Below are 43,548 nucleotides of genomic sequence, written 5' to 3' on the forward strand. Positions count from 1 at the left end.
CTGGTATGGCTGCTGCACCATTTCCCTTCCGTGCACTGCCAGTAACTTTAACTGAAAGGTGGGCGGTGGAAAGAAAAACTTCACAGTATATGCTTTAACTATTTGCTTTTGGTTGGGTTTAGCTCCTCCCCTATCAATTGTTCCAGCTCGCTGTACCAGCCTTCGCCGTACTTCCTGATCAGAGGCTCCTTCAGGAACTGGTATACCCGCACGCCCAGGTCTGCCCCAAAGCTGCAGGCGCTAGCGCAGATACTCCATCGGTCATAGTTCAGAGCGTCAAAACCATCGTACTTGGTAATCCGGATGGGGTACAGGTGGCAGGAAATTGGTTTCTTCCAGCTTATTTCGCCTGCCAGGTAAGCTTGCTCAATGGCGCATTTCAGGGTTCCGGCCGTGTCGTAGAGCGCGTAGGCACACTCTCTGTCGCCAATTGTCGGGGTTGAGAAATCACCTTCCCAATCTTTAATATAAACACCTTGCTCGGCAATGGCCTGCTTGCCTGCTTCGCTCATATAAGGCTTAATTTTATCGTAATGTTGCTCCAGTATCGGCAGTTCGTCCTCGTCGAGGGGTGCCCCCAGGTCACCTTCTACGCAGCAGGCGCCTTTGCATTTCTCTAAATTGCAGACAAAGAAATTATCGCGAACATCATCACTAATAACCGTATTCTGAAGAACTATCATATGGTTGCTATGGAAAACAAAGTGCTGCCCTGGCCCCTACCGCAGAGGCTGCTGCACTGCAGAAAAGACAAATTTAGGCAGAAAAAAGTTTAAGTTCAGTATTTTGATAGTGCCATTCCTTTCTGGCGCATAAAGCCGGATTAAAACTCAGGTGAGCCGGCAGCCAGAAGCATGTTCTTTATGTTCTCGCGTTTTGTGAAATGGATGGCTGCCTTCCCGCTGCTGTCGAGCAATTTAGGATCTGCGCCTGCCGAAAGCAGCAGCAGGATCATCTCGTTGCTCAGGTTCAGGTCGCAAGCCAGCATCAGGGCACTTTTTCCTGACTCGTTTTGCGCATTAACCTCGGCCCCTGCCTCCAGCAGTTTCTGAATTTCGGCCATACCCAGGCCCTTGCCAAACTCCAGCACATTCAGCAGCGCTGTGTTACCATGCAGGTCCTTGGCATTTGGGTCGGAGCCAAGTGCAAGCAGGGTGTCTATCAAATGCAACTGCTCTGTCTCAAAAGCTTCGGTGTTTACCCTGGTCCCGCTTACCACGTACATCAGCGGCGTCTTTCCTTCCTGGTCGGTTTGAGTTATGTCGGCACCATGCTGCAGCAGGTACCTAACCGATTCAACCCGTACCTCCGGTCTGTATACCGAGCCATAACCTTCCAGCAGGTGTGGCAGGTACAAGGCATGCATCAGCGGAGTGCGCCCTTTAAAGTCCAGATCGAAGCCATGTGGGTTATCGTTGCAGTTTACGTTGGCACCCAGTTCCACGGCCCGGCTAATTAATTCCAGGTTCCGGTCTATGGCGCCAAGCAGCAGTTTGGAATCAGGGGTTTCATCGAGCTGCTTTAGCTGCTCATAGGCCATCATACTGCCTTTGTCCATGGCGCGTTTGTACCATTTCAGTGCCTCCTTCAGATCCGATTTTCCTTTCTGACCTTCCTCATAAAACAGCCCCAGCGAGTAACAGGCTTCGCGGTCACCGGCTTCTGCTCCTTTCTTAAACCAGTTAAAAGCTTTGTCCTTGTCTCTGGCTACTCCCTCTCCTTCCATATACAAGCTACCCAGGTACCCAAACGATACTACATCGCTCTGAGCAGCTGCTTTACTGAAATATTGGAAGGCTTTTGTTTTGTCTTCACGCTCGCCAAAGCCATTGTAGTGCATGCTGCCCAATATGCGGTTGCAGAAGGCATCGCCTGCCGCTGCTTTTTCTTTTATATCAACAGAAGCACTTCGGATGTGCCGTTTAAACTGCTCCTCATCCTCCACACTTTTCAGGGTCATGAGTTCGGCAAGCCCCAGGTGGCCCAGCAGACAATTGCCTCTTACAGCCTTCTCGTAGAAATAGCGGGCAGAGTCGCGGTTGGCGGCAAAATAAACCTCCGGATTTTTGAGTTCAACAGAATCGCTGAGGAACAGGCCAGATCTTAGTTCCCGGTGCTGTTGCATGCGGCCCATAAAATAATAGGCATCATTGTCGCCTTTTGTCACAGCCTCTTTAAACTTGGTATAAGCCGCCTGGTGCTGCATGGCAATATACAGCGCCACACCTTCCTGCGTTTCAGAAGAACGCCAGCCGACAGCCGCTTTTAGATTGATGGGAATTTGTTTCTGCACAGGCAAGTTGCCCGATGGAGTTGCCTGTGCCAGCCCATGTTGGTGTAAACAAAACAGAAACAGCAGCAGTAACAGGTTTTTCATACTAGATAATCTTAATATACAGCAGGTTGATTTGACTAACTAACCGACCATCAAACACCACACCACAAATTAAACGATTTTGCCTCTATACAACCAATGTTCCGAGTACTTTATCAGCAGAAAGTAATCTAAAAGAACCAGCAGCTAAGCTTGTGAACCTGGTACAACCCTTGACCAGAATTCTTTGATTTACCTTCTGAAGGCTGTTTTCATTAGAATAATCTGCTAATATTTAATGTGGTAATGAGTTAATTTAAATTTGAAGAAAGCTGCTTTGAAAATGCGAAGATGGAGGGGCCAAGGTTTGAGTAGACGAATTAATGCTTAAGTTGAAAATGATAAAGTGTGTTCACGATATAGTTGGCGTTATAACTTTCCGGAATTCGAAATTGCAAAGCTTCGAGACACAGGACGCAGGATTTTTTTAATCATATTATTGAAATTGAAAAAACAAAGCTTTGAACTCCGAAAGGTTATGTCGCATTCTATACTTACCTCTGACTAACCTTGGCTTATTTATGCTGAATTTCCTTCTGAAGGCCATTTTCATTAGAAGAATTCACGAAACCTTGCCACTTGTGCTGTAATTCTCGCCGGAGCATTCTGAATACGGATTAGTATTCGTAAATTGCGTTGATTTTAAGACGCACGCGGAAGAGAAGAAATGGATTATATCAGTTTATTAAATGAGTCGCAACGTGCGGCAGTGCTTCATATAGAGGGACCTGCCATGATTATTGCGGGTGCAGGCTCCGGTAAAACAAGAGTACTTACATACAGAATCGCGCACCTGATCAGTCAGCAGGTCGATCCTTTTAACATATTAGCCCTTACCTTTACCAACAAGGCAGCCAAGGAAATGCGGCACCGGATCGAGAAGGTGATCGGCAACGAGGCAAGGAACATCTGGATGGGCACGTTCCACTCAGTGTTCTCGCGTATACTCCGGGCAGAGGCCGACAAAATCGGCTACCCGAAAAGCTTCACTATTTACGACACCGACGATAGCAAAACACTTATCCGGAACATCGTAAAAGAGATGAACCTCGACGATAAGCTGTATAAGCCGAACGTGGTGCTGGGCCGTATTTCCTCAGCCAAGAACAAGCTGATATCGGTGCGCCAGTACCTGAGCGACCCCACCATTCAGGCCGACGATGAGGCAGCCATGCGCCCCAAGATTGGCAAGATTTACGAAATGTACCAGAAACGCTGCTTCGCGGCCGGTGCCATGGATTTCGACGATCTGCTCTTCAATACCAACGTGCTCTTTAAAGACCATCCCGATGCGCTGAACAAATACCAGAACATTTTTAAATATGTGATGGTGGATGAGTACCAGGACACGAACTACTCGCAATACCTGATTACGCGCAAGCTGGCTGCACAGAACCGCAATATTGTGGTGGTAGGCGACGATGCCCAGAGTATCTACGCTTTCCGTGGGGCCGACATTCAGAACATCCTGAACTTTGAGCGCGACTACCCCGAGCTGCAGGTGTTTAAGCTGGAGCAGAATTACCGCTCTACCAAAAACATTGTGCATGCCGCCAACTCTGTTATCAAAAACAACCAGGCCCAATTGCGCAAAGATGTTTTTACAGACAACGAAGAAGGCCCGCTGATTGAGGTGATAAAAGCCAACTCCGACAACGAAGAAGGCAAGCTGGTAGCCACCACCATTTTTGAAGAGAAGATGAACAACCACTTCTCTTACGACGACTTCGCCATCCTGTACCGCACCAACGCACAGTCGCGGGCCATGGAAGAGGCCCTGCGCCGTATGAACATCAAGTACAAGATAATTGGTGGCCTCTCCTTTTACCAGCGTAAAGAAATAAAAGACCTGATCGCCTACCTGCGCCTCACAGTGAACCCCAATGATGAGCAGGCCCTGCGCCGTGTTATTAACTACCCGAAACGAGGAATTGGCGAAACCACCGAACAGAAAATTTTCGTAACCGCCAACGACACCAACCATACCGTGTGGGAAGTGGTGCAGAATGCCGGCAGCTTCCTGGGCAACCGGGTTGGCACGGCCATCGAGAATTTCTCTATCCTGATCCGCGACTTTGCCCGCATCGCCGAAAACTCCGACGCCTACGAAGTAGCCAAACATGCAGCCAAACACTCCGGCATCGTTGATGACCTGTATGCCGATAAAACCGTGGAAGGCCTGGCGCGCTACGAGAACATACAGGAATTGCTAAACGGTATAAAAGAGTACGTAGATGACCCGGAGAAGGAAGACAAAAGCCTCTCGGCGTTCCTGCAGGATATTGCGCTCATAACCGATGCCGACACCAAAGCCGATGACGATGGAGAGTTCGTAACGCTCATGACGATACACTCGGCCAAAGGACTGGAGTTTAAGAACGTATTTATTGTGGGCATGGAAGAAAACCTGTTCCCAAGCCAGATGATGCTGAACTCCCGCGCCGACCTGGAAGAAGAAAGGCGGTTATTCTATGTAGCCATTACGCGTGCCGAGAAAAAGCTGTACCTTACCTACGCCACCAGCCGCTACCAGTGGGGCAACCTGCGGGCCTGCGAGAAAAGCCGCTTTGTAGATGAGATCGACAGCCGTTTCCTGAACTTTAAGTACGGCGACGTGCAGGGCAACAGCATGTTTGAAAAAGTGCTTCAGCGCAAGGCTGCAAGTGCCAGCCACCTGGTAGCACCGGCACCGCGCAAACAGGTGGCCACCAACTACACCGCTCCTGCCGACTTTGTACCCAGCGACACCTCTACCCTGGCAGCCGGCATGAAAGTAGAGCACCCCAAATTTGGTTTCGGCACCGTTTCTAAAATAGATACCCAGGGCAACAGTAGCAAAGCCATCATCAACTTCGACGAGGTGGGCGAAAAAACACTGCTGCTGAGCTTTGCCAAGTTGCGCATACACATTTAAATTAGAAATTATGAATTAAAAATTAGAAATTGAGGAGGTCGACCTGAAAGTAAAGCCTGTTATCTGGTAGCAACAACCATAACTTCCTCTTCAGAATCCGTACTACTGAGTATCCTATAGCACCAAAACAACTTTCTAAGTTCTAATTCCCCAAAATTTCTAATTTCTAATTTTGAATTTTTAATTTTTTAAAATATAATGGAAGCTAGTACTACATTTAAACAGGATCTGCTGCTGCGCGAATACGGCAGAAACGTGCAGGATCTTGTAAACCATATACTGAGCATCGAAGACAGAACCGAACGCACGCGCCTGTCGCAGTTGCTCATTAACCTGATGGCGAAGCTCAACCCGCAGCTCCGCGATATTCAGGATGCGCAGCAGAAACTCTGGAACCACCTGTACGTGATGTCTGGCTCTAAGCTTGATGTGGATGCCCCTTACCCGCTCAGCGCCATGGAGTACCTGAACGACAAGCCTCAGAAAATGCAGTACCCGCTCACGTCGCCACGTTACAAGCACTATGGTACCAATGTGGAACTGCTCATTCAGCGTGCCACCGAGTTGGAGGACCCTGCCGAGCGCGATGCTGCTATTGTATCGTTAGGCAAGCTTATGAAAACGCTGTACCGCTCCTATAACAAGGAAAGTATTACCGACGACATTATTCTGAACGACATCCGGCAGATGTCGAAAGGAAAGCTGGACATGGACCTGGCGTTTATCGAAAGCAACAACCTGTTCGAAAGCTCCGGTAAATCATCGGGTCAGGATAGTAACAGCAATAATAACGCGCGTGCACAACAGCAGAACCGAAACGACCGTGGCGACCGAAACGACCGGAACGATGCCAACCGCAACCGCAAAAACCCAAGAACTACATCTAACACCAGAAATAAATAAACTGAATGGCTTCATTTGAAGTAATTGGCGGCAAAAGGCTGAAAGGAGATATATTTCCACAAGGTGCAAAAAATGAGGCACTTCAGATTTTATGTGCCGTACTGCTTACCCCGGAACCCGTTACTATCTCGAATTTACCCGATATAGTAGATGTAAACAAACTCATAGAACTTCTGGATAACCTCGGAGTTAAAGTAAACCGCACTGCCCCCGATACCTATACTTTTCAGGCAGACGACATTAACCTCGATTACCTCCAAACAGATTCTTTCGTAAAGCTGGGGCGCTCTATCCGGGGCTCTGTTATGATTCTGGGCCCGATGCTGGCCCGCTTTGGTCAGTGCAAGCTCCCCAAGCCTGGTGGCGATAAAATTGGTCGTCGCCGGATGGATACCCATTTCATCGGGCTCGAAAAACTTGGTGCCACCTTCTCTTACGATACCCACGACAGCTTTTTTCATATAGAAACCAAAGGCCTGAAAGGAGTATATTTGCTCCTGGACGAAGCCTCTGTAACCGGAACAGCCAATATTGTAATGGCGGCTGCCCTGGCCGAAGGCACTACCACCATCTACAATGCAGCCTGCGAACCGTATCTGCAGCAGCTTTGCCGCATGCTCAATCGCATGGGTGCCAAAATCAGCGGTGTTGGCTCTAACCTGCTCACAATAGAAGGCGTGGAAAAACTTGGCGGTACCGAACACCGCCTCCTGCCCGACATGATCGAAATCGGCTCGTTTATCGGCATGGCTGGCATGACAGGTTCTGAAATCACGATCAAGGATTGCCAGATTCCGGAACTTGGCCTTATTCCTGACACCTTCCGCCGGCTTGGCATTAACATGGAATACCGGGGCGACGATATTTACATTCCGGCTCAGGACCATTACGAAATCGACACGTACATAGATGGCAGTATTTTAAACGTTTCGGACCACACCTGGCCCGGCTTTACCCCTGACCTGCTCAGCATTGCCCTGGTTGTGGCCACACAGGCAAAAGGCACCGCTCTTATTCACCAGAAAATGTTCGAAAGCCGCCTGTTCTTTGTTGACAAACTCATAGAAATGGGTGCCCAGATTATACTGTGCGACCCGCACCGTGCCACCATTATCGGGCAGAATAAGCAAGTGCCGCTAAAAGGCATTACGATGACCTCTCCTGACATTCGTGCTGGTGTGGCACTTCTTATTGCCGCCCTCTCAGCAGAAGGCCGCAGCGTGATTAATAACGTAGAACAGATAGACCGTGGCTACCAGAACATAGATGGTCGCCTGAATGCCCTAGGTGCTGAGATCAGAAGACTCTAACAAAGAAGGCATAAAAGAAACAGAACACAAGACTTTTTCAGCAATTAAACAAGCAAGGCAGCTCTAGAGGGCTGCCTTGCTTGTTTAATCAACTAAAAATCAGTCTTAACCTTCTATTTCTAATTCTTCCAATTCTCGTACTCAAAATTCATAACTTTTCCCGGGTTACCTGGTTCATTTTCAGGCATAAAGAAATATTAACTTCTGCGCCATGAAAAGAACCTTGTTCCCTCTCCTGCTGTTAGTTGGTCTATCTTTTTTTAGCTCCTGCCACATAAGTGGTACAGAAGAAGCTATGCCGGACACCACAGATGCCCTCTCCAACTCCCCTGCTTCGGAAGAAGGCGCTGCCCCGGAAGTTAAGCCAGCAGAACCCAACGTTAAAATCATAAAAGTTGCCAACCTCCGGTTTCAGGTTAAAGACCTGCAGGCCAGCTCTGACAATTTCCAGCAGCAACTGAGCGCATATAACGCTTTCATATTCAGCTCAAAAAACCTAAATTCTGAAGAAAGAAATGAGCTGAATTATACCATCAAAGTAGCTCCTTCGCAGCTCGATGGTTTGGTAAAGGCGTTGCAGAAAGAGAGCATTCAGCTGGACAACCTCCACATTTCTTCGCAGGATTTGACTATGGAATATGTGGATGTGCAGGCACGTATAAAGGCAAAGCAGGCAGTGGAGCAGCGTTACCTGGATCTACTAAAACAGGCGAACAAAATAGCAGATGTACTGGCCATAGAGCAGGAACTGAAGAAAGTGCAGGAGGAAACCGAAGCAATGCAGGCCCGCCTAAATTTGTTGCAGCACCAAACCACCTACAGCACCTTGCACCTGAGCATGTACCAGCTGCTACCTGTTCCCGTTACCGAGGAACCTGGCTTTTTAACAGATGCACTTGCGGCACTGGCTAGTGGCTGGCAGCTTTGCCGTGGCTTTATACTGACCTTACTGTATCTATGGCCGGTCTGGCTGATTGGCTCCGCGGTTTACTTGCTCTATCGGCGGTATAGCAGCCATAAAAGCACGATTGCCTGATTATTCAGGATGCGAGCTTATCAGTCAGCAATTATTCAAATGAAAACAGCCTTCCAAAGGGTTTTTGTCCCTAAAGGGTCAAGGGCTCATCAGGTAAATTAACTACAGCACCTTTTGCATCAGTTCCTCCTGCTGCTTTCTTATAGTTTCAAATAACCGGTCTTCGAAATGGCGAAAACCGCTTTGCTCTATTGTTTCTGCTATACAACCGTTATCCAAATAGTGGATCTGGTCGCAGATGCTGGTCAGGCTCTCGAAAATGTGTGAGGTGATGATAATGGTTTTCTGGCGCTCCCGGAGCTTAAGCACGATACTTTTCAGGAGTTGGCTCGCCTCCATGTCAAGCCCATTAAAAGGCTCATCCAGAATCACGATGTCCCGGTCCAGTTTCAGGACCGCCAGCAGGGCCAGTTTCTTTTTCATGCCGGTCGAGTACGTCTCTATCAGTTGGTGCAGGGGCAGGTGCAGGAGCTGTTGCCAGGTGTCTGTATTAAAAGTGGGTGAATTGTTTGGGAACAGCCCCAGGTACTCTTGGCCGGTTATGTTGGCGTAAAAATAGTTGCTGGCCTCCAGGTAGCCGACTTGCCTGTGCCGTAGCTTCAGGCCATTATACAGCACCTCCCCCTGCCTTGGCTTTACCACTCCGACCAGCGTATTTAAAAGCGTAGTTTTACCGGCACCGTTTAGCCCGACAAGCCCGTGTACCTGCCCTGGCGCCAGTTGTAGGTTACAGCCCAGCAGCACAGGTCGCTGCTCATAGGTTACGTTGAGGTTCCTTAATTCAATCATGCAGATAGTCGTTCAGGTTAGAGACCGCTTTGGCATAAAACCTTATGTTCATGACCAGCGGCAACAGAATCAGGAATGGCAACAGGCTGCTCGCCATGGCCAGGCTCCCGAGTAAGCTACTTCCGGAGAGGGAACAGCCTGGTCTGTAAAAAGCGTATTTCGATAAAATAAAGAAGCACACGTTCAGGCAGAGCAGCAGCATAAAAACAAGTGGCAGATACCACATTTCAAGATGAAACGCGGTGTAAACCAGTAGCAAAGGCAGGCATAAGAGCAAGTAAAGCTTTAAGTGTTGCAGCAGCTTATTCCTGATAAACGCGCTACCCTCCTGCTCCCTCAGCCGAAGTATGTGAAGCGGCTCACACTCCTGGTAAAAGCTCATCAGGAGCGAGGTGATAAACCACAGCACAAACAACGACACCAGTTTAACAGGCACCAGCAGCAGCGCCACCAGGTACAGCAGCACGATATAGAGGCCATATTTTCTGAAACCTGCTAACCACTCGAAGGCATGAGCAGGCAAAAAACGGCTGAAGTTAAGACCTACGGCAGCTGGTTTATAGCTGAAAGGCAGATGAGCCACCAGGGCCACCGCCACTCCTACTACCATGCCTGCATACCAAAAAGGTGTAAACAGCAAAAGGCAAAGCAACGGCACCGACAGCAAAAGATATTCCACCAAAAACAGGCGAGCGGGGTATTCTGTAAATAGTCGCACAAATTGCCGGTCGCTGCGGCCCAGGTGTAGCGACAGCACCAACATAACGAAAACGCCTGCGACAACGGCTGCCCCCACCAGGCTCGTAAGCACCTGTAGCAGCGCAGCAGCCAACGCGAAGGCTACCACCAGCAAGAGCAGCCAGTGCAGCACCGGAAGTCCGCTGAGGCTTCTGCGCACCTGCTGCCACCTTATAAACATTAGCTGCCTGATTTCCATACTTCATTAAACGAATATAGGAGTTACTATATTCTTTGCTGTAGCACTTTTCTTCCAAACCGCTTCTTACCGTTAAACTCAAAAGCATCAGGGTTTGCCGCCGTAGCTGCAGCAAGTTCAGAGAACAATTATTGATTTGGGTTATAAAAGACTGACCAATATCTCGTGCACCTCGTACATTTGTAGCTGTTATTTGCTTCATCCGCTTCCCCTAATTCATATGAAAAACGCTGCTTCTGCCACCAGTCCTTTCCCTACTTTAAGCACTTCAACGCTCTGGCTGATGACCATTGCCTCTGGTCTGGTAGTGGCAAATAACTACTACAACCAGCCTTTGTTAGGCGAAATTGCCAGAACGTTTCAGGTACCCGAAGCAAAGGCTGGTATTATCTCCATGCTGACGCAGGTCGGCTATGCCATCGGCCTTCTCCTGATTATTCCTTTAGGTGATATATTCCGCCGTAAACGCCTGATTCTTACAGATTTTATCCTGATCATTTTCTCGCTGCTGCTGGCTGCCTTTGCAAACCATATTTACATGCTCATGCTGGCCAGCCTGCTGATTGGGGCAACCTCGGTGGTACCACAATTATTCATACCCATGGCTGCACAACTGGCCCGCCCCGAAAACCGCGGGAAAGCCATAGGAACCGTTATGAGCGGCCTGTTAATCGGGGTACTCCTGTCCAGGACCATCAGTGGCTTTGTAGGTGCTCATTTGGGCTGGAGGGCGATGTTTCTGATTGCGGCCGGCCTGATGGTGCTACTCGGCCTCGCCATTCAATTAATGCTGCCAGAAGTACATCCATCCTACAAGGGCTCCTACAAAAGCCTGATGCGCTCCCTGGTTTCGCTTGTAAAAGAAGAGCCGGTGTTACGGCTTGCCGCTGCCCGTGGTGCCCTCACCTTTGCCTGCTTCGGTGGCTTCTGGACTACCCTGGTGTTTTTGTTGGAAGAACCGCCCTTTAACGCAGGCAGCGATGTGGCAGGTGCATTTGGTTTAGTAGGTGCCGGTGGTGCCATCATGGCTTCCGTTATGGGCAGGCTGGCCGACAAAATGAATACCCGCCACATCATTACCGCCACCACCCTCATGATCATCGTGTCTTATGTCATCTTCGGCACCTTTAGCCACAGCTTTATCGGGTTGGTAGTGGGGGTTATTTTGTTAGACCTGGGCTTGCAGGCTACCCACATCGCCAACCAGACGATGGTGTTTTCGCTTAATCCTGAGGCACGCAATCGCCTGAACACGGTGTATATGGTTACTTACTTTACCGGAGGCGCTACCGGCACGCTGTTGGCCAGCCAGGCATGGCAGCTTTGGCATTGGCAGGGGGTGGTGCTGGTGGGGCTTGTGTTCTCTAACCTGGCCCTGCTCGTGCACCTGGCGTTTTCAGGTAGAGGTGAAGCCGCTAAACCCTTACCAGAAATTACCTGAAATGTCTTCGGAAGGCTATTTTCATTCAAATAATTGCTGATTGTTGATTGTTGATTGCTGAATTGCTGAATGGTTAATTTGGGAATTTGGAGATGGGAAGATTTGGAGATGGAGAAAAGGGAATTTTGAGTGAATGAAAAACAACTTTTTAACTCTTAACTCATAACTCTTAACTAATAAAAGGTCTGGCGTCTAACATTTAGGAAGAAGGCTAAATTTTCATCGACCTAACAAAGATTTATTCCAACGAATTTCTCTTCTTTACAGGAAACAAGACAACTATGAAATCTGAACGACAGAAAATGCTGGACGGCGAATTGTATGTGGGCGCCGATCCTGAACTTGTAGAAATGCGCAGAAGAACCCGGGAGCTGCTGGTGCAATACAACCAAACCGCTTTCGATAACGAGACCGGCAAGAGAGCCGTGCTGCAGCAGCTGCTGGGAGCTTTCGGGGAGAAAATTGAAATTCAGGCACCGTTTTACTGCGATTATGGCAACCATATTTTTGCCGGCGAAAACCTGTACATGAACTTTAACTGCGTTATACTGGATTGCGCCGCCGTAACCATAGGCGCTAACGTGATGATGGGGCCTAATGTGAGCATTTACACCGCCTACCACCCTGTTATAGCTTCGGAGCGGATTAAGGGGCCTGAACTTGCATCTCCCATCACTATCGGGGACAATGTGTGGCTGGGTGGCAATGTGGTGGTTTGTCCCGGCGTAACCATTGGCCATAACACCACTATAGGCGCTGGCAGCGTTGTTACCAAGAGCATACCCGACAATGTGTTTGCAGCCGGTAATCCGTGCCGGGTTATTAAAGAACTCCCAGCCTGACTTTAAAAAAAGGGAATCCGATAGTTCGATATCCGGATTCCCTTTAGCAAGATTTCATCTTAAACAGCGCCTTCCTCTCCAGGTTCGTTTCCTACTCTCCTGCTACCTCTGTATAACTCGTATTTGAGCAGGCGGCATTCTATAGAACCATTGTAAAGCGGTGTGCGGCGAGTGGTGCGGAGGCCAATATGTTTGGCAGCTTCCAGGTTTCCGGTGAGAATAAATGCATCGAACCCCTGGTAATTATTTTTTAAGGTGTCACCGATCTGCTTATACAACAGGTTTATATCATCAGATACAATACGCTCATTATAAGGCGGGTTTGCTACTAAAACCCCGTGGTCTGCAGGAGCCTGCGTCTGGAAGAAATCGGCTTGTTCAATTTTGATTACTTTTTCAAGTCCGGCATTTTCAATGTTTACACGGGCAGCTTCTACATAATCGCTGTCGATGTCGTAGCCGATAATGGTGGCCTGTGGCTCCTGCCTTTCTTTGGCCTCGGCTGTTTTCCAGACCATCTTATAAAGGTCTTCGTTGTAATCCTGCCAGTTCTCGAAGGCAAAAGGGTCGCGGCGGAAAAGTCCGGGTGCTGTGTTTTGCGCCATCATGGCCGCCTCAATCAGCAGGGTGCCGGAGCCGCACATGGGGTCTACCAGCGCCGACTTCTTATCCCAACCCGACAAACCGATTATGCCAGCCGCCAGCACCTCGTTTAGCGGGGCCACGTTGGTCTGCTCCCGGTAGCCGCGGCGGTGCAGCGAGTCGCCTGAAGAGTCGAGCGACAGGGTGACCATGTTCTCATGCATGTGCAGGTTAATGCGAATATCGGGGCGTATACGGTCTACGGATGGACGCTCGCCGGTTACTTTCCGGAACTGGTCCACGATGGCATCTTTGGCAAGTTGCGCCACAAACAGCGAGTGCTCAAAAGTGGAGTGGCTAACCACGGCATCGATGGCGAAGGTCTGCTCCAGGCGCAGATAATCGGCCCAGTTTATTTTGTACACCTGCTGGTACAGGTCTTTTTCGTCGCGGGCCTTAAAGTTTCGGATCGGCTTGAGAATGCGGATGGCTGTGCGGCACCACATATTGGCCTCGTAAAGTTGGCGCAGGTTGCCGGAGCAGGTTACCACGCGGTTACCAACTTTAATAAATTCCATATCGAGGGCGGCCAGTTCTGCTGCCAGCACCTCTTCCAGGCCGGTGAGGGTGGTGGTAATAATATTGAAGTTGCCGTTAGGATTAGGTTTTGCCATGGTATCAGTGTTATTCAATACAAAACTGCACTTTTTTACCTACACTTCTAAACCTTTGTTGTGGCAGGCGCTCTTTTACTTGATCGAAGCCTTTGCAGCGATCTGCCCGTAACCGAGTTCCTCCAGGGTTATTCTAAATTATTTCCCTCCCTGCGGAAGACTAATCACTCAGCATGCTTTTAAATTAGCAGCCACTTTACATTTCCACATTAGCATATCAGCCCATTAACCTCAGTTATTCAAATAAAAACAGCCTTCAGAAGGAATTTCACTTTAAAACCGCCAAGGGTTGACCAGGGGCGGCTCCCAATAATTATTACCTCCATAGCGTTGAGTGGTTACAGCTAACCCCTGATTTAGAAACCAGCCACCAGCAAACCTCTCGTTGAACACTTAAAACCGGCAGGATGAACCAACGCAAGTTTAGTTTGGCTGAAGAGCAATTGTGGAAACTTATATCTTTGCAGGAAACAACAGTTTATGATGTTACAGCCTGATTATTCGTTAAAGCCTTACAATACCTTTGGCATAGATGTTAAAGCCAAATTTTTCGCTCGCTTCCAAACCGTGGAGGAGCTGCAGGAACTGCTGAAGTTGCCGGAAGTATGGCAGGAGGAGAAGCTGATACTCGGGGGCGGCAGCAATATTCTGTTTACAAAAGATTTTAACGGCCTGGTGCTGCTCAACAGCATAAAGGGCATGCAGGTTCTGGAGCAGGACGACGAGTTTGCTTACGTAAAGGCTGGCGGAGGCGAAGCCTGGCACGACCTGGTGCTGTTTGCCCTGAAAGAGCAACTAGCGGGCCTGGAGAACCTTTCGCTCATACCGGGCACAGTAGGCGCTGCTCCGTTACAGAACATCGGGGCTTACGGCGTTGAGCTGAAAGATGTGTTTCATGAGCTGGAGGCGATAGAGCTGGCAAGCGGCGAACCTTATATTTTTGACCATGAGGCCTGCCGGTTTGGCTACCGCGACAGTATTTTTAAGAACGAAGCCAAAGGCAAGTATGTGGTTACCTTCGTTACCTTTAAACTCCGGAAACAACACCAGGTAAATACCAGTTACGGGGCTATTCAGGAAGTGCTGCGCGACATGAAGGTGCAGGAACCAACTATTCAGGATGTGAGCGTGGCCGTGTGCGCCATCAGAATGAGTAAACTGCCCGACCCGAAAGAAATAGGGAATGCAGGCAGTTTCTTTAAAAACCCCGAAATACCGATTCTAAAGTTCGACCTCCTGAAAGAAACTTACCCTGCCATGCCAGCCTACCCTGTTTCGGAGCTGACGGTAAAGGTGCCGGCCGGCTGGCTTATTGAGCAATGCGGCTGGAAAGGAAAAGTGATTCAGAACTACGGCGTGCACAAAAACCAGGCACTGGTGCTGGTAAACTACGGTGGCGCTGCCGGAGGCGATATCCGGGCGCTGGCTTACGAAATCATCCAATCGGTGAAGGAGAAGTTCGGCATTGAGCTGCACCCGGAGGTAAATATTCTGTAGGGCCCAGGTGTTATAGGCAAAACCATCAGCAGCAGGTAAACCAAATCCTTAAATTAAAGTATAGCACATCAACTATCTCCTTCAACTTATGAAAAAATCACGATTACTCTCGCTGCTTTCGCTCCTCTTTGCTGTAGCCTTATTAACAGGCTGTAAAGATGATGAACCGAATCCTGAAAAAACCAAAACAGAAATGCTGACAGAAGCGAACTGGCAAGGCGACAAAATTTTGGTTATGGGGATGGATGTTGCCACTACTCAGTTTGCCGGTTCCTTCCCTGATATTAAAACCATGGTGCTGAATTTTAAGACTGATGGCACCTACACCGCCACCTACACCGACAACGGCCAAGCCATGACATTGGAAGGTAACTGGGAATTCCGCAACAACGAAAACGTCCTCCACTTCGATCTGTTATCTTCTTTCGGATTGCCTGAGCAGGTAGATATAAAAACCCTCACCAGCACAAACCTCGCTTTAACTACCGTAGCCAACATACCTGGTGCTCCTTTGCCGGTGTCGCTTGAGGTGCAGTTTGTGCGCAACTAAATTTTTCTAATCAAAACGGCCTTCCAAGGCTTAAAATTTACTTTAAGCCTCAAGGGTAGCCCACTGCTTGTAAGTCAGTTACAACAGCTAAGGATGTATATTTCTGATGTATCTGCTCAAACATTAGTTCTGTTTGTCTGTTACCGTTCCGGAGGCAGCGGCACAGAATAATGTAGCTGTAGCTACTCGGCTTGTTGCGAATATACATGCTGCTTTACCCGAACCCCTATTGCCTACTGAACGCACTGGGGCTTTGCAAAATCTGTAATAAAGAGCAGGTTTTATTTCGGATAAAATATTACACCTGATTTAATATTTTATTTCATCAAAAAAACTTACTTTGAGTATTCAATCATTTTCATTTCACCCCAACTTACTGACATTATGAAAAAACTGATTTACTTTATTATGTTTATAGGTCTGGCTTTCGGGCAAGCCTGCGAGGGACCAGAAGGACCAGAAGGTGCTCCAGGACCACAAGGACCACAAGGCCCGGCCGGGCCAGCAGGACCACAAGGGCCAGCCGGACAAGACGGGACAGGAACTGGCACAGGAAGTACCGCGCAGGTATTAGAACTTGGTGGCTGGAATTTTACTGATGAGGACACTTTAGGTTTTGCATTTGAGGATGTTGATCTTGATGTTACGGAATCAGACGTTGTTCATGTTTACAGATATGAATTCGGCTATATGATGAACAATGCACCTGTTTATGTTTGGAGCCCCTTGCCTCAGATTAAAATGTTACAGCAAGGCCTTTTGCAGTATAATTTTTACCATTCTTATCAGTTTTTAGATATTTATATTAACTCGCAATTTGATAAATCTACTTTAACCCAGGGTCAAGTTGCTGAATATATAGCAAGCGAAGCATTCAGAATTGTTGTAATACCGGGAGAACTACTAAATGGCCGAGTATCTAAACCTGATATTGACTTCAGCAGTTATGAGGAAGTAGCTAAATACTATAACTTAACCGAAGATAAGGTTATTAAGAAATCACGCTAGTTTATTAACTAAAACGAGCTGCTCCAACTGGGCAGCTCGTTTTGGTTTATTGCCGCTGAGTAATCAAAGTTGATCGGAAGTAGCCTTACACCCTTATAAAACTAGCAGCAGTTGTAGCTCCGGCCTATGCTACCCTTGAGTCTTTTTGGGCTAAAATCCTTTGGAAGGCTGTTTTCATTGGCATAATTACTTCTGACTTCCTTTTTTAAGAGATAATAATCAGAGCCTTGGTACTGCTTCTTGTAATACAACTCTAATTGCCCTAACACCATCTGCATCTCCTGCCCCGGCTACTAATCAAGGCAATAGATTAAATAGTTACTTTTAAAAATTGATGCTGCGCTAAAAACTGCTGATACACCAGCCGCTCTTTTCATTATTATAAAATTCACTGGTTTCATCTAAAATTACCGCAGCTGCTTTTACGTTAAATGCTTATAGCTATAATAGGAACAGCCTCAGGACGTAAGGAGTTATTTTCTTCAGCATTGCTGCCATTGTTTAACACCACCTGGTGAAGTCTCTGTGGCAATTGCGCAATAATAAAAGAGCAATCATTATTAGATTACCTCCTGTTTTAGTTGGTTTTTACTTATCTGAAGAAAAGAGAGATGAAGTTGGCGGAAGAGTTTTTTTAAGTTATCTTTAATAGGTTTGGACTGCTCATTTTACAGGTTAATTCGGAGAAGCCATGCTTACTCCTGTGCCACTTGCAGAAGACAAATGGCACTATTAACATGTAGTTTTACCAGTACAAGCTTTCGTTTAGTCAATCAGAATTATATGTATAAAAACTTTTACATAGAAAAAGCCTCGCTTGCTTTTGCCTGCAGGCTACTTTTAAGTTCCTGTGCTGTTGTTTCGGTGCTGACTCCTGCGCAGGCCAGCGCTGCAGCTCTTCTGCAGCAAGACGGGCAGCTGGTAAGAGGCACAGTTAAAATACCGGGAGCGAGGGGCGCGGCGGCAGAGCCTATGATGGGTGTGGTCGTGATGGAAAAGGGCACCTCCAATGGCACCGCAACCGACATGGACGGAAATTTTCAGCTGCGGGTAAGAGACAACAATGCGGTGCTGGTGTTTACCCTTATCGGCTACTCCCCCTCCGAGATTCCTGTGGCGGGGCAAGCTACCATTAACCTGACGCTGCAGGAAAACACCAATGTGCTGCAGGAAGTGGTGGTAACAGGTTACCAGACCATAGACCGTAAAATGTTTACCGGATCGGCGGTGCTCCTGAAAGGCGATGATGCCAAACGCGATGGCATTACCGATGTAAGCCGTATGCTCGAAGGTCGTGTGGCCGGTGTATCAGTTCAGAACGTGTCGGGCACGTTTGGGGCAGCGCCTAAAATACGCGTGCGTGGTGCTACCTCCATTACCGGCGACAACAAGCCGCTGTGGGTGGTAGATGGCATTATACTGGAAGATGTGGTGAACGTATCGAATGAGCAGCTCTCCACCGGAGACCCCTCCACCCTCATCGGCTCTTCCGTAGCTGGCCTCAATCCCGACGATATCGAAAGCTTTCAGATATTAAAAGATGCTTCTGCAACAGCCTTGTATGGTGCCAGAGCCATGAACGGTGTGGTAGTAATTACCACCAAACGCGGCAAAATTGGCAAGCCTGTTGTCTCCTACACCGGCAACTACTCTACTTACCTCAAGCCGAGCTACAGCAACTTCGATATCATGAACTCAGCCGACCAGATGGCGCTGTACCTCGAGATGGCAGGTAAAGGATGGCTGAACTACGCCAATGTTTCGAGAAACCAGAATGGCGGTGTTTATACAAAAATGGCCGACCTTATCACCAATTCCTACGACCCGGCCACTGGTTCTTTCGGGCTGCTCAACACACCGGAGGCCAGAGGTGAGTTTCTGAAGCGCTACGCCCGCACCAATACCGACTGGTTCGATGTGCTGTTCAAGAACTCCTTTATGCAGGAGCACTCCCTCAGCATCTCTTCCGGCACCGAAAAATCGCAGCTTTACTTTTCTACCAGCTATCTGCAGGACGATGGCTGGACCATTGCCGACCAGGTGAAACGCTTTACCGGAAATGCCCGCGCCAACTTTAACGTGTCGGAAAAGCTGTCGGTGGGGCTGATTTCGCAGGGCTCTATCCGTGACCAGCAGGCACCAGGCACCGTTACCCGCATCAGCAACCCGGTTTCAGGCGAGTACAACCGCGACTTCGACATCAACCCTTTCAGCTACGTAATTAACACAAGCCGTACCCTTACCCCGTACGATGAGAACGGTAACTTAGAATACTTCAGGAGAAACTACTCTCCTTTTAACATCCTGCATGAACTGGACAACAACACCCTTGATATTTCGGTGCTGGACCTGAAACTGCAGGGCGATGTAAACTACAAGATTCTGCCGAACCTGACCTATAACTTCTCAGGTGCCATCAGGTACGCCAAAACAAACCGGGAGCACAAGGTGCGTGAAAATGCCAACATGGCCATGGCTTATCGCGCAGGCACTATTTACGGCGACGGAGTAGATGCTACGATTCAGGACCGCAACCGCTTTTTGTACCGCAACCCAGACGACCCGGAGGCACAACCGGTGTCGGTGCTCCCTTACGGTGGCTTTTATATGGCCAACGACGACAACCTGGCCAGCTATTACCTCCGCAACACTCTCGACTGGGACAACACCTTCAACGATGTGCACATGGTACGGTTCTTTGCCTCACAGGAACTTCGGTACGCCGACCGCCAGAACAAAAGTTTTACCGGCTACGGCTACCAGTACGATAAGGGCGGTGTTCCTTTTATAGATCCGAATGCTATAAAGCAGGGCGTCGAAGGAAACTTCAACTACTATAACATGAACTACCGGTACGACCGTTTTCTGGCGTACATGGCCAACGCCGCCTACTCCTTTAACCAAAAGTACAACCTGAACGCCACCGTCCGCTACGATGGCTCTAACCTGCTGGGCATCTCCAGAAATGCCCGCTGGCTGCCGACCTGGAACGTGAGCGGCTCCTGGAACATAGACACCGAACCTTTTATGCAGCGCCTCGACATGGTGAACCGGCTTACCCTGCGTGCCACCTATGGCCTTACCGCCAGCATGGGCAATGCCACTAACTCCAGCCTGGTGCTGCAGAGCGGCAGCACGCGCAGGCCCTACCTGACGGAGGTGGAGTCGATGATCTACATCCAGAACCTGGAAAACTCAGAACTCACCTGGGAAAAACAGTATGAAACAAACGTGGGTGTTGACCTGGGCATGTTTAACGAGCGCATACAACTCACCGTAGATGGTTACCTGCGCAACGGCTTCGACCTGATCGGCCGCATCCGGACCTCGGGTATTGGTGGCGAAGAGTTTAAAGTAGCGAACTATGCCGATATGCGCTCTTATGGCGTGGAGGTAACCTTAGGCGGAGGCGTTATCGATAACCAGGATCTGAAGCTCCGTACACAATTTACGCTTGGTTTTAACCAGGGCAAAATAACCAACCTCAAGAGCAACCCCGACATCTGGTCGCTGGTGATTCCGGAAGGCGGCCCACGCGAAGGTTACCCGCACCGCGGGCTTTTCTCTATTCGCTATCAGGGTCTCGATCCCGAAGATGGCTACCCTATTTTCAGGAATGAAAACGGTGAGAACAGTGGCAATGTGTACTTGCAAAGCGACCAGATTAATTACCTGAAGTATGAAGGTCCCGTAGATCCGATCGTGACAGGTGGCTGGTTCAATTCGATCCGTTATAAAGATTTTACACTATCAGCCCTGGTAACCTTTAGCGGCGGAAACAAAATACGGCTAACACCAGCTTTCAGGACCAGCTACACCGACATGGATGCCATGCCGAATTACTTTCTGGACCGCTGGGTAATGCCTGGAGATGAAAACCGAACAGACGTACCCTCTATTCTGGCGCTGGTAGAAGGCTCTACCTTGATAGATGGTTACCCTTACAACAATTACAACTACTCCTCTGCCCGCGTGGTAAACGGCGAATTTGTGCGCTTAAAGCAACTCTCGCTCGGCTATAACCTGCCCGCCAAGTATAGCAACGCTGTTGGCATGAGCAACCTGTCGCTGAGCCTGGTCTCTAATAACCTGTGGCTAATATATGCCGACAAAGGCTTAAACGGCCAGGATCCTGAATTCTTTAATTCTGGTGGTGTAGCCATGCCCATACCGAGGCAATTCACCTTATCTCTTAAAGCTGGCTTCTAATTCAGTTTAATGATCATGAAGAAATCGATTTTCTATTCTCTTGTTGGTGGCCTGGTGGCTCTCTCGGGATGCAACGATTACCTGGAGCAGGCCGTGGACCAGCGAACTCAACTTGACTCGGTGGAGAAAGTGAGCGAACTCCTAACCACGGCTTACCCCCAGGCCGATTATGCCACCTTTACCGAAGCCATGTCGGACCTGGCCCTCGACAAAGGCAATACATCTGGTGCTGTGGTAGATGAACGTAACCGGAACCCTTACTTTTTCCAGGATGTACAAAGTAAGGCACAAGGTTCCCCAGACAATTACTGGAACGCCTGCTATGCTGCTATTGCCGCCACGAATCATGCCCTCGAAGCTATTGAGAATGCACCCGACCAGGCAGCTTATAATGCACAGAAAGGAGAAGCACTTGTTGCCAGAGCTTATGCCCATTTTATGCTGGTTACCTTATTTGCCAAAGCCTACGACCCTGCTACAGCTGCTGCAAACCCAGGCATACCCTATGTAACCGCTCCTGAAAAAGTCGTGTTAGGTCAGTACGATCGTGGTACGGTGGCAAGTGTCTATCAGCAAATCGAAGCCGACCTTACAACAGGTATCCCCCTTCTGAACAATAACTCGTACCGTGTAACCAAATACCACTTTAACACGGCTGCGGCGCATGCATTTGCTTCACGTTTTTACCTGTTTAAAAGAGAATACCAGAAAGTAGTAGACCACGCGAACCAGGTTTTCGCGGGCGGTAACATAGAACCGAACCTGCGGCCCTGGGTCAGTGTGTACAGCAACCTGACTGCTAACGAAGGGTTGGCATTGTATACACAGGCTTCAGAAAACGCGAACCTGCTGCTCGTAGAAACACAGTCGTTGTGGGCCCGTAATGCTGCCCGCTACCGTTTTGGTTTTGCCACTCCCATTGTAAATGCGCTTTTCCGCAGTAACAATGTAACGGGAGCACGGTGGGTGCAGCCGCTCTACACGCAAGGCACCGACCATTGGCTGGTGCTTAAGTTCAGGGAGCATTTCGTAAGAACAGATCCTAATGCTGAAATCGGTTTTCCGTATACCATCTTTCCGCTATTTACAGCCGAAGAAGTACTCTTTAACCGTGCCGAGGCTTACCTAGGCCTGAACCAGCTTCCGGAGGCAAGAGCAGACCTCACTATGTACGCCCGGAACCGCATCGAGAACTACAACGCGACCACACATGCCATTACCGATGCCAAGCTTAGAACTTACTATGGCACTTCAGACCCAAGGCAAGGTCTGCTGCTGGCGCTCCTCGACTTTAAAGCAGCCGAGTTTGTGCAGGAAGGTATGCGCTGGTTCGATATACTCAGGCACAACCTGACTGTAACGCATACTACCTCCGACGGCCAGACCTATGTGCTCACGCCAGACGACCCCAGGCGGGTCGTGCAGATACCGCAGGAGGCCACACTGGCCGGCATAGCCCGTAACCCACGTTAAGCCCTTACCAACATGAAAAAATATCTTCTGAACATAGGCCTGCTACTGTTGGCTGCCACCTTCACCACCTCCTGCTCCGATGAGGAAGAGGTTGACATCTCGCATATAGATTTCACCCCAGACAGCTGGACTCCGGGAGCCGTTGATAACTGGTTACTCCAGAACTTTGTGATGCCTTACAACATCGAGGTTAAATACCGCTTCGACCGCAACGAACTGGCCCTGGACCGGGTACTGGCTCCTGTGCGGGAAGACAAGGTTATTCCGGTAATGGAGACCATTAAATACACCTGGATAGACCCTTACGAGACAGAGGCCGGCTCTTCGTTTATAAAACGACTGTCGCCGAAGCAATTTGTATTGGTTGGCAGCGCCTCTTACAACAACAATGGTACTATTACACTCGGTACTGCAGAGGGTGGCCGCAAAATCGTGTTATTCGTTATCAACAATTTTGCTAAAACCGAAAAAGGCGAGGTACGGCAGATGCTGCACACCATTCACCATGAATTTGCCCACATCCTGCACCAGACCATTATGTACCCCCAGCCTTACCGCAACATCAGCACCGGCTACACCGCCAGCTGGAACGACTATTCCTTAGAGGAGGCACTCTCCAGGGGCTTTGTTACCCAGTATGCGCGCAGCAGTCCCGACGAAGACTTTGTAGAAATGATTTCGATTATGCTGATAGAAGGTAAAGTCGGGTTCGATGCTATTGTGAACAGCGCACCTGCTGAAGCACAACCCCTTTTCAGGCAAAAAGAGCAGCTGGTGGTACAGTATTTCAAAGATGCCTGGAACATCGATTTCTACAGCCTGCAGACCAAAACCCAAACGGCTATCAACACCCTTTAGACCGATACGTAGCAACATGAAAAAAATATTCCTGCTTTGCCTTTTGTTTACGGCTGCCCTTACCGCCTGCCAGAAAGACGAGGGCCCTGCCCCTGGCGAACGGCCTGAAGAACGCCTGAGTGCCGCGCTCAGTGCCTACAAGGCTCAACTTATCAGCTCCCCTTTTGGCTGGAAAGCTACCTTGTACCCGGAAGGCGGTGGTGGCTATAACTTTATGTTCACGTTTAAGGAAGATGACCGGGTACTGATGACCAGCGATATTAATGCCAGCGCCGCCACCCCCATGGAGACCACTTATCGCTTAAAAACCATGCAGCGCCCTTCTCTGCTATTTGATACCTACTCCTACCTGCATATCCTCTCCGACCCTGACCCTGACGTAATAGGTGGCGATGTAGGCGCAGGCAAATATTCTGACTTTGAGTTTTCTTTTACAGAAGTTACCCCGGATGTTATTACCCTGACCGGCAACATAATGGGCAGCAGAATGGTACTTACCAGAGCCACGCAGGCAGATGCTGAAAGCTTTATTGCTGGCATTACGGCCTCTGCACAGACCTTCTCTAACCTTAGCCGGTTCACCAGCTACTTCAGACGGCTTACCATTGGCACCAACACCTTCGACCTTAATTTAGACCTGAACAACCGCATCATCACGTTTATGTATTTCGAAGGCGATGTGGCCCGGACATTCAGCACCAGCTTCAGTTATACAGCAGGTGGCATGCTGTTGCAGGAGCCCTTTGCGGCTGCCGGTGTCAGTATTCTTTCGTTTGATGCCGTGCAATACAATGCAGCGGGCAACCTCTTTAACCTTACAGTAGGTGGCGCGGCCGCTACCATTCAGGAAGCAGCCCGACCAGTGCGTGTTGATGTGCAGGCTGCCCGAAACTTTCATAATGCAGGCTCCGACTACTGGGCTTCGCCCGGAGGGTTTACCATTAACGGTGTGCCGGATGCGCACAATCTGAGAGCACTCCCGAATTTTTTCCAGATAGGGTATTGGGCAAAATACGATGTATTTCAAAACCGGGAGTACGACCTGCTCGGATTCCTGCTGCTTAATGCGGCCGGAAATGCCCTTGAGTTGACTTATGGTATAGCTGCAGCTCCTACTTTTACCTCAGATGGCCGCATTGTTTACAGCGTTTTAGGAACCCTTGGCACAATACCGGAATCGCACCGGGTAGCTGTAACAGCTACGCTTCAGCAATGGGCCGACACACAAGGGTATTACCTGATCCGGACAAGCGAAACTACAGCCGACCTGGTTAGTGCCCGCGATGGTAAGGCCTGGCTGCCTTTGTTCAGGTAAGTAATGCTATAGGCATTCCTTTAGCTCAAGCAGGCTTTCAGAATTTTGTGCAGCTAAAGTTATTTCTACTTTGTTTAAAGATTACCTCACCATGCCTAACTAAAATAGCTGGCAGAAGTATGTGTATGCTGTGAACAAGTTTATAGAAATACTCGGTAAAATAGGGCTCACTTTTCAGATAGTGAAAACAGCCTTTGCCGCGGCATTGTCGTGGTTTATAGCCACCAGCCTGTTGCATTCCGAATACCCGTATTTTGCAGCTGTTGCGGCCATTATAACGGTTCAGGTAACTGTAGCCGACTCTGTAGATAAAGCTACTCAGCGCATTATCGGCATTATTGGCGGTGTGTTGCTGAGCATGCTGCTCGGGCACTGGTTTAAAATCGGGGCTATCTCTATCTTTTTCATTATCTTAATTGGTATGGCTATCTCGAAAGCCCTGCGCATGAACCCGCAGATCATTTCGCAGGTAGCAATCAGTTCGCTGCTGGTGCTGGCATTCGGGCAAACAAAAGAAGGTTATGCTTTTGAGCGGATTATAGAAACGGTGGTAGGATCTGCTGTTGCCGTGCTCATAAATGCCCTGGTGGTGCCACAGAATGCGGTGCCTGATGTAGAGCGCAGTATTTTGCGTTACAGCCGTTTAGCCGCCGACACCCTTACCAGCCTGATGGCCCTGGTCAACCACACCGGAACCCGCATAAAAACGGGGCGCTCCGAAGTAGATGCACTCATTAAAGAAGCCAAGGAGTGCCGCAAAACCCTTGATCTGGCAGAACAAAGCCTCAAATACAACCCCCTCCTCAAGCACAAGCGCGACAGGCTCAGCCAGTTAGCGAAAAGCATCCTGCAACTGGAAAGTATTACCATCCAGATTAGGGGAATACGGAGAAGTCTGGCCGATTTGCAACTTAACCACCGGGCACAGTTAGAGCAACCTTATGTGCAGCAGCTGAAGCGGACCATGCAAGCAACGGCAGCTTGCATAGCTGCCTATGGCCAGGCTGCTATTCAGGATACGCCTGAGCAGCAGGAAGCGCTGAAAGCAACTATTGAACAGGCACAGGCTGAACAAAGCCGTAGTCTCATTAGCCTTCACAGCCTCACGTCGCTGCCTACTTTGCGCGATATGGGCAGTATATTAACAGATCTGGGTCGTATGGTGGCCGAAACAGAAAACTATACAGAACCTATTTTCCCGCAAGAGCCAGCCATATCCGATTTATAAGGCAACCTGTTTTTTCTCCCCACCGGTTGCTCCGCTTCAAAACAATTCTTACTTTGTAAAAGGATATAATATCAAAAAGCCGACCTTATTAACCCTTGACACTTAAAGCGCTCAATAGCCTTTGGAAGGCCAATTTCATTAGGAAAATTTAGTTGTTACTTGTTTGTGGCTTTGGCTGAGTAATACCTAAAGAATTGAATATTTTGTATTACGCCTTCGGATGCTGCTCCCTTACAGTTTATTTCACAGAACCTTAGAAGACTGATTTTTCAGTCAACAAAGATTTTGTTAGAGAACCTATAGACAAGAACGAAATTACTTGCACCTGTAAAAGATTATTTGCCATTCGCCGCACATTAACCTACCTAACTTCTATAAACTATGAGCTATGAAACGTTAAACAGATTCGACCGGATAGTGGCCATCCTGATTCATTTGCAATCGGGTCGGGTGGTGAAGGCACAGGAGCTGGCCGATCGGTTTCAGGTGAGTCTGCGTACGATTTACCGCGATGTGCGCTCGCTGGAGGCAGCCGGTGTACCCATAGCCGGAGAGGCTGGCGTAGGCTATTGCATTCTGGAAGGGTACCGCTTACCGCCGGTTATGTTTACCCGCGAAGAAGCCGGAAGCTTTGTAGCAGCCGAAAAACTCATGCAGAAATTCAGCGACAAAACGTTGGGCACCTATTACCAGTCGGCTATGTACAAGGTAAAATCGGTGCTGCGCGGCAATGCCAAAGACAGAGTAGCCGCTTTGGAGGCGCAGATTTGGGTAAACTCTACCCAGGAAATTTTTAACGAAGATGTTCCTGATGCCCTCGATGTACTGTTAGATGGCATGGCCGATAAAAAACAAGTGGCGCTTTTGTATAAAACCCTCTCATCGGAAACTCCGACCAACCGAATTATTGAGCCTATCGGCTTATTTAACGAGAACAATTATTGGTACGTGATGGGGTATTGCCTTCTCCGGAAAGATTACCGGCAGTTCAGAACAGACCGGATGCTGGCGATTAAGCGAACCGACACTCCGTTTACAAAAGAGCATGGCAGCATAGACCAATATCGCAACAGAGAAGACAATGGCCCAAAAACCAAGGTCGTAATCCGGGTTGATAAAGAAACAGCCCGGTTCATCCAGAACGGAAGAAAATACTACGGATTTGTGTCGGAGGAAGTCGTGGGCGAACAAATAGAGATGACTTTTATGACCTGCGACTCTTATGATGGGCTGCCGCGCTGGTACCTGATGTTTGCCGACTGTGCCGAAATAGTGGAACCAGAGAGTTTCAGGGAGCGGGTGAGTGAACTTCTCCGGAAAGCCAGGCAAAATCTGCAAGTAAAAAAAGAGGAACTGGTAAATTAGTGCTTCGCAAATTAGAAATTAAAAATTATTATGGCGCAAGTGTCCTCTCATCGCTTGTAACTACTATTCCACGGTCTCTGGCAGCTTTAAATTTCTTATGCAGGCACCTGAATTTTTGAGTAATTAAGTTTAAGGAGGCTTTAGAAATCTGCGGCTACCATCATTTTCTAATTTTTAATTTGAAAGCGTATTAATCTGCCAGCTCTTCGCAGGAGAAACCGGCAAGGGCCAGGTGTTCTATTACAGCAGATGCCTGCAGCGAAACGGCCTCGACCCGGAGAATGTGGTCGCAATCTCCCAGGTCGAAGTTCCATTTTTCACAGGTATTCATCAGCTTATTCAGGATTGGTTTTACTTGCCTCACCTTCCGGCGGTTTGTCACCGTTGTTTTGAATACCAGTACTTGTTTCATGTGTTGTTTTGTAAGCGCTATCTTTCCCAGAAATAAGGTGGTTCAATGCCAAGCGACCGCAGGAACACATAGGCTTGCGCCCGGTGATGAATTTCGTTATCGATAAAGTAGAAGATAGAGGACCAGACGGTGCCTTCGTACAGGCCGAACGTTACGATGCTATCACTAAACCGCTCATCCGGAATCTGTGCCCAATACTTGTTTATGTCTTCTGTGGCCTCGTCCCATAGGCGCAGTATGTCTGCCTTGGTTTTAGATTGATCCAGGTGCTCGTCCAGTTCTTCTGTACTGCCCTTGGCTACCTGCCTGATGCCCGGAACGGCAATCGCCAGCAGTTCCTGCACCATGCCGGCAAATGGCCGCATGCCGCCTACCGAATACTCAAAAAACTCTTTCTCCGGAAACGCTTCGATAACCCGTCGTGTCAGGGCGCGGTGCCCTTGCCAGTGCGCCAGCAGATCGGCCGATGTAAGAACAGAGGATGTCTGGATGTTAGTGCTTGCTGTGTTCATGGTTTTAATTTTGTTTGAGGTTTTTGATATAAAACAAAGGTAAAACCTGCCTATGACAACAGTCTGTCAGCAGCAACCGACTATTTTTTCTTCATCAGAAAAATTATTTCTGGTAGCAGCAAGTTGCAGGAATTCAGGCATGAAATGCGACAGAAGCGGCTAAAGAGTAAATTTTAAAAGTCTGATGCAACCGTGGCCGGATTTTTGGGGTCATGGGAGTAGTTGGCACAATTAATAGCTTATTCAGCAGATAAATTTGGCGTGCCAGACAAACTTTAGTTTTCCTTTTACCTTTATACACTTTATCATGCAAAACCTTTTAAAGAAGTTTTCTTTCAAAAAAAGTACCACCTACCTCTGTGGCTTCCTGCTGGCTACCTCCCTTACCGGCTGCTTTAAAAACGATGACCCTGCGCCACAGGAGCAGATACCGGTTGGCATCGTTTCTGTTTACCACGGCATCGCCACCAACCAGGAGTTTGATTTGCTTGCCGATAATCAGGCAGTATTTAACAGAGCTATTAAGTACAGTGAGTATACTGGCTACCAGCAGTTTAGAACTGGCAACCGCAACTTTAAGTTTACGCCTGCCAATGCTATTAATGCTGTAATAGATACCACTTTTAACATACAAGATGGCAAATACTATTCGTTATTTGTGGCCGGAACTGAGCAGCAGGCCAGGCTAGTAGCTGTAAGAGACAGTATATTTACGCCGGTAGCAGGTAAAGCATTTCTGCGGGTTATCAACCTGTCTCCTGATGTGGCCTCTACCGACATCAGAACAACAGACAATGTGACGCTGGCCGATAACCTGCCTTACAAAAGCATAACGCAATTTATGGTTGTAGATGCCACCACGCATACGCTGCAAATTACTGGCGCAGATTCGGAGGCTGTGCTGCTGCCAAACTCCAATGTATCGTTAGCGGCCGGTAATTATTATACCATTATTTTGCGTGGCCGTGCCGCTCAACCCGCCGGAAGCACTTATGGGCTTAATGCGCAGGTGGTTCGAAGCTTTTAACCAAACCTACAAAGAGCTTGTGCTCCTACTTAAGATAAAGCAGAAAAGGCTACCCGCAACAGGTAGCCTTTTCTGCTTTATTCTATTTAGATTCCTTTTTACCCTTGAAGCATTTTGCCTGAAAAAGCTTCTGAAGAGCTTTTTTATTCAAATAATCCGACTTGTTAAGGGTAAAGCCGATGGTGCAGCACGTGTTATTTCAGCACGGCCAGGGTAGCACCGTCTCCGCCTCGTTCTTCGGCCTCGCTACCTAAACTGGCCACCTCCCGCACCGAGTACAGGTAATCGCGCACTATCTGGCGCAGAATGCCGTTGCCACGGCCGTGGATGATCTTGATCTCCGGCATGCCGAGCATAATGGCTTCGTCGGTAAAGTTCATCACTTTAGTCAGGGCATCTTCTGCGTACTCGCCTCTTATGTCGAGGGTGGAGGTGAAGTCGGCCATGCGTTGCGTTATGTTCATGCCTTTAGCAAAACCGCCGCCAGCTTCCGCCTTCGTCTTTTTCTTACTGGCTACCTGCCCCTCTACCCTCTCCAGGTTATCAACTTTCACGTAGGTTTTCATGCCACCAAACATGACTTCTGCTGTTTTGCCTTTCATGCCTACCACCTGGCCAATAGAGTCCTGCCCCACCAGCGATACGTTGTCTCCTTCTTTCAGGGCTCCGGCTGCTACGCGTTTGTAGGCTGGCCGTGGCTCTTCTTTCCGGACTTCGGTAGCAAATGTTTCCAGCTCCTGCCGGGCCTGTTTGGTCTGCTCCTTTTCGGCCTGGCTCTGCTTTATTTGTTGAATAGTGGCCTCGATTTTCTGGTTTGCATCTTTTAACAGCAGTTTCGCTTTGCCTTTGGCTTCGCGCATAATGTCCTGCTTGCTCTCGTCGAGGTAGTTTTTAAGGTCGGTGTAATCTTTTACCGATGCTTTTAACTTGCGTTCCTGCGTGGCGACCTCCCGCAGCTTGTTTTCCAGCTCCATCTTCTCGCTTTCCAACTCTTCGAGCAGGCGGTCGTAGCGGATTTTGTCTTTACCGACCAGGCTGCTGGCTTTGTCTACGATGTGTTTCGGCAAACCTATTTTACGCGCTATCTCAATGGCGAACGAAGAACCCGGCTTCCCGATTTCCAGCTGGTAGAGCGGTTGCAGGTTTTTATGGTCGTAGCGCATGGCACCATTCACGATGCCGGGTGTGCGCTCGGCAAAGTTCTTCAGGTTGGTGTAGTGGGTGGTAATCACGCCAAACACTTTGCTGTCGTTCAGATTCTGCAACACGGCTTCTGCTATGGCACCTCCCAGCACGGGCTCCGTTCCGGTACCAAACTCATCTATCAGCACAAGGCTGTTTTTGTCGGCCACGGTCACGAACTTTTTCATGTTGGTGAGGTGGGAGCTGTAGGTACTCAGGTCGTTTTCGATAGATTGCTCATCACCGATATCAATAAAAATATCCTGAAAGATACCAGCCTCTGAGCCATCTGCTGCCGAAATGAGCATACCGCACTGCAGCATGTACTGCATCAGGCCCACAGTTTTTAAGCTCACCGATTTACCGCCGGCGTTCGGCCCCGAAATGAGCAGCAGGCGCTGGTCGCGGTTCAGGTGCAGGCTCATAGGCACGGTTGGCCGCCCCAGCTGCTTATGCGACAGGTATAGCAACGGGTGAAAAGCCTCTTTCCAGTTAATGTGCGGGTACTTCACCAAAATAGGCAAAGTTCCCTCCACTCTTCGTGCAAAAGCAGCTTTGGCCCTGATAAAATCGAGCAGACCCAGGTATTGGTACGCCTTCCGCAGCTCCGGCACATGGCCGCGCAGCGTGTTAGTGAGGCCAACCAGTATCCGGATCAGTTCGCGATGGTACGCGTTCTCGAGGTCCTTGATGTCGTTATTAAGTTCAAAAATAGACTCCGGCTCAATAAAAACCGTTTGCCCCGTATTCGACTCATCGTGGATCAGACCTTTGAGGCGGCGTTTATGTTCAGCAATAACCGGAATAACCAAACGGCCACCACGAATGGTGGGCTCGGCATCGCCGGGAGTCCAGCCCTGGCCTTTCGCATGTTTTATGATAGACTGAATTTGCTTGCGCAGAATGCCTTGCTGGTGAATAAGCTCCCGTTTCAGGCGCTGCAGCTCTGGTGTGGCATCGTCGCGCACCGAACCGGCATCGTCTACCACCTTGTCGAGGGCAGCGATAAGCGAGCGCTCTACGGCCACGTTGGCACCAAGCGCCTTCAGGGCCTCAAACTTGCCTTCTTCCGTACCCGAAATAAAGGTGAGTGAGCTACGGATGGTCCTGAGCGACATTTTAATCTCGTAGAAAGCCGACACATCGAGGAAAGACCCAACGAGCGTTGCCCGGTCGAGGTAAGCGGTTACATCGTAATAATGCTGCAGCGGAATTTCAGCATCCGACTCCAGCAATTGTTTAAATTCGTCTGTTTGCTGTAAGAGTTTCTGCACCAGGTCGTGCCGGGCCAGGAACTGCATGCGGTTAACGAAATGGCGACCCAACGGGCTCAGGCAAAGCTCCGAGAGCATGTCGCGCACCTGCGAAAAACCGATTTTTATTTCAAAGTTGTCTGGATAGATCAATGTTATCTTTTAATTTGTAGCAAAATTAGCCTTTTTCATAACAATTCTGACTATCTGTTTCGTTCGCTGCAGCCACACTTTCAGAACAGGAATTATTTGGAGACTTGGAAATTCGGAAATTAAAAAATGAATGCATCCTCTGATCCTGTTACCCTGATTCAGATAAAACCAGATCTAAAGGGCCACAGGCTCAACTTTTAACTCAAAACTCTTAACTTTTAACTAAATAACATGATTTTAGATAAACTTCAGAACGCATCGCGTTACTATGGTCTGCACCCGCTGTTCGAGAAAGCATTTAACTTTCTGCAGTCTTTCGATCTGGAGACCATCAACACCGGCAAACATACGCTGCAGGGCGACGACCTTTTTGCCATCGTTTCGGATGGCACAGGTGTGCCGCAGGACCAGACGCGCATGGAGGCCCATAAAAAGTACATCGATATTCAGTACATCATATCGGGCGTAGACCGCATGGGCTGGCAGGACCTGAGCCTGTGTGCTGCTCCCTCAGAACCCTACACAGATGAGCGTGATGTGGCTTTTTTTCCAGACAAACCTACCTCCTGGGTAGATGTTCCGGCTGGTTTCTATACCATTTTTTTCCCCGAAGATGTTCATGCCCCCCTTGGCAGCCCCACCCCACACCGAAAAGTTGTCATAAAAATTGCCACCACCCTTGGCTAAAAATTTGCTAAAAGGCTTCTGGAGGGCATTTTGATTTAAATAATTTGCCGCGATGCATCTTTTTAGAAATCAGGCCTGCCTTACTTATTTCTACCGCTGGTTACGGCTTCGCTTAAACCAGCGGTAGAAATAGAGCAGAAGCAAACACCAACTGCTTAATACCTTATCACCTATGGAAGCTGTATTTCACCAGGATAAAACGTTTGAAAAAATTAACTACGCGGGGCAAGTTGTGCACGACCGGGAGTTTGAAAACTGCACCTTTAAACGCTGCGATTTTACAGGCAGCCAGTTTGCAGGTTGCCGCTTCCACGACTGCACCTTTGAGGGTTGTAACCTGGCCATGATTAAACTCAATCGCTCTACGCTGAATAATGTGGTGTTTACAGAGTGTAAATTAACTGGCATCAACTTCAGCGAATGCGAAGACATGTTGTTTACCGTAAAATTTGATACCTGCATTCTGGACTATGCCTCCTTTATGCGGAAGAAAATGCCCGGCACCAGGTTTACCAGCTCCTCATTAAAAGAAGTGGTGTTTAGTCAGGCCAATCTTGAAAAAGCTGTTTTTGATAATTCCAACCTCGAAAGAGCCATTTTTAATCAAACCCAGCTTAAAAGCGCCGATTTTGTCACTGCCTATAACTTCGATATCGACCCGGAATTCAACAACATCAAAAACGCCAGGTTCTCGCAATACGGCTTACCGGGCCTGCTTACCAAACATGATTTGCGTGTGGAGTAGCGCTTTTCTAAATTAAAAATTAGAATTGAGAGGATTTAAGGACTTAGATTCTACTTTAAAGTCTGTCTTATTTGCTCCTTTCTCCCGATCACCAACAACTGGAAACAGCCAATTCTAACAGGTTATGACGCACTCTGAAATTTAAAGAAGTGGTATCTACAGTCAGGTTAAACAGGATTATTTTCAACTAATTATTGCAGAAAAAAGGCCATGACAGATGCAGCGCTATGTTGCTTTTAAAGAACGAAATCAACCAAAAAAGATCGGCTAAAACTTCTCCTCCACCCCCAACCCGAAAAGAGCAAAGTCGTAGCGAACGGGGTCGGTTGGGTCGAAGGTGCGAAGGTGCCGGGTTAGTTCTTCGGCTGTCTCCCAGTCCATTTGCTTGCGTGTAATGAGGCAGAGCCTGCGGGCTACCCGCTCCACGTGCACATCGCAGGGACAAACGAGGTCGGCCATTGGTATGTTGTTCCAGATGCCGAAATCAACGCCGGCATTGTCTTTTCTCACCATCCAGCGCAGGTACATGTTCAGGCGTTTGCAGGCCGATTTACGGGCTGGCGTAGAAATGTGCTTGCGGGTACGGTGCGGTGCCTCCTCCAGGCTGAAAACGGTGTTATGGAAATGCTCCAGCCGCTGCTTCTGAGTCTGCACCTGCTGTTGCGTGCCGGTAAAAGCGGTTTCGAGGCTATCGTGCTGCTGGTAGTACTGCCTGAAAAAGAACAGCAGGTACAGCAGGTCGGTATCGTTAAAGGTGCGGTGCTTAAACCCCAGAAAACGTGTCAGGTCCTGCTCCTGGTGCTGCCTTATGAAATCGTGCGGGGCATTGTCCATGAGGTCCATCAGCTTCAGGCAATTCTGGATGATGGTCTTGCGCTGCCCCCAGGCCAGTATGGAAGCAAAAAAGCCACTGATCTCGATGTCCTGCTTTTTAGTAAACCGATGCGGAATAGAAATCGGGTCGTGCGGAATAAAAGCAGGTTGGTTATATTTTTCGGCCCGGTCGTTGAGCAGGGCTTTCACGCTGTTGAAGTCTGGAGTCATGTAGCTGGTGCTTAAAGCTGTTAACGTTTGGGAGCAGTTTCAGGATTTAATTTTTAAGCGCATGGTGATTTTAGTGGCCGCAAGTTCATCATCCATTTTGCAGACCTCCTGGCGCTCAACGTTAAAAAAATTCTACCTTATTTTAAACGCAAGAGCCTGAACTACTACAGCTCAGGCCCCAGAATAGATTAGTATGAATTTCAAGTTAATGTAACTCATTGATCACTGAATCACTTACATAAAATTCAAGCAACCCCAATTATTTAAATAAAAACGGCCTTCAGAAGCAATTATGCACCTTTGGAGGTCAAGGGTACAATAGTGCTCTTCCAAATTAGTTTATGAAATTGCGAAAGCTGCAGAATTGCTTCTTATGCTTCATTTCTAATTTTGAATTTCTAGTTTTTAATTTGGCGCTGCACTAGCTTGGCAGCGCTTATGGCACATACGATAGCTCCACCCGGAAGCGCTGGTCTACGGCTCCCAGTTTTTGATATGCTTTTTTAGAAAGCCGCACAATTACTTTATCGTTAGAGCCGGTATCAGGTAGCTTGCCGATGACGCGAACATATACCACCTGGTCGTTCATGGCGTTTTTAACCTGCATAATGGTGCCTACCGGTGCCGATTTGTGCAGCGCCAGGTATTTGTTCGTGTCAGTTTTAGGATCTATCATTTCGGCCATGCCTGTTTCCAGTACCTTCTTTACCCCGGCCATGTTCTCTTCAGGGTCGTTGCGGGCCGTGGTTGTTTCGGTGGTGGTTTCGGGTGTGGCGGCAGGAGCCGGAGTTGTTGTGGCCGGCACAGTGGCTGCAGGACCTGTAGTGGCTACTGCAGCTTCTGTCACCGAGTCTTTGGTCATTACATCGTCTGACTCAGGCACATATTGCGGCTTAGACGAAGTAACCGGTGCGTTCTTGCCGACAATTAACTTAGCACCTATATTCACCTGGTTTCCAGACAGGTTGTTCCAGGCTCTAACATCTTCAATCCGGACGTTGTGCATCTTTGAAATGGCGTACAGCGTCTGGCCAGGCTCCACCACATGAATTTTATCGCCACGGTCGGTTACCACAAAAGTACGGTTGCTGGCCGAAGCTGCCGGAGTGGCCGCCGTGTTGGCTGCCGAGGCACTTGCCGGTACTGCACGCGCTGGAGTGGCCGCTGTTGCACCAGCCCTGTTGCGCGGTATCAGCACGATCTGGCCTATTTTAATGGTGCTTTCAACAGATGGGTTGGCTTCTACAATTTGAGAAACCGAAACAGCATATTTTCTTGACAGGGCATATAACGTTTCTTTAGGCTCCACTCTGTGCTGCACAAATAGCTTCCCGTTTTTATACTCCACCCCCACAGAGTCGCGCAAGGCATCGGTACCTAAGGCAGATGATGAAAATGATAGGAATGGTGCCACCACAAAGGCAGCAATTATTACTCGGTTCATGGCTATAAAATAAACTAAACTAACAGGCTGTGGATCTGCAAAATTTCCTTTTTCTGTATAAAATATAAATCGCCCCTAAAGATAAAAAAAGTATCTGAACCTATTCCACTTAATTCGGAAGCGAGGCACTCTGAGTAACACAAATTACCTTCCAAATCAAAAATAAACAGATAATTATCTAGTTTACCTTCTGAACTCTGCCGGTAGCAGCTCACCAGAATATGCGACGCCGTATCGAGGTATTCGATGGCCTTTACAGCCTCTATTGCCTGCGTAGCCTGTAGAAAGGCAGCTACTTCGTTAAAATAAGTTTCGCCTTCCAGGTACAGCACCGGGTACTGGCAATTCTCGAATCGAAGCGTATTAAATAAATGCACCTGCTCTGCTGCCTCTGCCTGGCTTATGCCCTGATGCGTTTCCTTGCCTGAGGCTATTTCTAACAATCGCAGACCTGTGCCCGGCTGCTGCACCTCATGCGCGTAGAGCCCACGCTGCCCCACGCCGTAAAAAGCCAGCTCGGGCTGCTCCCAGAGCACCTGCCCATTGGTAGCCATAGCGGTTATGCCTTTGTGCTGCCCCAACTTCCGGTCGCCGTACCCGTGTAGCCACACAAAGCCGCCGTGTGCCTCTTCCAAGCCGTACCACCAGGTGTTCGGCCGGGGCAACTGCAGTTCCTGCAGTGCCAGAGTCTGGCAATTAAGTACCCAGAAGGAGGTTAGCAGCAGGTCGCCGTCCCGCACCTCAAGCGCCAGGTTGCCAGTGGCTGTGTCGAGTTTAAGGCGCCAGAGAGCGGCACCAAAGTCATATTTAAACCTGAGAGAGATGATATGCTAAAATTTTATCCTTAACTTATTGCATTAATTATCCAGTCTTCTTTTTTAGCTTTTTAAGCTAAAAGAAAGGCCGCATTACTTAACTGGTTCCCAATTTATGAAATCTCTAGCAAAGCAACGCCATGCACTTTTCCTGTTTGGGCTTGTCTGTTACCTGCTGCTCTCGTTCAGCGCTGCAGCGCAGGCCCCTAAACCCAAAGTTTTCGTCATGAAAATTGAGACGGAGATTGATCCGCGCACCAACCGCTACAGCAAGCTGGCACTTGAAGAAGCCACCAGGCAAGAGGCAGACTATGTTCTGCTGGAGCTGGACACCTTTGGCGGTGCCCTGAACGATGCAGACGAGATAAGGAAGCGCATTCTTGAGTACCCGAAACCAGTGTATGTGTTTATTAATTCGAACGCAGCCTCTGCCGGGGCTCTTATATCGCTGGCCTGCGACAGCATTTACATGTCGCCGGGGGCTAATATTGGTGCTGCCACTGTTGTTGGTGCCGATGGACAGGCAGCTCCGGGCAAGTACCAGTCGTATATGCGCTCCATAATGCGGTCTACAGCCGAGTCGAACGGTCGTAACCCGCATTTAGCCGAAGCCATGGTAGAAGCCAGCGTAGACAGCACCCTCTCTGCTGGTCAGGTGCTGAGCCTTACCACTGCCGAGGCCATAAAGCTTGGTTTCTGCGAAGGCCGCGCTGCCAGCATTCCGGAGGTGCTCCAGTTGCTGAACCTGCAGGATGCCGAAGTAGTTAATTTTGAACTGGGCACTGTTGATAGAATCATTTCGTTTTTTCTGAACCCTTTTCTGAGCGGCTTGTTGCTGCTCGTTATTTTAGGAGGCCTCTATTTTGAGTTGCAGACGCCCGGTGTCGGGTTTCCGCTGCTGGCCGCGCTGGTGGCCGGTTTCCTGTACCTGACTCCCTACTACCTCAACGGGCTTGCCGAGAACTGGGAGATCCTGTTGTTTATACTTGGTCTAGTGCTGATCGGGCTGGAGGTGTTCGTTATTCCTGGTTTCGGGATAACAGGCATCAGTGGCATTGTAGTCGTGTTTCTGTCGCTGGTGCTGATAATGGTCAATAACCAGAACTTCGACTTTACCTTTGTAGCCTCCGAAGAACTTATGAAAAGCATGATTGCAGTGGTAACAGGCATGATAGGTGCTGTTATTCTTATTACACTTACCTGGAAGCATGTGGTTGGCAGCAAGGCGATGCAACGCATGGTGCTACAAACCACCTTCGAAAGCAAAGACGGGTACCGCTCGGCCAATAACACCGACCACCTGATCGGGAGAACCGGCATTGCCCACACCCGCATGGTACCCAGTGGGCGTGTTTTAATAGATGATGTGCTGTACGATGCTCAGGCCTTAGACGGCTACATCGAAAAAGGAGAAACGGTGCAGGTAATGGACCAGAGCACCTTCTCGTTGCGCGTAAAGCGAACCGACATAAAAACGGTAAGTTAACAGTTTACCCAGCTTTAAAGCAAGATATTGCCAATGCGCCTGAATGCACGTTTTGTAGGGCTGAACCTCTGCCCCTGTAGAACCATGTTCTACGCTTTGCACTTTTAGCAGTAAATTTAATTAAGCTGAATTAAGCCTCACATTTCTACCGATTATATACATGAAAACTGCCTTCCGAGTACTTCTTGCCCTTTTTACGCCAATGGTCTTCAGCGCCTGTTCCAGCTCCGGCAATACCCTAACCGAAGAAACAAATGCGACGCTGGTGTGGTCGGGCGAGTACATGGCAGATGGTTGCGGGTTTCATCTGGTGGTAAACGATACGCTCTACAAGCCTGAAAACGAGAACACACTTGACGAGGCTTTTAAAACAGAAGAACCCACGGCAGTAAAAGTTAAATTTGAGCGCCTTCAGCAGAAAATAGACAGACGCTGCGGCCTCTCCACAGAAAGCAGAGCCATGGAAGGCATCCGGATTATCTCGATTAAAAAGCGGTGACAGGTGGTTAAGTTAGCCCGAAGTTAAAGTACAGTACCTTATCCACTTCCTGCTTGGTTTTCAGATTGTTTGAGCGGTTTGTACACTAAGTGGCAGAACCAATAAGGCCTTCCATACCGCTTTGCAACTATGATAGTTAGATTAATACTGTATGAAGTACTCTTAAATTATAGATGACGACACAACTTATCTGAAATCAACAATTAAGTTTTTCATTTTATAGACTGCGACATAACCTTTCGGATTTCAAAGCTTGGTTTTTCAATTTCAATAGTAAGATTAAAAAAGTCCTGTTTCCTGATACCTGTGTTCTGTTTCTCGAACTATGCAATTTCGATTTCCGGAAAGTTACGACGCCAACTATAACAGGATTAACATAAAATCTTGTGTCCTATGACAGATGGCAATACAGGTTCGGATTCCAATAAGTTAAGTCACCATCTATATTAGTTATTTATTAGGCCAAGCGAAGGTCCGCACCCTTGACCCAAAAATCCTTAAAATCCTTCTGAAGGCCTTTTTCATTACAATAATTCACATTAAAGCACCTGTAACATTCAAAAAGGGCTGCCGAAACAGCAGGAAAAGCCAGATTCGGACTAAAAAATTGGAGGTTCAGCTGAAATACTCCACCTGCTTCTGTATTTTTACACCGGACTGCGAACAAACCGGTCCTTGAACAGCAAGCGACTACTATGGACATATTGGGCATTATACCGGCACGCTTCGGCTCCACCCGTTTTCCGGGCAAACCTCTTACCGAAATCAAAGGCAAATCCATGATTCAGCGGGTGTATGAGCAGGCCAGCAAAGCAAACCTGGCCAAAGTACTTGTAGCTACCGACGACCAGCGGATTCTGGAGCATGTGCAGGCATTCGGGGGAAACGCCGTTATGACCAGTTCCCATCACCAGAGCGGTACCGATCGCTGCTTCGAGGCTTACCAGTTGCAGGAAACGCTTTTTAGTTATGTGATCAATATTCAGGGAGACGAGCCTTTTATTAAGCCGGAGCAAATAGACCTGGTAGCCGATTGTTTCAGGAAACCAGCCACACAGCTGGCTACGCTCATTAAGGAAGTGAAAAGCCATGAAGAACTTTTTAACGTTAACTCTCCGAAAGTAATCGTAAACCTGGCCAAAGAAGCACTTTATTTCAGCCGGCAGCCAATTCCGTATTGCCGCAACGTGCCCATAGAAGACTGGCACCTGCAGCACACTTACTACAAACATATCGGCATTTACGGTTACCGCACCGATATTCTGGAGCAGATAACACAGCTGCCTCCTTCGGGCCTGGAGCTGGCCGAGTCGCTGGAGCAGTTGCGGTGGCTGGAGCACGGCTTCCGAATTTCGACGGCCGTTACCACTCTCGAAACGTTTGGAATAGACACGCCGGAAGATTTGCTGAAGGTGCAGGCAGCCCTTGCTGAAGATTAGGCCGACAAGTTTCTGATGAAAAACTATGTATTACTTCGGTTTGTAAAGCTGAACCTGTACTTTTTTAGTGCCTACAGCCTGCTTACCGGGTTGTGGTATGCCTTTACCAACCGTTTCGAAACGGAGGCAGGCACCGCCGTAAAAGAAATAATGCTGAATGCGGCAATCTTCAGCCTGCTTTTTACCCTGCTACTATTGTTGTGGTACCGAAGAACCCGATTATTAGTGGCCACCACCAAAATAAGTTACCCTGAACTTCAAAAACGCCTTTCCGACATGGGCTATGAGCAGGTGAAACTAAGCCAGAAATCGAATACAGAAGTTTACAAACCTACCCCTCCCAAAGCAGCCGCTATGGCCGGAAAGCTTTTTGTTAGCAAATCGCCGAGTTTCTATATTATTGAAGGCCCTGCCCGCCTCCTAAAGCAACTCGACCCTAAGGCCTAAGACCCTTAAAACAGCTCCGGAAGGCCCTTTTTATTTGAATAATCGGCGGTTGTTGGTTGTTAGTCGCTAATTGCTGAATTGTCAAATGATTGATTTTCCAACTTGGAGATTTGGAGATGAAGAAGGAGAAATTTTGAATGAATGTATGAGTGAGTAAAAAGTCACTCTTTCTTCTCCTGTGCAAAAAGTAGTGAAATAGTTACAGCAACGCTACGCCACAGGCTTTACATCTGAAGATTGATCGCAGGTGCAAACACCCTTGTACGGAGAATGAAACGACCATGCCCTCACGGGTACTGTCTCCGTGCCTACTATAGAATAAAACCTTTTGGCAGCTGATCACTATTAGGAAGATTTTTCAGCTTATAACTAAGGAAGGATCTAACATCTAGTTAATAAATTCTATTCTCAACCACCTGCTTTTTTAGCTTTGTAGCCGGCTGCCTGCAGCACCTGCAGTACCTTATCCCTGAAATCGCCCTGAATCAGAATTTCGCCATCTTTGACACTGCCACCTACCCCGCATTTGTTTTTAAGGAGTTTACCTAGCTCTTTCAGGTCGTCGTCTTTGCCCACGAAACCAGAGACCAACGTTACCTGCTTGCCCGCCCTGGCCTTCTTGTCGAGCTGTACCTTCAGGTTCTGCTGCTGCGGTGGCAGGGTTTCAGTTTCCTGGTCCTGGTCGTAGGCGTAGTTAAAGTCGGAGTCGGTAGAGTATACCACCCCCTGGCGTCCTTTTTTATTTTTATCGCTCATACTATAAACAGCCTCATTCGGCTATGTGCTTATGTTCTTTTAATAGGAGTTACTACTTTTAACGATTGCGGCAACATTTTGATGCTGAAGTCTGAAGCCTCGCCCAGGTACTCGCCATCGGCGTGGTACATGATCTTATGTGCCGTGCTTACTTCAAAAGCATCTGTCTTAAAATACTCTGCCGTATCAGGACTTGCTTTTTGTTTGGTGAGCATGCTGTAGCTCAGGTTCAGGGCTTTTACAACATCCAGTTTCCGGACGAGGCAAATATCAAACAACCCATCTTGTATATCAGCGAATGGTGCAATGTAGGCGTTATTGCCGTATTGCGCTGCATTGGCAATAGCCAGCACATAGCAGTCGGTGGTAAGGGTGGTGCCGTTTATTTTTATGCTCACGGGCAGGTGGTTGTAGTGCAGTACCTCTTTCAGCACAAGCTCCACATAGGTTTTGAGTCCTCGCTTTTTGTTACCGGCAAACACCGAACTGATGTAGGCATCAAAACCGATTCCTCCCGCTGTAAAAAAAGCATGCCCGTTTATGGTTCCGCTGTCGATGCGAGTAATGTTTCCTTCGTTTATTACCTGCATCGCCCCCTTCAGGCTCATGGGCACGAGCAGGTGCCGAGCCAGGCCGTTGCCAGAGCCCTTTGGCAGCAGTGCCAGCGCTGTATCGGTGTAGAGCAGTCCGCGGGCTACTTCGTTCATGGTACCATCGCCTCCTACGGCCACCACCACGGCGCATCCCTCCTGCGCTGCCTGCCTTGCCAGGTCGGGTGCATGGCCGGCGTACTCGGTAAACACTACATCGTGGCTGTATTTCTGGTGGTCCAGGTACTCCTGAATCCGGTTCACCACATTTTCGTTGCTACGTGGGCCCGACTTCGGATTTACAATAAACCGGATATGCGGCAATAGCTGAACCATGCTGAGGCTGTTAGTTTCTATGGATTACGACAAACAGCGTTACTGCTGCTGGCGCAAATTTAAGCCTTTCTGTGGCATAACAAAAAAGCCCGGCCTGTTTACACAAACCGGACTTTCTGAAACAACTTTTAAAATTTATTCCGCTGCCGTTTAAACCCTCCAGCTTTTACTTCTGGTATGGCTAAATGTTTTTTACTACAGCTTTATGTCAATTATTCAAATAAAAACGGCCTTCAAAAGGTAAATCGTCAAATAACCGTCAAGGGTATATGGCTGCAGAGCCATATACTGCTAACCTAAATGGAAGGTTAGTACTGGCAGGTCGGCATGGTTTACGAGGTCTTCGGCTATACTGCCCCGTAGCAGGTGGGCAAAACCGGTTCTGCCGTGTGTAGCCATCATGATCATATCTGCCTTGATTTCGTTTGCAAACCGCAGAATGCCGTCTTCTTCGTTTGCATCGTTAAACACGCTGATTGTGTAATTCTGCAGTTTGTACTTATCGGCCACCTGCTGCATCTGGGTCTTCAGGTTCTCAGTAGATTCGAAGTTACCAGGTGTGTTGATGTACACCAGGTGTAGTTTTGCACCAAAAACCTGCTGAAAATACTTGAAGCGCTCAAACGCTGAACTAGCCTCTTTTTTAAAATCAGAAGCCAGCACCAGGTCGCGCACTTGAAACGAATCGTGATGCTTTTTGACCGTAAGCACCGGGCATGGAGCTATTCGCACTACTTTCTCAGTGTTAGAGCCCACCAGAAATTCGTTCATACCGCTGGCACCTTTGGAGCCCATCACAACCAAATCGATGTTATCTTCTTCAATAACCCGTTTAATTTTGCTGAACACATGGTCGGTATCCACATCTTCCACAACCTCTACTCCACTTCCGTGCACCGACTGAATAAGGGCATGCATCTGGGCTTTGGTTCTTTCCAGCAGTTTCAGCGTAAAAATATAGTCCATGTCGGTTCTGGTATTCATGGTATCACCGGTAGCGCTAAACGAGGAGGTGCTGTACGGCAGGTCGAGTGCGTGGAGCAGTTTTATGGTGGCACCTGTTTTTTGCGCAATAGCAATAGCTACCTCAAATGCATGTTGCGCCTGTTCAGAAAAGTCGGTGGGTACTAGAATCCTTCTCATGGTTTTATTCTATTTTGGTGTTGTAATTAATAAAACAAAAGTAAGCCACTATTTGCCTGTGTAGGATGACATTTCTCAACCCGGAGCATGACCTTTGTGCACCAATATACGAATTCTTAAATATAATTAACCATAAAAAAAGCCCACCAAGGGGTGGGCTCTCCTATTATTTTACATGATTATCATCTTAGCCAATGCGCACAATCAGGTCGGCGGCACGCTGCGAGTAACCGGCCTCGTTGTCGTACCAGCCCACTACCTTCACCAGCGTAC

At 48.5% G+C, this 43,548-nt stretch carries 36 protein-coding genes; 22 read left to right on the plus strand and 14 right to left on the minus strand.

Annotated features, from left to right (window positions below; genetic code table 11):
- Positions 1-98: 98 nt before the first annotated feature.
- Together FVR03_RS13855 and FVR03_RS13860 are read right to left on the minus strand one after the other, a co-directional pair.
- Positions 99-683, minus strand: a complete 585-nt coding sequence (locus FVR03_RS13855; protein WP_147922356.1) for a DUF3109 family protein — start codon at positions 681-683, stop codon at positions 99-101.
- Positions 684-823: 140 nt separating this feature from the next.
- Positions 824-2,377, minus strand: a complete 1,554-nt coding sequence (locus FVR03_RS13860; protein ID WP_147922357.1) for an ankyrin repeat domain-containing protein — start codon at positions 2,375-2,377, stop codon at positions 824-826.
- A gap of 664 nt (positions 2,378-3,041) precedes the next feature.
- On the opposite strand from FVR03_RS13860, the gene FVR03_RS13865 reads away from it, so the two are divergent.
- The 4 genes from FVR03_RS13865 to FVR03_RS13880 all read left to right on the plus strand — a co-directional run bounded on the left by FVR03_RS13865 (position 3,042) and on the right by FVR03_RS13880 (position 8,537).
- A complete protein-coding gene (locus FVR03_RS13865; protein WP_147922358.1) occupies positions 3,042-5,288 on the plus strand; it encodes an ATP-dependent helicase in 2,247 nt (748 codons plus the stop codon).
- 198 nt (positions 5,289-5,486) lie between these two features.
- Positions 5,487-6,191, plus strand: coding sequence for a DUF4290 domain-containing protein (locus FVR03_RS13870; protein WP_147922359.1), 705 nt, complete (start codon positions 5,487-5,489; stop codon positions 6,189-6,191).
- 5 nt (positions 6,192-6,196) lie between these two features.
- Complete coding sequence (murA, locus tag FVR03_RS13875; RefSeq protein ID WP_147922360.1) at positions 6,197-7,501, plus strand: UDP-N-acetylglucosamine 1-carboxyvinyltransferase; 1,305 nt, start codon at positions 6,197-6,199, stop codon at positions 7,499-7,501.
- 211 nt (positions 7,502-7,712) lie between these two features.
- Positions 7,713-8,537, plus strand: a complete 825-nt coding sequence (locus FVR03_RS13880; protein WP_147922361.1) for a DUF4349 domain-containing protein — start codon at positions 7,713-7,715, stop codon at positions 8,535-8,537.
- A 102-nt stretch (positions 8,538-8,639) separates the two neighbouring features.
- Here the strand turns inward: FVR03_RS13880 and FVR03_RS13885 are convergent, their stop codons facing one another.
- Together FVR03_RS13885 and FVR03_RS13890 are read right to left on the minus strand one after the other, a co-directional pair.
- Positions 8,640-9,326 carry an ATP-binding cassette domain-containing protein gene (locus FVR03_RS13885; RefSeq protein WP_147922362.1) on the minus strand — a complete coding sequence of 229 codons (687 nt, stop codon included), beginning with the start codon at positions 9,324-9,326 and terminating at the stop codon, positions 8,640-8,642.
- Positions 9,319-10,263 carry a hypothetical protein gene (locus FVR03_RS13890; protein ID WP_147922363.1) on the minus strand — a complete coding sequence of 315 codons (945 nt, stop codon included), beginning with the start codon at positions 10,261-10,263 and terminating at the stop codon, positions 9,319-9,321. Before FVR03_RS13890 ends, FVR03_RS13885 begins: the two co-directional genes overlap by 8 nt.
- 220 nt (positions 10,264-10,483) lie before the next feature.
- Here FVR03_RS13890 and FVR03_RS13895 point away from each other — a divergent pair, with 220 nt between their 5' ends.
- Both FVR03_RS13895 and FVR03_RS13900 read left to right on the plus strand, forming a co-directional pair.
- A complete protein-coding gene (locus FVR03_RS13895; protein ID WP_222707236.1) occupies positions 10,484-11,704 on the plus strand; it encodes an MFS transporter in 1,221 nt (406 codons plus the stop codon).
- Positions 11,705-11,985: 281 nt separating this feature from the next.
- Positions 11,986-12,546 (plus strand): sugar O-acetyltransferase, encoded by a 561-nt coding sequence (locus tag FVR03_RS13900; RefSeq protein ID WP_147922364.1) that lies wholly within the window; start codon positions 11,986-11,988, stop codon positions 12,544-12,546.
- A 59-nt stretch (positions 12,547-12,605) separates the two neighbouring features.
- On the opposite strand, the gene FVR03_RS13905 is transcribed toward FVR03_RS13900, so the two are convergent.
- Positions 12,606-13,802 (minus strand): THUMP domain-containing class I SAM-dependent RNA methyltransferase, encoded by a 1,197-nt coding sequence (locus FVR03_RS13905; protein ID WP_147922365.1) that lies wholly within the window; start codon positions 13,800-13,802, stop codon positions 12,606-12,608.
- A gap of 480 nt (positions 13,803-14,282) precedes the next feature.
- On the opposite strand from FVR03_RS13905, the gene murB reads away from it, so the two are divergent.
- From murB to FVR03_RS13950, 9 genes are all read left to right on the plus strand, one after another.
- The gene (gene murB / locus FVR03_RS13910; RefSeq protein ID WP_147922366.1) at positions 14,283-15,299 is read left to right on the plus strand and encodes a UDP-N-acetylmuramate dehydrogenase; all 1,017 of its coding nucleotides are present in this window, start codon (positions 14,283-14,285) and stop codon (positions 15,297-15,299) included.
- Positions 15,300-15,387: 88 nt separating this feature from the next.
- Positions 15,388-15,849 (plus strand): hypothetical protein, encoded by a 462-nt coding sequence (locus FVR03_RS13915; RefSeq protein ID WP_147922367.1) that lies wholly within the window; start codon positions 15,388-15,390, stop codon positions 15,847-15,849.
- A gap of 384 nt (positions 15,850-16,233) precedes the next feature.
- Positions 16,234-16,857 carry a collagen-like triple helix repeat-containing protein gene (locus FVR03_RS24430; protein WP_187270166.1) on the plus strand — a complete coding sequence of 208 codons (624 nt, stop codon included), beginning with the start codon at positions 16,234-16,236 and terminating at the stop codon, positions 16,855-16,857.
- Between the two features lie 783 nt (positions 16,858-17,640).
- The gene (locus FVR03_RS13925) at positions 17,641-21,066 is read left to right on the plus strand and encodes a SusC/RagA family TonB-linked outer membrane protein (RefSeq protein WP_222707237.1); all 3,426 of its coding nucleotides are present in this window, start codon (positions 17,641-17,643) and stop codon (positions 21,064-21,066) included.
- A gap of 15 nt (positions 21,067-21,081) precedes the next feature.
- Positions 21,082-22,539 (plus strand): RagB/SusD family nutrient uptake outer membrane protein, encoded by a 1,458-nt coding sequence (locus FVR03_RS13930; protein WP_147922370.1) that lies wholly within the window; start codon positions 21,082-21,084, stop codon positions 22,537-22,539.
- Positions 22,540-22,551: 12 nt separating this feature from the next.
- Positions 22,552-23,397, plus strand: coding sequence for a zinc-binding metallopeptidase (locus tag FVR03_RS13935; RefSeq protein WP_147922371.1), 846 nt, complete (start codon positions 22,552-22,554; stop codon positions 23,395-23,397).
- 16 nt (positions 23,398-23,413) lie between these two features.
- Positions 23,414-24,712 carry a DUF4302 domain-containing protein gene (locus FVR03_RS13940; RefSeq protein WP_187270167.1) on the plus strand — a complete coding sequence of 433 codons (1,299 nt, stop codon included), beginning with the start codon at positions 23,414-23,416 and terminating at the stop codon, positions 24,710-24,712.
- Between the two features lie 130 nt (positions 24,713-24,842).
- Positions 24,843-25,940 (plus strand): FUSC family protein, encoded by a 1,098-nt coding sequence (locus FVR03_RS13945; RefSeq protein WP_187270168.1) that lies wholly within the window; start codon positions 24,843-24,845, stop codon positions 25,938-25,940.
- Positions 25,941-26,321: 381 nt separating this feature from the next.
- Positions 26,322-27,305: a helix-turn-helix transcriptional regulator gene (locus FVR03_RS13950; protein WP_147922374.1), complete on the plus strand. Its 984-nt coding sequence runs from the start codon at positions 26,322-26,324 to the stop codon at positions 27,303-27,305.
- Between the two features lie 190 nt (positions 27,306-27,495).
- Here the strand turns inward: FVR03_RS13950 and FVR03_RS13955 are convergent, their stop codons facing one another.
- The gene (locus tag FVR03_RS13955; RefSeq protein ID WP_147922375.1) at positions 27,496-27,717 is read right to left on the minus strand and encodes a hypothetical protein; all 222 of its coding nucleotides are present in this window, start codon (positions 27,715-27,717) and stop codon (positions 27,496-27,498) included.
- A gap of 17 nt (positions 27,718-27,734) precedes the next feature.
- Positions 27,735-28,229 carry a DinB family protein gene (locus tag FVR03_RS13960; RefSeq protein ID WP_147922376.1) on the minus strand — a complete coding sequence of 165 codons (495 nt, stop codon included), beginning with the start codon at positions 28,227-28,229 and terminating at the stop codon, positions 27,735-27,737.
- A gap of 307 nt (positions 28,230-28,536) precedes the next feature.
- On the opposite strand from FVR03_RS13960, the gene FVR03_RS13965 reads away from it, so the two are divergent.
- Positions 28,537-29,256 carry a DUF4397 domain-containing protein gene (locus FVR03_RS13965; protein WP_147922377.1) on the plus strand — a complete coding sequence of 240 codons (720 nt, stop codon included), beginning with the start codon at positions 28,537-28,539 and terminating at the stop codon, positions 29,254-29,256.
- Positions 29,257-29,450: 194 nt separating this feature from the next.
- On the opposite strand, the gene FVR03_RS13970 is transcribed toward FVR03_RS13965, so the two are convergent.
- Positions 29,451-31,844 (minus strand): endonuclease MutS2, encoded by a 2,394-nt coding sequence (locus tag FVR03_RS13970; RefSeq protein WP_147922378.1) that lies wholly within the window; start codon positions 31,842-31,844, stop codon positions 29,451-29,453.
- 231 nt (positions 31,845-32,075) lie between these two features.
- Here FVR03_RS13970 and FVR03_RS13975 point away from each other — a divergent pair, with 231 nt between their 5' ends.
- Together FVR03_RS13975 and FVR03_RS13980 are read left to right on the plus strand one after the other, a co-directional pair.
- Entirely contained in the window at positions 32,076-32,531 is a 456-nt protein-coding gene (locus tag FVR03_RS13975; protein ID WP_147922379.1) for a NanQ anomerase/TabA/YiaL family protein, read from the plus strand.
- A gap of 172 nt (positions 32,532-32,703) precedes the next feature.
- Positions 32,704-33,276, plus strand: a complete 573-nt coding sequence (locus FVR03_RS13980) for a pentapeptide repeat-containing protein (RefSeq protein WP_147922380.1) — start codon at positions 32,704-32,706, stop codon at positions 33,274-33,276.
- A 267-nt stretch (positions 33,277-33,543) separates the two neighbouring features.
- Here FVR03_RS13980 and FVR03_RS13985 read toward each other — a convergent pair whose 3' ends face one another.
- The 3 genes from FVR03_RS13985 to FVR03_RS13995 all read right to left on the minus strand — a co-directional run bounded on the left by FVR03_RS13985 (position 33,544) and on the right by FVR03_RS13995 (position 36,591).
- A complete protein-coding gene (locus FVR03_RS13985; protein ID WP_147922381.1) occupies positions 33,544-34,320 on the minus strand; it encodes a TIGR02757 family protein in 777 nt (258 codons plus the stop codon).
- Positions 34,321-34,756: 436 nt separating this feature from the next.
- The gene (locus FVR03_RS13990; protein WP_255474220.1) at positions 34,757-35,764 is read right to left on the minus strand and encodes a septal ring lytic transglycosylase RlpA family protein; all 1,008 of its coding nucleotides are present in this window, start codon (positions 35,762-35,764) and stop codon (positions 34,757-34,759) included.
- Between the two features lie 14 nt (positions 35,765-35,778).
- Complete coding sequence (locus FVR03_RS13995) at positions 35,779-36,591, minus strand: DUF4905 domain-containing protein (protein ID WP_369410457.1); 813 nt, start codon at positions 36,589-36,591, stop codon at positions 35,779-35,781.
- Between the two features lie 103 nt (positions 36,592-36,694).
- On the opposite strand from FVR03_RS13995, the gene FVR03_RS14000 reads away from it, so the two are divergent.
- The 4 genes from FVR03_RS14000 (at position 36,695) to FVR03_RS14015 (ending at position 40,450) form a co-directional block, all read left to right on the plus strand.
- The gene (locus FVR03_RS14000) at positions 36,695-38,065 is read left to right on the plus strand and encodes an NfeD family protein (RefSeq protein ID WP_147922383.1); all 1,371 of its coding nucleotides are present in this window, start codon (positions 36,695-36,697) and stop codon (positions 38,063-38,065) included.
- A gap of 160 nt (positions 38,066-38,225) precedes the next feature.
- Complete coding sequence (locus FVR03_RS14005) at positions 38,226-38,564, plus strand: hypothetical protein (protein WP_147922384.1); 339 nt, start codon at positions 38,226-38,228, stop codon at positions 38,562-38,564.
- A gap of 695 nt (positions 38,565-39,259) precedes the next feature.
- Positions 39,260-40,003: a 3-deoxy-manno-octulosonate cytidylyltransferase gene (gene kdsB / locus FVR03_RS14010; RefSeq protein WP_147922385.1), complete on the plus strand. Its 744-nt coding sequence runs from the start codon at positions 39,260-39,262 to the stop codon at positions 40,001-40,003.
- Positions 40,004-40,018: 15 nt separating this feature from the next.
- Entirely contained in the window at positions 40,019-40,450 is a 432-nt protein-coding gene (locus FVR03_RS14015; RefSeq protein WP_147922386.1) for a hypothetical protein, read from the plus strand.
- Positions 40,451-40,858: 408 nt separating this feature from the next.
- Here FVR03_RS14015 and FVR03_RS14020 read toward each other — a convergent pair whose 3' ends face one another.
- The 3 genes from FVR03_RS14020 to FVR03_RS14030 all read right to left on the minus strand — a co-directional run bounded on the left by FVR03_RS14020 (position 40,859) and on the right by FVR03_RS14030 (position 43,275).
- The gene (locus tag FVR03_RS14020) at positions 40,859-41,206 is read right to left on the minus strand and encodes a translation initiation factor (RefSeq protein ID WP_147922387.1); all 348 of its coding nucleotides are present in this window, start codon (positions 41,204-41,206) and stop codon (positions 40,859-40,861) included.
- Between the two features lie 29 nt (positions 41,207-41,235).
- The gene (locus FVR03_RS14025) at positions 41,236-42,132 is read right to left on the minus strand and encodes a diacylglycerol/lipid kinase family protein (protein ID WP_147922388.1); all 897 of its coding nucleotides are present in this window, start codon (positions 42,130-42,132) and stop codon (positions 41,236-41,238) included.
- 291 nt (positions 42,133-42,423) lie between these two features.
- A complete protein-coding gene (locus tag FVR03_RS14030) occupies positions 42,424-43,275 on the minus strand; it encodes a universal stress protein (protein ID WP_147922389.1) in 852 nt (283 codons plus the stop codon).
- Positions 43,276-43,548 lie beyond the last annotated feature (273 nt).

The organism is Pontibacter qinzhouensis (assembly GCF_008017455.1).
GTDB classification, from domain to species: domain Bacteria; phylum Bacteroidota; class Bacteroidia; order Cytophagales; family Hymenobacteraceae; genus Pontibacter; species Pontibacter qinzhouensis.

Excerpts from the sequence above, each read along its gene's own strand:
- FVR03_RS13885 (WP_147922362.1), bottom strand. The coding sequence starts at position 9,326 with ATGATTGAATTAAGGAACCTCAACGTAACCTATGAGCAGCGACCTGTG.
- FVR03_RS14015 (WP_147922386.1), top strand. The coding sequence starts at position 40,019 with ATGAAAAACTATGTATTACTTCGGTTTGTAAAGCTGAACCTGTACTTT.
- FVR03_RS13950 (WP_147922374.1), top strand. The coding sequence starts at position 26,322 with ATGAGCTATGAAACGTTAAACAGATTCGACCGGATAGTGGCCATCCTG.
- FVR03_RS13985 (WP_147922381.1), bottom strand. The coding sequence starts at position 34,320 with ATGACTCCAGACTTCAACAGCGTGAAAGCCCTGCTCAACGACCGGGCC.
- FVR03_RS13940 (WP_187270167.1), top strand. The coding sequence starts at position 23,414 with ATGAAAAAAATATTCCTGCTTTGCCTTTTGTTTACGGCTGCCCTTACC.
- FVR03_RS13905 (WP_147922365.1), bottom strand. The coding sequence starts at position 13,802 with ATGGCAAAACCTAATCCTAACGGCAACTTCAATATTATTACCACCACC.
- FVR03_RS13980 (WP_147922380.1), top strand. The coding sequence starts at position 32,704 with ATGGAAGCTGTATTTCACCAGGATAAAACGTTTGAAAAAATTAACTAC.
- FVR03_RS24430 (WP_187270166.1), top strand. The coding sequence starts at position 16,234 with ATGAAAAAACTGATTTACTTTATTATGTTTATAGGTCTGGCTTTCGGG.
- FVR03_RS13960 (WP_147922376.1), bottom strand. The coding sequence starts at position 28,229 with ATGAACACAGCAAGCACTAACATCCAGACATCCTCTGTTCTTACATCG.
- FVR03_RS14025 (WP_147922388.1), bottom strand. The coding sequence starts at position 42,132 with ATGGTTCAGCTATTGCCGCATATCCGGTTTATTGTAAATCCGAAGTCG.
- FVR03_RS13955 (WP_147922375.1), bottom strand. The coding sequence starts at position 27,717 with ATGAAACAAGTACTGGTATTCAAAACAACGGTGACAAACCGCCGGAAG.
- kdsB (WP_147922385.1), top strand. The coding sequence starts at position 39,260 with ATGGACATATTGGGCATTATACCGGCACGCTTCGGCTCCACCCGTTTT.
- FVR03_RS13990 (WP_255474220.1), bottom strand. The coding sequence starts at position 35,764 with ATGAACCGAGTAATAATTGCTGCCTTTGTGGTGGCACCATTCCTATCA.
- FVR03_RS13975 (WP_147922379.1), top strand. The coding sequence starts at position 32,076 with ATGATTTTAGATAAACTTCAGAACGCATCGCGTTACTATGGTCTGCAC.
- FVR03_RS14005 (WP_147922384.1), top strand. The coding sequence starts at position 38,226 with ATGAAAACTGCCTTCCGAGTACTTCTTGCCCTTTTTACGCCAATGGTC.
- FVR03_RS14000 (WP_147922383.1), top strand. The coding sequence starts at position 36,695 with ATGAAATCTCTAGCAAAGCAACGCCATGCACTTTTCCTGTTTGGGCTT.
- murA (WP_147922360.1), top strand. The coding sequence starts at position 6,197 with ATGGCTTCATTTGAAGTAATTGGCGGCAAAAGGCTGAAAGGAGATATA.
- FVR03_RS14020 (WP_147922387.1), bottom strand. The coding sequence starts at position 41,206 with ATGAGCGATAAAAATAAAAAAGGACGCCAGGGGGTGGTATACTCTACC.
- FVR03_RS13935 (WP_147922371.1), top strand. The coding sequence starts at position 22,552 with ATGAAAAAATATCTTCTGAACATAGGCCTGCTACTGTTGGCTGCCACC.
- FVR03_RS13900 (WP_147922364.1), top strand. The coding sequence starts at position 11,986 with ATGAAATCTGAACGACAGAAAATGCTGGACGGCGAATTGTATGTGGGC.
- FVR03_RS13855 (WP_147922356.1), bottom strand. The coding sequence starts at position 683 with ATGATAGTTCTTCAGAATACGGTTATTAGTGATGATGTTCGCGATAAT.
- murB (WP_147922366.1), top strand. The coding sequence starts at position 14,283 with ATGATGTTACAGCCTGATTATTCGTTAAAGCCTTACAATACCTTTGGC.
- FVR03_RS13930 (WP_147922370.1), top strand. The coding sequence starts at position 21,082 with ATGAAGAAATCGATTTTCTATTCTCTTGTTGGTGGCCTGGTGGCTCTC.
- FVR03_RS13860 (WP_147922357.1), bottom strand. The coding sequence starts at position 2,377 with ATGAAAAACCTGTTACTGCTGCTGTTTCTGTTTTGTTTACACCAACAT.
- FVR03_RS13865 (WP_147922358.1), top strand. The coding sequence starts at position 3,042 with ATGGATTATATCAGTTTATTAAATGAGTCGCAACGTGCGGCAGTGCTT.
- FVR03_RS13870 (WP_147922359.1), top strand. The coding sequence starts at position 5,487 with ATGGAAGCTAGTACTACATTTAAACAGGATCTGCTGCTGCGCGAATAC.
- FVR03_RS13895 (WP_222707236.1), top strand. The coding sequence starts at position 10,484 with ATGAAAAACGCTGCTTCTGCCACCAGTCCTTTCCCTACTTTAAGCACT.
- FVR03_RS13880 (WP_147922361.1), top strand. The coding sequence starts at position 7,713 with ATGAAAAGAACCTTGTTCCCTCTCCTGCTGTTAGTTGGTCTATCTTTT.
- FVR03_RS13915 (WP_147922367.1), top strand. The coding sequence starts at position 15,388 with ATGAAAAAATCACGATTACTCTCGCTGCTTTCGCTCCTCTTTGCTGTA.
- FVR03_RS13965 (WP_147922377.1), top strand. The coding sequence starts at position 28,537 with ATGCAAAACCTTTTAAAGAAGTTTTCTTTCAAAAAAAGTACCACCTAC.
- FVR03_RS13925 (WP_222707237.1), top strand. The coding sequence starts at position 17,641 with ATGTATAAAAACTTTTACATAGAAAAAGCCTCGCTTGCTTTTGCCTGC.
- FVR03_RS13890 (WP_147922363.1), bottom strand. The coding sequence starts at position 10,263 with ATGGAAATCAGGCAGCTAATGTTTATAAGGTGGCAGCAGGTGCGCAGA.
- FVR03_RS14030 (WP_147922389.1), bottom strand. The coding sequence starts at position 43,275 with ATGAGAAGGATTCTAGTACCCACCGACTTTTCTGAACAGGCGCAACAT.